This window comes from Chloroflexota bacterium, assembly GCA_014360905.1.
GTDB lineage: Bacteria > Chloroflexota > Anaerolineae > UBA2200 > UBA2200 > JACIWX01.
In genome coordinates this window covers 57,672-115,342 of the sequence record JACIWW010000006.1, presented here as the reverse complement: position 1 = coordinate 115,342, position 57,671 = coordinate 57,672, and the positions used below count along the sequence as shown (strand labels likewise).

Genomic DNA, 57,671 nt, shown 5'->3' with positions numbered 1-57,671 from the left:
GATGCTAGGGACATTCCGTTTGATGCTGGTCTACACAGCCCTAGACCCCTTGGTGATGTTAATGGGCAATATGATGCTGGCTGTGGGGCATCCGTGGGAGCTCCGCAAAGCTGCAGTGGCACAAATGCTCTTCTTCGTCCCTGCTGTTATTCTGGGTGCCTGGCTGTGGGATATCAACGGTGTGGCAGTGGCAGCTGATGGAATGCTGCTGATTGGAGCAGTCTGGCTATATCACCCACTGCGGCAGCTGGTGGATTTCAATCCTGTGCGACTGATGGTATGGCCTACTCTGGCCCTGGTTTTAGCCTGGGGCAGTGGTTTCCTGGTAGAGATACTTACCGAGAAGGTTCTCTTGTCAGTGCTAATTCTCAAACTGGGTGTATTCCTTCTTCTATTCGGAGTTTTTTTGCTGGCCGTGGAGCGAAACGACCTGCTAAGTGGGGTCCGATGGTTGCGGGAGGCGGCGTGGCGGAGAGGGTAGAGGTCATTTACTCTATTGGGAGCAAGTTTGCGGGCGGCGGTATTGGCACCACTGCTTACCACGCCGTGCGGGGACTGCACCGCCATGGGATGCTTCAGCGCCTTCTCTGTGGTTCCTATCAGCCTACGGAGATCCCCAGCGAGAAAATCCGCTCCGTGGGCTTGCCGGATCGGGCTTTGCGCAAACTAGCCAGCCTGGAGCCGTCCGGATGGCTGTGGCATCTACAGGCCGTTCTCTTTGACTCCTGGGCTTGCCAGCACCTGGAAGCTGCTGATGTCTTCCACGTGTGGGGAAACTATGGTCTGCGTAGTCTGCGGCAGGCAGGGACAATGGGAATGATAACGGTGGTGGAGCGGGCTAGTACTCATCCTATCTACCAGGCTCAGTTGCTGCAAGAGGAGTTTGGCCGCTGGGGTTTATCCTTTAGGCTCCCTCACGCTACAATCAAGAGAGGGCTGGCCGAAATAGCTTTGGCTGACTATATCCTCATTCCCTCAGACTTTGTACGGCAGAGTTTCGAGGAACATGGTTTTCCAGAGGAGAAACTGCTCTTGATTCCCTTTGGCGTGGATACCGCACGCTTTCGTCCTTGTGAGAGAGAAGCGTCCCATCCCTTCCGTGCCCTCTTTGTAGGACAGATAGGGATTCGCAAAGGGGTACCCTATCTGTTGGAAGCCTGGCAGCGGCTGGGCTGGCGGGATGCAGAACTCTGGTTGGTAGGGCAGGTGTTGTCCGAATGCCGGCCCATCCTTCTGCGCTATGAAGGTTTGCCTGGATTGCGTCTGATGGGGTATCAGGACGACCCAGTGGAGGCGTATTGGCAAGCGAGTGTCTTTGTGTTCCCCACCATTGAAGAGGGAAGCGCCCTGGTGACCTATGAAGCTCTGGCTTGCGGCCTGCCGGTGGTAACCACGCCCAACGCCGGGTCGGTGGTGCAGGATGGGATAGAGGGGATCGTTGTTCCCATACGGGATGTGGAGGCACTCGCCAATGCCCTGGAGCGACTCAGAGCTGACAAATGCATGAGGAGAGAAATGGGGAGAGCTGCACGGGTGCAGGCTGAGGAATTCACCTGGGGAAAGTACGGGGATAGGTTGGCTTGCAGCTTTCCAAAAATCGTTGCTCAGCAAAAGTCTGTGATGAAATAGAGGTCTGTGACTAATATAGCTATGGAGTATAAAGAAGATCGGGATGATAGATTACGCGCCAGGGAGGACACAGGGGAGTTTCAGTGCCAATGCGTTTCTCGCTGATTATCCCCACCTATAATCGCCAAACTCTGCTACGGCGTTGCCTAACTGCTGCTACAGCCCAACGCTATCCTGACTACGAGGTCATTGTCGTAGACGATGGTTCGCCTGACAAAACAGGGGAGATGGTACGAAGTGATTTCCCTCAGGTACGATATATTCGCCAGGAACCCAATCGAGGACCCGCCGCGGCACGCAATCGAGGAATAGAGATAGCCACAGGCGAGATCATCGCCTTTACCGATGACGACTGCCTGATCCCGGTGGATTTCCTTGCTCGTCTCGCGGAAGGCTATCAACATTGCCCAGAAATAGCCGGAGCCGGGGGCTATTTGGAAGCACCGGATGATATACTACAGCAGAATGTCTTTGCTCAGTACGAAGCATATGTGACTCATCATATCTACCACGCCGGTCCTGAACCTTACGTGGGTGGCTTTGAATGCCCGGCAGGCGGGACGAACTCGATGTCGTACAGGAAACGGGTGCTTGAGGAAGTAGGGGGTTTCGATGAAACCTTCCCTGTTCCAGGTGGTGAAGATGCTGATCTCAAATGGCGCGTAGTCCAGCAGGGCTACCGCCTTCTCTATGTGCCCATCAAAGTAGTGCATTTACATGAGTACACCCTGACGCGGTTTTGGAAGCAATATCATACTCACGGACGCGGTGCTGTCTTCTTCGAGCGCAAACATCGCGGGCGTCCCCCTTCACCTGGCCGGCTTGTCTTGCGGGCGGGCATGCGTTGCTTGCGCTGGATACGAGAACTATTTACCCTTGGCCCACGTCTGGCATCGGTGAAACTAGTTGCAGAGCTAGCTGACGTAATGGGCCAATGGTACGAGGTGCGACATTGGCAAAAATTGTGAAAAAGCTTACTACTTGTACATAGTGTGTCTAGGAGCGGAGCTAGTGAGAGTGTTGATGGTTTCGCATACCTATCTGCCAGCGGAGTACCGCGGAAAACTACGCTGGCTGGCAACCCAAGGAGGCGTATCCTTGACTCTGGCGGCTTTGTCCATGCTGCGCTTGCCCACTGGCTCTCAGTTGACTTTTGAGAAAGTTGCTGAGCCTTTTGAGGTCAAATTCCTCCAACCATTGGCTTTTGCACACAACAATACGCTACGATGCTATGCTCCTGCTCAGGTCATGGGCCTCCTGCAAGAGACCAAGCCCGCCATCGTACATGCAGAAGCGGAACCCCATAGCCTGACCTTAGCCTTGCTGGCCTGCTTGAAGCCGCGTTTCGGATATCGCTTGGTTGCTTTCACATGGGAAAATCGTTTCCTTAAGGGTCGCGGCCCCTTGCGTTGGCTAGAGAGATTCACACTGCGCCGGGTGGACTGGATGATTGCGGGAAACAAAGGGGCAGTTGACGTTGTGAGGTGGCGGGGCTATGCCGGCTCAGTGACTGTTATCCCTCAAGTAGGTTTGAATCCAGCGCATTATGAAGCGGCGTTACCTCACCCTGCGCTCTCCATCAACAGTTTTCGCATTGGCTTTGTTGGACGACTAGTCTCAGAGAAGGGAGTAATGGATCTCTTCGAGGCATTCATCCCATTAGCCCAATATGCTGTGCTGATCCTAATTGGTGAAGGGCCATTACGTGCACTCATACAGGAGCGCGCTGCAGCAGCTGGAATCGCTGACCGAGTGCATTGTCTTGGCTTTGTTGCCTATTCCGAGATGCCAGCCTATTTGAAGTCCCTGGAAGTGCTGGTGCTGCCTTCGCGCACTATGCCTTTCTGGATGGAGCAGTTCGGACATGTCTTGGCTGAAGCGATGCTGGCCGGCACGCCCGTGATAGGATCGGATTCAGGAGCGATTCCAGAGGTGATTGGGGACGCTGGTTTGATTTTCCCCGAAGGAGATGTCGGGGCATTGCGCGAGCGGTTGACTTGGCTGATAGAGCACCCCGAGGAGCGGAAGCAATTGGCAGAAGCGGGAAAGCGACGTGCATTGGCTCATTTCACTGACGAAGCAATTGCCAAGGCTACATTGCAGGTTTATCAGGCGTTTGGGAGTCTGAAATGAAAATAGCACTGTTGCGTGACCTGCCGCAGGAGAACTGGCCCAGCATCGAAGTGTATGCGAATCGGCTGGCTAGTGGGCTCAGAGCCTTGGCCTCCGATTTGGAAATCGTTGAGGTGCTGGTGCAGTCCTGGTCATGGGCTGACCGTTCAATTTCCATGCCCTATGGACGCCCTGCTTCGCTACGGACTTTGGGGCTCTATCTCTCCAGGTGGGTTCGCTATCCACTCGTCTTGCGCAAGGTGCAAGCGGACATTTACCATATTCTAGACAATAGCTACGGGCATTTGGCTTTCTTCTTGGAGCCGAGAAGAACCGTGGTTACCTCGCATGGGGGCACGCCTCGTTCCTGGCGTCGGTGGAATCCCGAAGGGCCGGCGATGTGGTTGTTCGATGTGGCTTTCAGAGGGATGCAGCGCGCTGCTCATGTGGTGATCGTCAGCGAGTACGCTAAACAAGAGTTAGTAAGTGAAACACGCTACCCGGCTGAGCGCATCCACGTCGTCTACCACGGACTCGAGCCTATTTTTCATCCCTTGTCCCCAAACGAGCGGGAGCGGCAACGGGCTGCACTGCTGCGCAATGGGAACCGCTACCTGTTGCTCCACGTAGGGCATAGTGCAGCACGAAAGAACACGGAGGCTCTTTACAGGGCTGTAGCGATCTTACGCCAAGGCGGCTGGCCAGTGCAACTTGTGCGCGTAGGTGGCATTCCAACCGCTTCCCAAGCGCGCTTGATAGAGGGGCTAGGCCTTGGGCCAGTTACCACACACATCGCTTATATGGAAAACCAAGCCCTTCCAGCCTATTATGCTGCAGCCGATGCATTCATCTTTCCTTCGCTCTACGAGGGCTTTGGTGTTCCATTGATTGAGGCCATGGCCTGTGGGACACCCATCGTGTGCTCGGATTGGGCTTTGTTCCACGAGGTATGCAGTGATGCCGCCTACTTTGCTGATCCACGCTGTCCTGATGCCTTAGCTGAAGCCATTGCACAGGTATTGGCGAATCCAGCCTTATGCGAGGAATTACGCCAGAGAGGATTGCAGCGGGCTCGCGAGTTCACCTGGGAGCGAACAGCATTGGGAACTTTGGCGGTGTACCGAAAAATTTTTGCAGAACTCGGCTGACCCATTAGGGGGGATAATGTGTGCGGAATCGTTGGTCTTTATCTCCGCAATGCTCAAGTTGATCCAGTAGTAGTGCAACAGATGAATGCAACACTGCTCCATCGTGGTCCTGATGACGAGGGCTTTTTCTTCCAGGGTCCCGTGGGCTTGGCCATGCGTCGCCTGGCTATCATTGACCTCCAGACTGGTAATCAGCCCCTCTTCAATGAGGACAAAAGCCTGGTTGTCATCTTCAATGGCGAGATCTACAATTACCGAGACTTACGCGCTCAACTAGAAGCGAAGGGGCATGCCTTCCATACTCAGAGCGATACTGAGGTCTTGGTACATGGCTACGAGGAGTGGGGAGATAAGCTGCCTATACATCTCAATGGGATTTTCGCCTTTGCCCTGTGGGATGTACGGCGGCAGAGGCTATTCTTGGCTCGTGATCACCTGGGCATCAAGCCGCTTTACTATGCTGCACTCCCCGGCGGTGGGATAGCCTTTGCCTCGGAACTCAAAGCCCTGCTTCCCTTGCCCCACTGGAGCTGTGAATTGGACCCTCTGGCCTTGGATTGGTTTTTGGCCACCCGCTATATCCCAGCTCCACGCAGCATCTACTTAGGTGTCCGAAAGCTCCCACCAGCGCACTATCTCACCATAGGAGTGGACGAGCCCCTACGCCTGCATCGCTACTGGGATATCCAGTTTGTGCCAGAGCGAGCATTCACCTGGTCACAGCACCTTGCTGAACTGCGCGAGCGCTTGACCCATTCTGTCCGCCGCCAGATGATCTCCGATGTGCCCTTGGGTGCTTTTCTCTCCGGAGGAATCGACTCTTCCATCGTCGTTGGTCTCATGGCGCAGGCATCCTCTGCTCCAGTGCGCACCTTCTCGGTAGTTTTTCCAGACTGGCCGGGATTGGACGAGTCCCCTTACGCCCGGCTTGTAGCTGACCATTTTCAGACAGTACATGCCGAGATTGTCGTGGAAACCAATATAGCCCGCGAGTGGCCATTGTTAGCCCAGGCTCTGGACGAGCCATTTGCAGACCCTGCTACATTCCCCACTTGGCTGATGGCGCGGGAGACTCGGCGCCATATCACCGTAGTTCTCACCGGTGAGGGTGCTGATGAGCTATTCGCCGGTTACAACTGGTACGGCTGGCATCGTCCTTGGCCAATACCTGTTCCCTTGCGCAATCCACTGCGCCGCCTGACCCAATTCCTCTTGGCTGGCCGTCGTGGTCGTCACAACGCTACTGCCCGTCTTTCTCCCGATTTTGCGACATTCTATGCCCAGAGCATCCTTTCCAGCGTTACGCAAGCGGAGGAGCGAACTCGCCTTTACCAACCAGAGTGGCTTGCCTGTCTGGAAAGCCTTGCTCCCGAGATTGACTTGGCCCCTCTACTCGCTGCTACCACTGAACGCTCCTGGCAAAGCCGAATTCAGGAACTGGATCTCAAGGTCTGGCTGGAGGGAGATCCCCTGGTGAAAGCCGACCGGGCATCCATGCTAACCTCATTGGAGGCACGAGTGCCTTTTCTCGATGTAGAGGTGGTAGAATGGGCAGCGAGGGTACCGCCGGAGTTGCACCGTCGCGACGGGGTAAGCAAGGCCCTCCTGCGTGCTGCATTTGCAGAACTCCTACCACAGCCAATTCGGCATCGTCCCAAACATGCCTTCGATGTACCCATTGCTTCCTGGCTGCGAGGACTGTTGCGCCCGCACTTGGAGGAAGTCCTGTCCCAATCGAGCCCTATTTGGCGAGTGCTGCGTCCCGATCCTATTAGGCAGATGGCCCAGTTGCATTGGCAAGGGAAGAGAGATTTTTCTAGAGAGCTGTGGGCTATTTTGCATCTGGCCGTGTGGTGGGGCACATATGGTCCATAAGATTTTGTTCCTCGACCATGCACCGGGTCTTGGCGGCGCAGAGCACAGTCTCTTGCTCATCCTCAAGCACCTGAACCGTGCCAAGTGGCAACCACATCTGGCTTGTGCGGGAGGCCCGCTGGCAGAAGAGGCTGCCCAATTAAACACCTCCGTTCATATCTTGGCAATGCCCCGCTTGCGCCGTTCCCCGCGCTTTCTTTTTGACTGGGTGGAAGGGGTCAGGGACATCGCCCGATTGGTGCGCCAATCGGGTGCAGCACTCCTATATGCCAACACCATTCGTGCGGCATTTTATGGAGCGCCCGCTGCCCATTGGGCTGGTTTGCCCTTTATCTGGCAAATGCGTGATTTCTGGCTGGGAGAATCTCGTCCACGCCACCTGTGGCTCGATGCATGGGGCAAACGCTGGCTATGTGCAATGGCGCATCATGTCATCGCCAATTCCCAAGCAGTAGCAGCACATCTGCCCTGCCCTCACAAAGTAACCGTGAACTACAATGGTGTTGAACTGGAGCGTTTCGATCCAACCATGGACGGCCAACCTTTCCGCAAGCAATATCGCATTCCCAATGCAGCACCACTGGTCGGCATGGTAGGGCGCCTGCGCCCCTGGAAGGGACAGGAGCGCTTCCTGCGCGCAATGGCCCGGGTCCAGGCCAAGGTGCCTGAAGCCTGGTTTGTCCTTGTCGGTGGCGCTGTTTTTGATGCAGACGATGAGTATGCCAACCAGTTGCGCACGCTGGCAACGAATCTGGGCATTGCCGGGCAAGTTGTCTTCACTAGGCACCTAGCAGATGTCCGCCCAGCCTTCGCAGCCATGGATGTCTTCGTCCACCCCGGCGACCCAGAACCCTTTGGTCTCGTGAATATCGAGGCGATGGCCATGGCTAAGCCAGTGGTAGCCTTTGCCCACGGAGCATTGCCGGAGATCGTGACCGATCGAGAAACGGGGCTATTGGTCCCTCCTGAGGATGAGTCTGCCTTGGCAGAAGCAGTGGTTACTCTCCTGCACGAGCCCACCCTGCGCAAAACCATGGGACTGGCAGGACGATCCCGAGTCGAAACGTATTTCACGGCGCAACGGATGGTGCAATCGGTAGAAGAGATCCTAGAGGAGGCGCTACGGTGACCATCTACGTTTTGGATGCGCGCACCGCAACGAATCACTTTCCTGGCATCGGTCGGTATGTTATTAATTTAACGCGGGAAATGGTATCCCTCCTCCGGGCAAGGGAACGATTGTTCCTACTACGGGACCCTACTTCGACCTACTGGTCGAGCCTAGAGGAAATAACGCAAGGGGCCGCCCAACTGCTCGATGTGCCTTTCTCCTGTTTTTCCATACAACAGCAATGGGTGATTCCGCGCGTCCTGCGCCAAGTGGGGGCTAATCTATACCATAGCACCTATTATCTGATGCCCTACCGCCCTGGTGCTCCTACCTTACTCACCGTCTATGATCTCATCCCGCTGCTGTTCCCAGAATACGTTTCATTCCAGGCACGTCTACTGTTTCGCTATGCCACAGCGTTGGCCCTACGTGCAGCCACGCATGTGCTGACTATTTCAGAGACCACGCGGCGCGATTTGCTATCTCTTTTTCATACCCCAGCGCACAAAACCACATCAGTCCCCTTGGCTGCCGATCCTCGCTTCTATCCCCGTCTTCCATCTGAAATCCAGGCAGTGCGTGAGCAATATGCCCTTCCTGAACACTACGCCCTTTATGTAGGCATCAACAAGCCGCACAAGAATTTGGTGCGCTTGGTAGAAGCGTGGGCACAGTTGCAGCCACAGCCGTTACCGCTCGTTATTGCGGGGGTATGGGATATTCATTACCCTGAACCACGCCAGCGTGCCCAATCCCTGGGTCTGCACCAGAGCATCATTTGGCTGGGCCCTGTTCCAGAAGCGGTATTGCCTGCGCTTTACAGTGGGGCCACCGTCTTTGTCTTTCCCAGTCTATACGAGGGCTTTGGCCTGCCCGTGCTGGAGGCAATGGCTTGCGGTACACCTGTCGTCTGCTCCAATACCCCAAGCCTTCTCGAGATAGGGGACACGGCAGTCCGTTTCTTTGACCCCACTAGTGTGGATGGGATCCGGGCTGCATTGCATCAAGTGCTGGTAGACACACAATTACAAAGGGATTTGCGCGAGCGCGGGTTAGCGCGAGCAGCGCAATTTTCCTGGCAAAAGACAGCCCAGAGAACGTTAGAACTTTATTCCCGCCTTGTGTGAACTTGCCAAGGCCAGCGGTAAATAGAGAGGATTCGCCCCAGATGCTGTCCGCAACGCATAGACAAGTTCTGTCGTCTAAAGTAAAAAGGGGATACCTTGCATAAGTTGTCAGCATACATTATCTGCAGAAGGTTAATGTGGTGCCTATGAGCACACGCTCTTCTATTTATCGAGCCGAGGAATCTCGACAGAGGCTCTTGTTACTAGGAATTCTGGCGGTATCTACCACGTTGCTGTTCTTCAACCTTGGTGCCAAGAGCATGTGGATTGATGAATACAACAATGTAGATATCGCTTCGGCACCTGATCTAGGGGCGGTGACCCAAGCAGTTCTGCGGGGATTTCAACGTCAGCCACCTCTGTATTTCTGGTTGCTGCATCTGTGGATTCGGATCGCTGGCACTGGGGACGCGACGGTGCGCGTACCCAGCGCACTGATGGGATTGGCTTCGGTGCTACTCCTGTTCTTGCTCGCCCGCCAGTTCAACCGTTCTGAGGCAGGGCTTATCGCTGCTTATCTGCTCGCCATCTCCCCCACTTTTGTCTTGTATGCGCGCATGGCGCGTTACTACTTGCCCACCCTACTGTTCAGCCTACTATCCTGTTGTCTGTTCTGGAGGTTAATCTATCCAAGAAATAAACGAGGCAGTCTAGGGTTATGGGCCGTGTACACGCTGGTCAACATCCTGCTGTTGTTATCTAGTTATGTCGCTGGGGCAGCCCTGGTCTGCCAGTTAGTGCTCATGCTACAAGCCGGAACACATCGTCTTCAATTCAAGCGTTGGCTGGCAAGCATAGGGATGAGCGGCGCAATTGCCATGATATGGTTTGTGTATGCATTGCCTTACATCCGGAATTATCCCCTCACTGCTGCCGATTACGCCAGCGGCCCATCTGCCTATGTCATTAAATTGGCCTATCCTTTTTATTCCTTCGCAATTGGGGAAACCCTGTTCCCCTGGCGATGGCCAGCCATTATCGGTGGACTCGCAGTCCTGAGCCTGATGCTCTATGGGATCGCGCAGCTACGCCGGCAACCCACGTTGCTGTGCTTTCTTGTAACTGGTTTGGCGGCGAGCATAATCTTGGTAGCGCTGAGCACGATTTGGTTTGTCGTAGATGTCCCATTTATCAACATCCCAAGCCGTGCTATTTTTGCAGCGCCTTTCCTTTATCTCTTGATCGCCATCGGTATCGAGGATTTGCGTTCCTCGAGGCTCAAAGCACTTAGCCTGGCTGTGTTGACCCTGACCGCTGCTAGCGGGCTTGTCAATTACTATCACGGGAACGAATTCCACAATCCCATTTACGCAGTACCGATGCGCGAGATTGTAGCACGAGTACAACGCGAATACCAGCCAGGTGATGTCATTGTCAGCGAGCCGGATGCTGGCTTTGGGTACTACTACCGTTTTGGGCCTCAACCTGCACCAGTGTGGTACAGCGATACGGCTCTGGCTCTCCTGCAAGACAAGCAACCGGAACGAGTTTGGCTCATCACCTTTGGCCGTGATGCTACCCGCTCTGTGACCAATGAGGAATTATTGGAACAGCTCGTTCAGCACTATGATTTGGATTGGGAGGAAGGCTACGTCGAACAAGACCCTATATATCGGCAACTCAAAGAGCGATTATTGCATCGTCCGGCTTATCGTTACAAAGTCGTGGTGCAAAGATATGTAAGAGGCAAGCCATGAAGGTCCTTTGTGTTTTTGGCACACGCCCGGAGGCGATCAAACTTGCTCCGGTTATCAAGGAATTGGACAAATACCCTGCTCAAATTATCAGTCGAGTTTGTGTGACGGCACAGCATCGGGAGATGCTCGACCAGGTCCTGGGGCTATTTGCCATTGTGCCGGACTATGATCTGAATATTATGCAAGATAGCCAATCGCCTACGCAGGTAGCCGCGGCAATGCTGGCGAAATTAGAGTCGGTACTGCAGCAAGAACAAACAGATTGGGTCCTGGTACAAGGTGATACCACTACCGTGGCTGTGGCTTCGTTGGCAGCCTTTTATGCACGAGTCAAAGTCGGCCACGTCGAAGCCGGACTGCGCACCTTCGACAAATGGCAGCCCTTTCCTGAGGAAGTCAACCGCCGTGTGACCAGTGCCATCGCGGATTTGCACTTTGCTCCCACGCAGCGCGCCAAGGACAATCTGATACGTGAAGGCATAAACCCCAAGTCAATTCTGGTGACGGGCAATCCCGTGATTGATGCTTTGTATCAAGTAGCACAGTTGCCCTATGAACCTTCCTGTGGACCGCTGCGAGATGTGCCTTTAAACAAGCGGCTGATTCTAGTCACAGCCCATCGCCGTGAAAACTTTGGCAGACCCTTGGAACAAATCTGTCTGGCTTTGAGAGACATCGCACTCATATATGCCGGTGAAGTACACATTGTCTATCCAGTCCATCTAAACCCTAACGTACAGGAAGTAGCTCAGCGCATGCTAGGGGATGTCGCGGATATTACGCTGCTTGCCCCACTGGATTATTTGCCTTTAGTTTATCTCATGAAACATGTTACATTGGTATTGACGGATTCAGGTGGTATCCAAGAAGAAGCGCCAGCGCTAGGGAAGCCGGTGCTCGTATTGCGCGAGGTCACGGAACGTCCAGAGGCAGTAGAAGCCGGCACCGTGCGTGTGGTCGGGACGGACAGGGCACGTATTGTCGCATGGACGCGACGGCTATTGGACGATAGAAAGGAATACGAACAAATGGCCCAAGCTGTGAATCCGTATGGGGATGGCCACGCTGCAGAGCGCATTGTCAAAGCCCTATTAGGAGAAACCATCACACCCTTTGAGCCGCTTGCTAAGATGCGACTAAGCTAAAATATATTTTTATCACGGAGCACAGTATACATTGAACATTCTGTACATCTACAAAGATTACTACCCCGTAGTAGGTGGTATAGAAAATCATATCAAGATGCTTGCTGAGGCATTAGTGCGACAGGGGCATCAGGTTACTGTGCTGGTTACGCACCCAACCGCCAGAACACATATCGAAGAGGTAAACGGAGTGCGTGTCATCAAAGCAGGACGCTTGGCAACTGTTTCCTCCGCACCCATCAGCCTGAGCCTATTTGCCTGGGTGCGTCGCCTGGAAGCGGACATAGCTCACCTACATTTTCCCTATCCGATAGGGGAACTAGCGTACTTGCTGGCTGGACACAGCCGCAAGATGGTCATTACCTATCATAGCGACATCGTACGGCAAAAGTATCTCCTGCAAGTATACAAACCGTTTCTCTATCACCTGTTGGCACGCGCGGACAAAATCACTGTTTCTAGCCCCAATTACATCCAAAGCTCACCCTACCTAAGACCTCTTGCTGATAAATGTGTGGTTATTCCACATGGTACCGATCTCGAGCGCTTTGCAGAGTCCCAAGCAGTGAGGCAACGTGCCGAAGAGATACGAAAGTGCTATGCAGCCCCACTAATCCTGTTCGTGGGTCTGTTGCGCTATTATAAAGGGGTCTCGTTTTTGATCGAAGCGATGCCTGCCATCGAGGCAAAATTGCTCGTTGTGGGTCAGGGGCCCGAGGGCAAGAAATGGCAAGCTCTCACTCGCGAACTGGGTCTGGACGAGAAGGTGCTCTTCTTAGGTCGGGTGAGCGATGAGGAGCTGGTCGCTCTCTATCATGCTTGCGACGTCTTTGTCTTGCCTGCTATTCATCGCAGCGAGTCATGGGGAGCCGTGCAGGTTGAAGCCATGGCTTGTGGCAAGCCAGTGGTGTGCACTGAACTGGGAACTGGCACTTCTTTTGTGAACGTGCATGGCCAGACCGGCTTCGTCGTACCGCCGAGAGACTCGGCAGCACTGGCTGAAGCGCTTACCACGCTGCTACGAAACGAACCATTGCGTCTAGAGATGGGGCAGCGTGCTAGGCAACGTGCCCTGAGCGAATTCTCTTTGCCCATTATGGTAAAGAGGATATTGAATCTGTATAACCAAGTCCTGAGTGCTTGATTCTTCCCCGCCACGGGAAGCGCACACAAATACTTGATTTTTTTGAGCAAGTACGGTAAGATTTTGCATATCACAAAGGTTCGGTGTAGGGAACGAATTGATGCAGACTAAATTAAGCGTGTTTTGTGACAAGGTTTTGGAAGCAGGTTGGCTGCTTGCCGTGATCCTTGCTCCCCTCTTTTTCAACATCCATTCCAGCCGCGTTTTTGAACCAGATAAGCTATCCCTGGTGCGCTCCATCGCACTGGTGATGATTATAGCCTGGCTCATCAAGGTCATGGATGGCAGTGCCTGGGGAAGCACACGCACCACAGTGACGGGAGAGAAAAGTCACACAACAGAGCAGGTTGGGTTGTGGCAGCGCATCTCGCGCATCCCTTTTGTCTTACCTACTATTCTCCTTATAGGAGCGTACGTGCTGAGCACGCTCTTATCGATAGCGCCACGTATCAGTTTGTGGGGTTCCTACGTGCGGTTGCAGGGCACGTACACCACTTTCTCGTATATCGTTATCTTCTTCATGATGCTCAGCACTATGCGTTACCGAGAGCAAATAGATCGGCTGTGTAGTACCATTATTCTCACCAGTTTGCCCATCTCGCTTTATGGCGTCTTACAGCATTTCAATCTGGATTCACTGCCATGGACTGGCGATGTAACCCTGCGCGTGGCTGCCAATATGGGCAATTCCATCTTCGTGGCTGCTTATTTGATTATGGCTGTGCCCATTACCCTGGCTAGGGTGCTTGAATCCTTCTCAGCACTTCTGCAAGAACAAGAAGGGGATATCTCACATGCTTTGCTGGCTGGTTGTTACACCTTTGTGATGAGCGTGCAGTTGATCTGTATTTTCTTCACTCAGAGCCGAGGGCCCTGGCTGGGTCTGCTCGGTGGGCTCTACGTTTTTATGCTGGTCGCACTCATCTCACTACGGCGCAGCGTCAGCGATCAAAGCCCGCTCCATGCCAAAGATCTGGGAAGGGCTATCGCTTTCGCTATTGGGAGCATCCCGGTGGGCATTGTGCCTGCTTATGTGCTCTTGGTTGCACTCAGACGCGGCTGGCGCTGGGCATGGCTTTCCTGGACTATCCACACGCTGCTCATCGCAGCATTCCTGGTCTTGATTAACCTTCCCCACAGCCCGTTATCATCCTTCAGGAATTTGCCCTATATTGGCCGGTTAGGGCAGGTTTTCGAGACAGAAACGGGCACAGGAAAAGTTCGCGTGCTCATCTGGGAGGGCGCGCTGAAGTTGATCACGGCCCATCCTTTGCGGACGCTTGTCGGCTACGGGCCAGAGACCATGCATGTAGCGTACAATCCTTTCTACCCACCCGATTTAGCGCATTATGAAGCACGCAATGCATCGCCAGATCGTTCACACAACGAGACATTTGATGCCTTGGTCATCACTGGCGTCATTGGCTTCTTGGCCTATATGTTCCTGTTCAGCAGCATATTCTACTATGGCCTCAAGTGGCTTGGCTTCATGGGTACAAAACAGCAGCGCAACCTATTCCTGCTGTTGAGCATAGCAGGGGCTATTGTTGGCATATTCCTGCCCAAATTGGTCGAAGGCACCTACAAGCTATCCGGCGTGGGTTTGCCAGTAGGATTTATTGCTGGCACCTCGCTTTACCTCATGTTTTCGGCAGCTTTCTTTTACAGCACAGAACAACCCCCAGTCAGTCTGAAGAGACGATGGCTGCTCATTGCGCTGCTCTCTGCAATTGTGGCGCACTTTATCGAAATCCACTTTGGCATTGCCATCGCCTCCACGCGAGTGCACTTTTGGGTCTATGCTGCCGCGTTCGTCTTGCTGGGATTGAACAGGATCCGAGAGGAACCAACATGGCGATCTGCTCTGGCACAGACAGGAACATTAGTCCATTCTCCAGGGCTAGGTGAACGCCATCAGCCACGGTCAAGCAAACGTTCACGCCGTCGGACCAAAAAGCACGCTCGGCTGGCAACGGTCAATGCCACCGTGCAAGCGAGGCTCCGCGATGCGACGAGTGAAGGAGGAATATCGCGTCCCTCTTGGGTACCCAAATTGCTCGCAGGCTCGCTGATCGTGGCAGTAATGCTATTTACTTTGGGGTTTGAGTTCATTGCCAATCCTATGTTAGAAATTGATTCATTGCGCATTATCCAGCTTTCCTTGACAACCCTTATACCTCGCGGCGATTCGCGCACGTCGTACGGTACGCTCTGGATGTTCTTGCTCACTTGGTTAGTCGGAGCACTTGTGGTGTCCTCGGAGGTTGAGCGAAGTTCCTCATCCCGACAAGCCCCAACTTGGTGGCTTTCCGCCCTTAGCATCTATACCGCGACGACTTTTACTGTGCTGCTTTTTGGCATGGTGCTCCATACACAATACATCAAGCCCGGTGTGGACATTGCCAACACGATTGTTTTCTATTATGAAAGTATCGCCATCCTCGGTTTGCTTATCGCCCTGGCACTCACTGTGGATATGCAGTTGCCACAGAAATTGTGGCGCACGGCTAACTTGTGGGCGTATCCCATCCTCGTCGCCTTTGTTGCCGTGGCGATTATTGCCACGAATGTCACCATTGTGAAAGCAGACATCTATTACAAACAGGGGCTGAAACTAGAAGAGGGGCAGCGGTTCGATGCGGCTATCCAGCTCTACAACCGCGCTATTGCATTGGCTCCAGATCAGGATTATTACTATCTCTTCCTTGGGCGTGCATGGATGGGCAAGTCCAGCACAGCCAAGGATAACCAGGAAAGAGTCAAATGCTTCGAAGAAAGTTTTAAAGCCCTGGAACGCGCGCGGCAGTTGAATCCTCTCAACCCCGACCACTACGCTAATCTGGGACGGCTATACCGCAATTGGGCTGAAATAGCCGCCACTCCGGAAGAGCGTGCAACAAAACTGGAAGCAGCACATGCCTACTACGAGCAGGTCACGTCTCTCAGTCCGAACAGTGCACATCTCTATAATGAATGGGCACTGGTGTACATAGCCAAAGGAGATTTTGATGGGGCTTTGGAAAAATTGAATCATTCCCTATCGCTTGATACTCAATACGCGGATACATATCTAATTTTGGGCAATTTCTACGCTGCACAGGGCAAACTGGATGAAGCAGCGAACGCATATCAGCAGGCACTTGTCTATCAACCCAATAACGCCGATGCACACAGCGCATTAGGTTACATTTATCTCGAACAAGGCAACATCACGGATGCTTTGAGTGCTAATCTCAAAGCGATTGAATTGGATCCCAACTTGGCGCGAGCCCACAGCACCTTGGGACTGATCTACTTTCGGCTGGGTAAATTGGAGGAAGCAGTTGAAGAAAATCTGAAAGTGTTGCGGGCTTTTCCTAACGACTTTATCAGCCACCGCAACCTAGCCCTGCTTTACCAGCAACTGGGGCGCATAGACGAAGCCATCGCTCATGCTCAGAGCGCTCTGGCAGTGTCGCCTGAAAGCGAGAAAGCAGCACTGCAAAGTTTTATTGACCAACTGCAAGCACAGCAGCAGGCAACGCAGCCGCAACAGCAAGGGAATTGAGGGGCTAACATGACGCAGTATATGTTAATTTTTGCTAGTGCCTTTTTGATTGTGTTGGGCATTATACCATTGGTGCGCAAGAGCGCTATACGCTGGGGCTTCATTGATCAGCCCAGCGCGCGGAAGATACATACGCATCCGGTGCCACGCTTGGGTGGGGTAGCAATCTACTTAGGTTGCATCATCGCGCTGGTTGCCTTCGGCCACCAGTTTTACGTCGCACAGGTTGTCAGCATGTTGGTGGGAGCAACACTGGTTTCCTTCCTTGGGGTGTGGGATGATCGGCTTGGGCTGCGGCCGTTATTCAAACTAGCCGGGCAAACACTGGCAGCCGGCATCCTCTATGCCTCAGGCATTCAGGTTGGCTTTCTACACAACCCCGTGCTGAACGTAGCTGCTACGCTACTATGGGTAGTGGGCATCACCAATGCTCTGAATCTGCTGGACAATATGGACGGCCTGTCCGGAGGCGTTGCCACAGTAGCGTGCATCTTTTTCTTCCTGCTGGCCGTCATGAGCGGACAGTACCTGGTATCCAGTCTGGCGGCTGCACTCCTCGGCGCTTGCGTGGGCTTTCTCTATTACAACTTCAATCCCGCTAGCATCTTCATGGGCGATAGTGGCAGCCTGTTCATCGGCTTCATGCTGGCTGCTTTGGGCATTAAGCTACGCTTCCCTGACAACGTCGCTTTTGTCACTTGGATGATCCCGGTGGTTGTGCTGGGGTTGCCTATTTTTGACACAACCTTGGTGGTTATCTCACGGCTGCGACGCGGACTGAATCCGCTGACCTCGCCAGGGAAAGACCACCTTTCACACCGTCTGGTGCTGATGGGGGCTACTCAGCGCGAAGCCGTGTTGATTTTGTACCTCGTTGGTTGTGCCTTGGGTGTGATCGCCATGTTTCTGACACAGGCCAGCATGATCGAGGGTTATTTCATTGGTGTGTTGCTGCTCGTTGCCGCCGCGTATGCCTTATGGCGTCTGGAGCAGGTCAAAATCGAACCACAAAGGTGAAAAGCTTGACGCTTGCTGACCGCATTGAAGACAAAACAGCCCACATTTGTGTCCTTGGTCTGGGCTATGTGGGGTTGCCCTTAGCAGTAGGTTTTGCTGAGGCAGGATATAAAGTTACTGGCCTGGACGTTGACGAGACCAGAGTAAAAGCCATCCAGGAAGGTCAGAGTTATATCTTAGATGTTGCTGCCCAAGATATCGCTAGATTGGTGGCAGCAAAAAGACTCTGGGCAACAACGGATTACGACATCCTGAGAGACGCAGATGTCGTGTTTATTTGCGTGCCTACGCCCTTCGATGCGATGAAAGCGCCAGATCTGTCCGCGATCATCGCTGCAGCCACAGGCATTGCTAAGCGATTGCGTTCAGGTCAACTGATCATCCTGCAAAGTACTACGTATCCAGGCACCACCGAAGATGAAGTGCTTCCCATATTAGAACAAAGTGGCTTACGAGCCGGGCAAGACTTTTACCTAGCTTTTTCTCCCGAGCGGATCAATCCAGGCGACAAAGTGTATCATGTCGGCAATCTTCCCAAAGTAGTTGGCGGGCTGACTCCTCAATGCGCTGAATTGGCACGTCGACTGCTGAGTCAACTCTCGCCCGCGGTCTACACAGTGTCCTCGCCCCGTGCAGCAGAGATGTCCAAACTCCTCGAAAATATCTTCCGCAGCGTGAACATTGCTCTAGTCAACGAACTGGCTTTGCTGTGTGAACGGATGGGCATTGACATTTGGGAGGTCATCCAGGCAGCAGCAACCAAGCCGTTTGGCTTTATGCCCTTTTACCCAGGACCTGGCACAGGTGGGCATTGCATACCTGTAGATCCTTACTACCTTTCCTGGAAAGCGCGCGAATACGATTTCTACACCAAGTTCATTGAGCTAGCGGCTGAGGTGAATCAGAGCATGCCCTACCACGTGGTTGACCTTGTCATTGCTGGCCTGAATCGTCATCATAAAATGCTACGAGGGTCTAAAATCCTTATACTGGGCGTGGCTTTCAAGAAGGATGTGGATGATGCGCGGAATTCTCCGGCCGAACGCATTATCGAGTTGCTCCTAGAGCGCGGTGCGCTGGTTTGCTACAATGACCCTCATGTTCCGCAATTCCGCATTGGCCGCAGTGTATTTTATCGCGAGCAGAAAGAGTTAATGTCCCAGCCTCTAACCGAGAGCCTTTTGGCAGAGAGCGATTGCGTGGTGGTTGTCGCGGGTCACAGTTGCTACGATTACACCTGGATTGCCAACCATTGCTCCTTGTTGGTAGATACAGTCAATGCTACACAGGGCGTGCAGAGCCCGCGGGCGGACATTGTCAAATTGGGCACGCCCTGGAGAATGGCTTCCAGCTCTCCTAGTTAGAACTCACTGGTACACGCTAAAAAGGCGCCCCCTATGCCAATCCCCGCACAGGGCGAAGGGGCAGCCCTACATAAGTAGGGTGAACACCGTACTGTCCGCGATCATAGGAGTGGAGGAATGAATGGAGCCAGAAAAGGATATCGTCTCTTCTGACACAGAGACCAAGTCACTACCATGGTGGCGTCTAGTGCTCCTGCTGTTCGCAATAGGTATCACCGCACTTATTTTCATCTACCGTGAACAAGTAGCGCGCTTTTCCACATATGGATATTTGGGTCTCTTCCTCATCAGCGTGATTGGGAATGCTACGGTTCTTCTGCCTGTGCCTAGCCTGGCAGCTACTTTTATCACGGGTAGCGTCTTTAACCCCCTGATCGTAGGCACCGTATCTGGCGCGGGCATGGCCATCGGTGAATTGAGCGGTTATCTGGCCGGTTATGGAGGGGGAGCCATTATTGAGGCTCAAAATAGGGCCCGATACGAGCGTATGGAGAATTGGATGCGCCGGTATGGTACCGCAACGATTTTTGTCCTGTCGGTGATACCCAATCCGATCTTTGATTTAGCTGGCATAGCAGCTGGTGCACTGCATTTTCCACTATGGCAGTTCTTGGTCATCTGCTTTCTGGGGAAGACGGTAAAGGGCGTGGCATTGGCTTTCGCTGGGGCTCAATCCATACAGTGGTTGGAGCGGTTCTTGCACTAAGACTGCGGTGCAAGGGTTGAGACAAAAATCTTTTCCAAAAGGAGGATTGATGAAACTAGATTACAGGAAGACTTTTCTGCTTGGTTTTGGCTTCTTTGGCATTAGCCTGATCTGGTCCGTTTACAACTCGTATGTGCCTATTTTCTTGCGCGAATATCGCCTTCCGTTGTGGCTCGTTGGAGCAATTATGACTTTCGACAACATCGCTGGCGTAACCATTCAACCCTATGTGGGTTTCCTGAGCGACCGCACACGCAGCCGTTTCGGGAGGCGCATGCCCTACCTGATGATCGGTGCACCTATCGCTGCCCTTTTCTTTGCGCTCATTCCCGTGCTACACCTTCTCCTCCCAATCTTCCCTTTGCTCATGGCTGCGATCATCATCATGAATATTGCTATGGCCATCTTCCGTACACCAACAGTGGCTCTGATGCCCGACATTACTCCTTCGCCACTGCGCAGCAAAGCCAATGGCATTATCAATCTCATGGGGGGACTGGGCACTACCCTCGCTTTCCTCGGTGGTGCCTTCCTTTACCGGGCCAATAAGGGGTTGCCCTTCTACGTGGGTGCATTCATCATGTTGGTAGCAATTGCTATTGTCGTGCTGGTTATCCGCGAACCTCACGAACATGAGGAAGCACAGGATCGCACAGGCGTCATCTCGACCATCAACGAAATCATCAGAAGCCAGGAGAAAAGCGCTTTGTTCATTCTGCTGGCTATTTTTACCTGGTTTATAGGCTACAATGCCATCGAAACTTTCTGGACGACTTACGGCAAAGAGTATTTGGGAATCGCAGAGAGCACCGCTGCGGCCATGCTCACCTATGTTTCTGCGGCATTCTTGATCTTTTCACTGCCTGCAGGTTTTATTGCCACGCGTTTTGGAAGGAGGCCTACTATCTTGACCGGGTTGTTGATGTTGCTTGTGTTCATTTTGGGAGGCTACTTCATTACGAATATGTTCTACCTAGCAGGTATGTTGATTATTGCTGGTATCGCCTGGGCTTTGATCAATATCAACTCGTTTCCCATGGTATCTGACATCGCAACCCCGGGGAAAATCGGTTCCTATACGGGCCTGTATTATCTCTTCTCCATGCTGGCGGCTATTGTTGCTCCGCCCATTGCTGGCGGGTTGATGGACCTGTTAGGCCATCGTGTCTTGTTCCTCTTTTCAGCGCTGGCGATGCTACTGGCCATCTTGTGCATGCTACAGGTAAAGCGAGGCGAGGCACGGAGCACAACCTAGCTCGTGAACAGCATTGTAAAATTCAATAGGCGCAACGACTGCTGCGAACCCAATAGAGTCACGCGCAACTAAACAGGAAGTTCATGCGTCCTCAAAATTGGATCAGTTCTCACTGTATACTGCCGCATAAGGGCACAAGGAGGGAGAAATGGGTAGCGGGATTTTAGGCACCAGGGCAAACCTTATCGCAGATATCAACTTGATTCTGCAAGTGGCGATCCTGGTCATATTGATTGTTGGCGTATTCCAGGCCAAGAGACGAAAGTTCCAGGTTCACCACACGTGGATGACCGTCGCAATTATCGCCAACGCAGTGCTGATTATCGCCATCATGAATCCCTCCTTTTTCCGCATCCTGCCCTTTGCGCTGCGCAATCCTGGCGCTGATAAGCCGACAGTGCTCTGGCCGCACATGTTGCTCGGGGCTGTGGCCGAACTGCTAGGAGTTTACACTGTCCTTTCAGGCAACATGGGACAATCGGGTACTCAGCGCAGGCGGAACTTCAAATGGCTAATGCGTGTTACTTTCCTCCTGTGGTTCTTGGCCCTCGTGGCAGGCATTGTGTTGTACATGGTGTGGTATATGTAAGTTACACAGCGGGCTTATGCCGGTCTCTTCGCTTCAGCCCTTTCCTGGGAGGGTAGTCAGTGCTAAGGCAGGATGTCCGCTTGGAGTGCATATCCAGCCAATGCGTTCAACAAATCCCTTGCTGGATGCTACGGATTGAGACAAGCCGAGTACACCATTGCCGGAATTGAATTGGCACAAATTGCTTCCCCACAGCTTATCATCTCAACTCGTAGACATGAGCGACTCTAGATCAAAATTCTGGCAAACGCCTTTCAGGTGAGAGCACTAGAGGCAATAAGGCGTGTCTTTGTCTCCCGTAGCGCGCTTGTTTCTCGAGTCAATAACTCTTACATAAGTGCTCAATAGCGTCATCAGGCTGGCTGCCCGGACAAGAAGAAAGCGATCATAGCCCTTGTGCATTCAATTTTAGTTATCACCTATCGCCCGAGCCAGGCAGGATCATGACCCCTATCATGACCTAAGTGGCTACTATTTGCGTTGACGCGATCCACAGGCTACCACAAAACGATTAGTGGTATAGATTCGAACAATTAAGGTATCAGGTGTAAATGAGTCTATCCATGCCTGTGGCAGCATGAAGCAGAACAAGCGCGGACTGCCATTTGATATACTGCACCGAGGTGTCATTCTAATCTGTGAATTGGCAAAGAACCCTGTCCATGGAGTCGCTTCACTGCGCTCAGAGTGTCAAAGAACCGGGGTAGTGCAGAAATATCCGAATCTCAGAAGCGGACAGATTGACATTATCCCTTGTCTCTGCTATACTTCTTGTGAAAAAAATCACCGATATAAGGGGCTTGCCTATTACACACCGAGCACCTACGAATAGGTATCCCTGCGAGGTGATTGAGCAAGGGGGCTCAGCCGTACTAACCCTTGAGCTGTCAGCCCGCCGAAGGGAAGGCATGATATCACATCAAAGGAGGATGAGATGGGCTCAGTACCAGTGTTTCTGCTAAAGAAACTGTATGTAAAAGGAAGCCTCAAGAACACCGCGAACGGCTTCGAATTGACCATCCAGAACACACTGGCTCCAGGCACTATTGAGGGACTCCGTCCCCTGCAAGTAGATGGCGTTGAGTATCCGCTTGAGCAAACCCGGGTAATCCTTCCTGATGGTCGTAGTATTTCAGTAGCAGAACTATCTGCACAAGAGCCAATGCGTTTTGCCGTCGGCGACAAGGTAACCATTCAGGTCGAAGGAACACCTCTGCCTGCCGGCATGCACAAACTCACGATATCCCCGCAGACGAAGGAGGCAGGCGTGCTGGAAATCCCTGCCGAAGATACCATTGCATAGATCCAAATATGACTCGCTGGCAGGAAGCCTGGCAGGTTCGCACAAAACATTTTCGACCACAGATTGGATTTACCCGACCTAACCAAACCTTGGCCATAAGTCTGACGGGCGATCGTTGTGCGCTACATTGTGCGCATTGCAATGGACACTACCTCAGAGGTATGGTTGCTATAGAGGACGCTGACGTCACTGGCATAGCCAGTTGCTTGATTTCGGGGGGCTGTGATCAGTTTGGCCGGGTGCCTGTGACGGCGCACCTGGAGCAGATTAAGGCATTGCGGACTGGTCGGCTTCTGAACTGGCACGTAGGGATGATCGATGAAAAAGACATGCGCGCGATCGCTCCCTATGTGGACATCATCTCCTTCGATTTCGTTGGCGACAACGAGACAATACGCGAGGTGTATGGCCTCGATTATACGGTGGAGGATTACATACGCACATATCAGATGCTGCGGCGATATGCGAAAGTAGTGCCACATCTGACCATTGGCTTGCGCGGTGGCCAGCTCGATGGCGAATACCAGGCCTTGCAGAGACTCCGAGTAGCTGGATTGGATGCTCTGGTCCTACTGGTTTTCATGCCAACGCCTGGGACAAGGTACGCACACTGCCCACCACCACCTTTGGTCGAGGTAACTGACTTTCTGCTCACGGCGCGCTGTGCTTTGCCCAATACTCCCATCTATCTGGGATGCATGAGGCCTGGAGGGCTCTACCGCCGTATGCTAGATCGCTTGTCTGTGCGCGCCGGAGTGAACAAAATCGTGAACCCCGCCCCATCTGCAATACAAGAGGCCAAAGAACTGCAATTGTCGATTCAGTGGGAGAACGAATGTTGCGTCATCCAGAGGCCGTGACAACATGGGATCTGCCTATCTCGACCGAGGCGGAACAAGAAATTGGTGTATCAGTAGGCACTGCAGCAGTTATTGGTCTGCAACACCTGTGCCAAGCGGATAAGCCGACCACTGCCTACTTGATGATCGGCGAACGGTGTGGATGTGATTGCGCTTTCTGCACGCAAGCGCACAGCAGCACCGCGCGATCCCACTTCCTCTCGCGTATTGCCTGGCCTCCTTATCCACTCCAGCGCGTGCTTCCTACTGTGGCAAAGGGGTTTGCCCAACGCACAATCAAGCGCTGTTGCCTGCAGGTCACTGTCTTTCCAGGTTATCTGCGGCAAACCCTTTCCGTGATCGAGCAGCTTCGCTCGCTTTCCTCCATACCGATTAGTGCCTCCATCGTCGTATCGAATCTGGATGCTGTACGTACCTTGCTCGCTTGCGGGGCAGAGCGAGTCACGATAGCCCTCGATGCCGCATGCGAGAGGGTCTACCGCAAAACTAAGGGGAGCGATTGGCAAAGTCGGCTCAATCTTCTGCGTAAAGCGGCCGATCGCTTTCCTGATCGCATAGGGACGCATCTGATTGCTGGACTGGGTGAGACAGAGCAAGAGATGTGCACCATCCTTCAGGAGATGGTGGACTGTGGGGTAACCATCGGTCTATTTTCTTTCACTCCCGTTCCAGGCACGATGTGGGCTAACCGCTTGCCACCCCCACTGCCAGCGTACCGGCGTATTCAGGTAGCCCGCTATCTGCTGGCCACGGGTGCTAGTCGCATGGAAGACTGGAGTTTCTCACCTACGGGGCAACTCATATCCTATGGTTTACACCCTACAAGACTGCGCGAGCTGTTGGCCAATGGCCTCGCCTTTGAAACCGCGGGCTGTCCTGATTGCAACCGTCCTTATTATAACGAGCGCCCAAGGAAAACCATGTACAACTACCCCCGTCCCCTTAATGCTGAAGAAATAGAAGCAGCAATATCCATCGCCATGGCGGAGTTAACGTGGGAGGACCTTGCCTGCTCCAAGCGCTCGTTTGTAGTCACAACAGTTAGCCCTCATGGGGCTTGAATCTCAGGCACGAGAGCCTGCCTATGATGAGCAAACAGACTTTCAGCCTGCTGTATTTTGGAGGAAACGATGCTCTTTGCCGAATGGCGTCTGATTTTTACAGGCGCTGCGGATGGCTATGTCAATATGGCAATTGATGAAGCCACATTGATCCTGGTAGCCGAAGGGCGAGTGCCACCAACGGTGCGTATCTATTATTGGGACGCGCCCTTTTGCACTGTGGGATATCTGCAGTGCATTTCTCGCCTGAAGTCAGCTTTATCACGCAGTACGGAATGCAGATATGTGCGTCGTTTAACCGGTGGGCAGGCCTTTCTTCATGGTGGTGACCTCTCCTATAGCCTTATCGTGTCCATGGCCGATACTCTGATTCCGTCCAATGTGCTTGCTTCTTATGAGCGCATCTCCTCAGGGGTTATCGAGGGATTGCGCCTCTTGGGTTTGGATGCCCGCTATGCCCCTCCGACCAACGTGCAACTCGATAGACATATCATCGCTACATCAGCACAGGCCAGGAAACTAGGCGTACTTTTGCACCAGGGAACGATTGCGTTAGGACATTGTACCGGAAATAGACCACATGAACTGCCTTGTTTCACCTTGACACCGATCAGCGAGCTTTTCGGTGGAGAGATTGATATCGAAAATGGAGCGCGGGCATTAGGCATGGGTTTCAGACGAGCATTAGGCGTAGATCTCAGTCCCAACATACTCTTTGCTAAGGAGAAGCGCTTAGCACGCCAGCTTCTCCGCGAGAAATACATGCGTCCTGAGTGGACCTTTGCCCGCTGAAGAGACGGAATACAGCAGCGAGCCTGCTTGGCGAAAGTGACCGGGAACTGCCAAGGCTTGCGCTTGTCAGCTCTCCCACTGCGGGGCAGTGGATTACCAAATAAGGAGGAGGATAAAAATGGTTGATTATGCAAAGGATCGGCGTTATCTACCTACCCATGAGTGGGTAAAACTAGAAGGAGATGAAGCCATCGCGGGTATCAGCGACTATGCACAACACGAACTAAGCGATATCGTCTATGTCGAACTGCCAGAGGTTGGGGAAACATTTGCCCAGAACGAGGTTTTTGCCACTGTGGAATCCGTCAAAGCAGCGTCGGACATCTACATGCCCATGAGCGGCGAAATATTAGCGGTCAACAAGGAATTAGATGATTCACCGCAGCTTGTGAACGAGGACCCATTTGGCCGCGGTTGGTTCATCCGCTTCCGACCCTCAGCACCAGAGGAATACGAGTCCCTTCTGGATGCCGAGGCTTATGAAAAGCACTGCCAGGAGGAGGCAGAGAAAGGGGGCTAGATGCCTTACATTCCGAATACCGATGCTGACCGTGCAGCTATGCTGAAGGCTATCGGCGTCAAGGACATAGACGAGTTATTCCATGATGTCCCTGAAGCTTTGCGCTACCCGGAATTGACGCTTCCTCCGCCTGTCTCCGAGATGGAGATACTGCGGGAGCTGCGCGAGATCAGCGAATACAACACGGACCTGGAGCACGCGCCTTGTTTTTTGGGTGCAGGAGCTTATCGCCACTTTATCCCTAGCGTCGTCGGGCATGTCATTGGGCGATCCGAGTTCTATACCGCTTATACACCTTATCAACCTGAGATCAGTCAGGGCACACTGCAGAGCATTTTCGAGTATCAAAGCATGATCTGTGCCCTCACGGGCATGGACGTTGCCAACGCTTCCCACTACGATGGAGCAACAGCACTAGCAGAAGCAGTGCTCATGGCTGTGGGTGTGTCTCGCGGAAAGCGTCGCAAGGTTGTGCTTTCCTCGGGCGTGCATCCCGAATACCGCGCTGTAGTGCGCACATACACCCAGGGCATGGGGCTGACAATAGTAGGTGAGGAAATAGATGCCACTGCGACGAGCGATCTCGCAGGTATGATTGACACAGACACGGCATGTGCGATCATACAAAACCCAAGCTTTCTAGGCTATCTGGAAGCCCCAGCCGTTCTGCGCACACTAGCAGATGCGGCTCATCATGCGGGGGCGCTGTTCGTGGTCAGCGCTGACCCTATCTCCCTTGGGTTATTCGCACCACCGGCTAATTATGGGGCGGACATTGTCTGTGGTGAGGGGCAGGTTCTGGGCGGCGGACTGTATTTCGGCGGCCCCTATCTGGGCTTCTTCGCCTGCAGGCAGCAATATGTGCACAAAATGGCCGGGCGTATTGTCGGGCAGACGGTGGATCGATTTGGGCAGCGGGGATTTGTCCTGACCCTCTCCGCACGCGAGCAACACATCAGACGCGAGAAGGCAACTTCTAACATCTGTTCCAACGAAGCGCTGATGGCCCTCGCCGCTGCAGTCTATCTGGCAGCGATGGGCAAGACCGGTTTGCGTAAGGTAGCCGAACTGTGCTATCACAAAGCCCACTACGCAGCAAAGCAACTATCTGCATTGCCGGGCTACAGCCTGCTCAGTCCAAAGCCTTTCTTTAAAGAATTCCCTCTGCGCTGTCCCAAGCCAGTTGATGAGATCAACGAGTATTTGCTCGAGGAGTGGGGCATTATAGGAGGCTACGATCTAGCGCGGGATTATCCCGACCTGGCCAACACGATGCTCATCTGCGTCACCGAGATGAACGCCAAGGAGGAGATTGACTTATTGGTCGAGGCACTCAAGAGCATGGAGGAGGAAGCATGAGAGAACCGCTTATCTATGAAATTAGCTCACCTGGGCGTATTGGCGTCAACCTACCTGAATGCGATGTTCCGCTGGCTCCTCTTCCTGAAGGGTACCTGCGGGAGGATCTACCCTTGCCCGAGGTGAGCGAGGTAGACCTGATGCGCCACTATGTGCGCCTTTCGCAGCTCAACCATGCTGTAGACAAGGGCTTCTATCCCCTGGGCTCATGTACCATGAAATACAATCCCAAGGTCAACGAAGAGGTAGCAAAACTGCCTGGCTTTGCACACACGCATCCCTATCAAGTGCCGTGTACAGTGCAGGGTAACCTATTCCTAATGTACCAACTGCAGGAGTTCCTCAAAGAAATCAGCGGTTTTCATAGCGTGTCGTTGCAGCCCGCGGCTGGAGCGCATGGCGAATTGGCTGGCGTGCTCATGATTCGCGCATATCACGAGTCACGTGGTGACCACAAACGAACGCGCATGCTTATCCCTGACTCCGCGCACGGTACGAATCCAGCTTCGACTACCATGGCTGGGTATGAAACGGTGAAAATCGCTTCCGATGCCCGTGGCAATGTGAATCTGGAGGAGCTACGAACATGCTGTGACGACACCATAGCCGGGCTGATGCTCACCAATCCCAATACACTGGGGTTGTTCGATGAACACGTGCAGGAGATAGCACGTTTAATGCATGAATGCGGTGGCTTGCTTTATGGCGATGGGGCCAACCTGAATGCTATCATGGGCATCGTCAAGCCTGCTGAGTTGGGCTTCGATGTGATGCATTTCAACCTGCACAAGACCTTCTCTACGCCACACGGTGGTGGAGGGCCTGGTGCGGGTCCGGTGGGCGCCAACGAGATTTTGGCTCCTTTCCTGCCAGGGCCTATCGTAGTCAAGGAACGCATGGACGAGCGATGTCGCTCAGGCGAAGAGTGGGAAGAAGAGGAGATGTATTGCTATCATTGGCACATGCCTCCCTCCTCAATTGGTCGTTTAAAGTCCTTTTACGGCAACTTTGGCGTTTGCATCAAGGCCTATACGTATATTCGTATGCTCGGTGCTGCAGGACTGCGCGAAGTGAGCGAAAACGCAGTGCTCAATGCCAACTACCTGCTCAGCCGTTTGAAGGGCATCTACCCGTTGCCATACGATCGGACTTGTATGCATGAATTCGTGCTCTCCGGACGCTTGCCAGATGCACCCGACGTGCACACGATAGATATTGCTAAAAGGCTAATGGACTTTGGTTTCCACCCGCCAACAATTTACTTCCCGCTTATCGTCCCTGAAGCGCTCATGATTGAGCCCACGGAGACAGAAAGCAAAGAAACGCTGGATGCCTTCGCCGATGCGCTTATCCAAATAGCTCAGGAAGCCAGGACTAATCCAGAGCTACTGCACAATGCGCCGCATACGGCTCCTGTCGCACGCCTGGATGAGGTGCTGGCCGCGCGGCAACCGGTGCTGCAGTGTCTGAAATAGCACCCTGTGACACAAATATGCGTGGCGCATTTCACAAGATGCGCCACGCATACCCGTGATACAGATTGCTGTCGGTGGATAGGGCGGTTGGATTGCGCGGAAAACGCATGACCAGATGCGTAACCGCTCAATCCTCATTATCCATTAAGAAAGAGTTACTCCGTCCTCAATCCCCAACTAGCTTTCTCCTCCTTGTCTGGGAACCGTGTCAGTACAGTCGCCCAGACATGCAGTGGCACTTTGTCGCCACTGGTCAAGTCCTTGATTGCCTTGACTGTCCCCTCCTCACCATGCGAAGTAGGAAATATACCGATCTCAGCACCTGGCTCATTGTAGCGCTTGTCCACATAAGCCATGCCAATTTGCCGCCCACCCACTAGCGTGCAACTCGTTACTCGGCCAATGTATTGACCACGTTTGTTGATGACTGGATCGCCAGCGCGCAAAGCCCGAACTCCTGTCTCGTTGACACGAAAGCGCACCACCTCCATCTTTTTGCTGAGTTCTATCTCCAGGCAGTGTCTGCGGCCAATGAAGAATGGCTTGTGGAATTTGATGTAAGGCGCAAAGCCAGCTTCAGATGGCGAGATATTGTAATCCCCCGCCAGTTCATGCCCATATAGTGGCAATCCAGCCTCAATGCGCGTGGAATCACGAGCAGCTAGTCCACACGGCTTCAGGCCGAATGCTGCTCCTTTCTCCAGCAGCAAATTCCAAAGCTCGACGACACGATCAGGATGTACCAGTAGCTCGAAGCCCCATTCCTCGCCGGTGTAACCAGTACGGGCAATAATCAAATCAAAGCCAGCCAATTCGGTGTGGATATGGTCGGTACGCCGCAGGCGAGCCAGCTTGCGCTTAATCATTTCATCGTCTGTCAGGCTTTGGAGAATGGGCAGCGAGTTGGGACCTTGTAATGCTAGATCCACGCGTTGATCTGCCCCACTGCTGGGATCTTTCAGACTGCGAATAATGGCCTGTCCTTCGATCTCCATAGCAGGATTGTCTCGGTCAATAACAACCTGTCGCGAGTTCACTGCACGTAGCCAGGCAAGATCTTTCTCCTCATTGACCGCGTTCACGATGAGCAAGTAGCGATCCCAAGCTAGGCGGTACATCATAAAGTCGTCTATCACGTTGCCGTCAGGATCGAGAAAATAGGCATAGGCCGATTGTCCAGGGTCAATCCAGCGTGCGTAGTTGCTGGCGACGACATCTAGAAAACTGGCTGCATGTTCCCCTGAAACCTCCAGCACTCCCATGTGTGCCACGTCAAACAAGCCGGCAGCCGAACGCACAGCCTGATGCTCCTCCCCTACACTGCTGTACCAGACTGGCATCTCCCAGCCGGCAAAGGGTATGATCTTGGTGGTACGTTTGCGGTGCTCGTCATACAATGGCGTGCGCTTCAGTGGAGCATTCTCTGGCTCGCGCCAGATAAATTCTTGCTTCTTTGCTGCCTGCTCTTTGACCGAGTTCAGGACGGGTTTTAGCGCTGCTTGTCCTACGAAATACGGCTTGGTCAGGCAGAACCAGGATTTCTGTGGCCCTATGTATAGCTCCTGTGCCGTAGGACGCTCAGCAGTGTAATCTGGCAAATCCGCCCGTGCGCGCAAGGATTGACGCAGTTCCTCGCCACGAGGCGTGGCACCCTCTTCTATCAACCTGTTCCACAGGCTTGCTGCTTCTTCTGGATGCACCAGTATCTCCATGCGGACATCACCAACGCCATATCCTAACCTGATGACAAAAACCGGTATGTCCGCCAGCTTCCCGTGCCATACCGAACCTTCGCTGAGTTGTGGCATACCCATCCGTTGCAACAAGTCTGGTCCGCCAGGACCAACCATTGCCAGGTTGACCAAACGAAGGCTTGGATCCTGCAATTCGTCCTCGCCTAAATCCTCGATGACCACAGGGCCTTCCACCTTGCGGAAGATGTCTTCAGGATCGAAGAGGACATAGCCATCGCTCAATCCGCGTAGCCAGGATTTGACTTTGGTAGTGTTCAGAGGATTGGTCAGCATTAAGTACACATCGCGCCCGCGTTTATCGGCTTCCAGGCGTAATATGGCCACATCGTCCAGCAACACGCCGTCCTTGTCTAGGAGAAGGGCACGCTGGGCCTGGTAAGGTGCGAGCAAAGCGACGTTGTTAGTAGAAACCTGTTGTAGAAATGACTTAGCTCTCCAACCGCTGATACGTAGCACGCTTGTATCGCTCGTGTCGAGCAATAAGGCATCGCTTTGCGTTGCCACTCGCTTATCTAGCGCAGGCAGGCCCATGGCTTGCTTAGGCGCAGGCATCTCTGGGATGACCATGAAGTGAGGATAGCCCAGGCCCCGAGGTTTGGTCTCGGATTGAATACGCATTGCAAGCGCGTCTACATCCCGTCTGGCTGCTTCCAGTACATCGAGGTCAATCTTGCCTCGTGGTAATTCGCCTATCAAGCCAATGTACTTGAATGGTTGGATATTGGTTACCACCCGGGCAATGATCTCTGCCAGTTCATCCAGATGCTCTGGCCCCATACCCCGTTGTGTAACCCATGGTGTGCCCATGCGAATGCCGCTGCCCAGAGCGGTAAGCTCATCCCCAGGAATGGTGTTCTTGTTGACTACAATTCCACACAGATCCAGTATGCGCGCGGCTATTTCACCACGCAGTGGGAAACCTGTCTTTGTTTTGATCCCACGCAGGTCCACTACCAGCAAGTGGGTGTCCGTTCCGCCATAGGCAAGCTTCAATCCTCGCTTAGCCAGTGAATCCGCAAAAGCCTTGGCATTCTCCACAATGGCATATTGCAGACGGCGGAATTTTTCTGTCTGTGCAATTTTGAATGCTACCGCCATAGCAGCAAATTTGTTCACATGAGGTCCGCCTTGTTCACCCGGGAAAACGGCTGCGTCTATCATCTGCGCTTTTTCTTCATCCGTGGTCATGATAACTGCCCCACGTGGTCCGCAAATGGTCTTGTGCGTAGTGAAAGTAACGACATCTGCGTAACCAATTGGGCTGGGATAGGCGCCTACAGCAGCCATGCCAGCGGTATGGGCAATGTCTGCCATCAACAGAGCTCCCACTTCATCTGCAATTGCTCTGAATTTAGCCCAGTCGGGCGCCCAAGGATAGGAAGTATAGCCAGCGACGATGATCTTCGGGCGATGTTCGCGCGCCAGGGCCATGATGGCATCATAGTTCAATCGCTCTGTGTTGCCATCTACATTGTAGGAAATAACCTTGTACAACCGACCCGATAGGTTGAACTCACTGCCATGTGTAAGATGGCCTCCTTGGAACAAGTTCATGCCCATCAGAGTATCGCCAGGACGCAGGAATGTCTGGTACACCGCCAGGTTCGCTGCTGCGCCAGAAAGAGGCTGTACATTGACATAAATATTCTCCGCTGGGATCTCTTTTGTGGCAAAGCATTGAGCACACCGACGTTGCGCCAGAGTTTCAATAAAATCAGCATACTCAACTCCTTTGTAGAACCGGCGGTCACTATAGCGGCGATAGTAGGCAAGTTGATGTGCGTGTTCCAGGACGAGTTCTTCCTCTTCGCGCGTCATCCGCAGCGGTGGATACCCCTCGGCGTAAATGTTGTTAAAGACCGAACCTAGTGCTTGCCGCACCGCACGAGGAGCTATGCTCTCAGAAGGAATGAGGATAAAACGCCTGGCCTGACGCTCTTCTTCAAAGCGAATGATTAGATCTGTGTCAGGATCCACCTCAGCAATATCTACGTTGAAAAAGTCACTGTAATGTCCATCTTTCATAGTAGCACTCCTTTGTGTATTCCAGTTTGGATAATCAATAGACCAGCCTGCTCATTTGACCAATACAAGCCACGTTGGCTAACTCAGTCTCATGGCTATAACTTATCACCTGCATTCCCCTTCTGCCAGACAGTATGATCCACATAGCGTGGTACATCTACTCCTGAACGCGCCCAGGCTGCTTCCACCAGAGCATAGAGCCCGCCGGCGACCAATGAATGACCTCCCAAGACGACTGGTACCGGCGCTGACATCGCTGCTTCAGTGAACTCGCGTATAGTCGTATCTACGATGTACTGCGGGCGACGGAGGTCTGAATTGTAGCGGTCGCCCGCCGGTGGCCATACGCCCAGATGCGCAAAGAGAACCCGACTGTCCAAAAAAACGGCTTGGCCGAGTTCAGCCAACGTCGCGAAGAAACGCTTTGGCCCTACCTGTTGATAATAATAGCCCAATATAGAACGAGCTTCACCACGCGCTTGGCGGCCACTGGCGCGCATGCCACGTTCCTCAGCGAGTACACGCACCCGGCACGCAGTCTCGCGTTCCAGGTATTCCCAGACTGCGGCGGACACGCGCCCAGCGACCAAGATTTCTGCGTTGCGGTCAACTAGCCGCTGCATTGCCTGCTCGATATGCGTGGTATCCCAACACAAGTTGTCCAGGAAGATGCGCGTATGCATTCCCACGCCAGGATGGGCAGTCAGAATCATCAGGTCAGTGGGCGTGTCTACATCGAATTGAGTGGAGGCACGCCTGGGAAGGGATTCGTTAGGCAAACCCGCTTTCTCAGCGAGCACCCACCCTAAATCGTTGTCTATAGCAGGCGGCTCAATCCGATCCAGCACATCCGCCGGAGCGAACGCTGCAAAGTCGGTGGAGTAAAAGTTGTTGGTGATGAGGGCCTTGTCAGCCGAGTATAGGCGTTGTATGATATGGGACATTTCATCAGGCGAAAGCAAAGCACCGCTGCCACCACCCATGTAAAAAAGCCGTTTAGCGTGGTACTTCGCCACCAGAGCGCGCAGATGCCGACCAAAATGAAAAGAACTACTAGGTGAATCCAATTCTACTGTCACCCCTTGAGCCTGTGCCCATTCGGCCAAGGCTGGGGAGTTGGTACTCAGCACAATCTGGGGGATGTCTGGTACTTTCTGCGCTCGCTCGATAATGTCCTGCGTGATAGCCTGGCGGGCACCAGCCATGATCTGTTCAACGTCAGTAGCAGTGTGGATACCGGTCATGATCAGCAGGATGGTCTCTTTCAATCACACCTCCTGGTGGCATTATAGCCCTGCGGCTTACTTTCTGTCAAGACAGGTGAACTACTTGTCAATTGGTTAGAAACGAGGTACAATTATAATAGAACAGGAGCAAATTCTTAGATAAAACTCCAAGGAGGTTGCTGATCATGGGGGTTGAGAAAGGAACGTGGAAAGTAAAAGTAGGACTAGCGCAGATGCTCAAGGGCGGGGTGATTATGGATGTTGTGACACCCGAGCACGCCAGGATAGCGGAAGATGCGGGTGCTTGTGCCGTGATGGCGCTGGAGCGGGTGCCTGCCGACATCCGGGCGCATGGTGGAGTGGCGCGCATGAGCGATCCCGAACTTATTCTGCGCATCATGGACGCTGTTACCATTCCCGTTATGGCCAAGTGCCGCATAGGCCACTTTGTCGAAGCGCAAGTGCTTGAGGCGATAGGCGTAGATTACATAGACGAAAGCGAAGTGCTTACGCCAGCGGACGAAGAGCATCACATAGATAAGCACCAGTTCAAAGTCCCGTTTGTCTGCGGCTGCCGAAATCTGGGCGAGGCCCTGCGGCGTATCGCTGAAGGAGCGGCGATGATCCGCACCAAAGGAGAAGCCGGCACAGGAAATGTTGTGGAGGCTGTGCGACACGCGCGGGCTGTGTTGGGTGCCATTCGACGCCTGCAAAGCATGGCTCCCGAAGAATTGATGGCTGCCGCCAAAGAAATGGGGGCTCCCTATGAGCTCGTGGTAGAGGTTGCCAAAGAGGGTCGATTGCCGGTAGTCAATTTCGCTGCTGGTGGTATCGCTACACCCGCTGACGCTGCCATGATGATGCAACTGGGTATGGATGGTGTTTTTGTCGGCTCTGGCATTTTCAAGTCAGAAAACCCGGCTCGCCGTGCCAGAGCGATTGTGCAGGCTGTTACTTATTATAATGAACCCAGGATCATTGCCGAAGTATCCAAGGGTCTGGGTGAACCCATGCATGGCCTGGAGATTGCAGCTATCCCGGAGACCGAGCGCTTGGCAGTAAGAGGATGGTGAGATGGCAATATACGGGGTTTTGGCCTTGCAAGGAGATTTCCTCGAGCATGTGCAGGTATTGCGTGACCTGGGAGTCGAAGCAAGAGAGGTTCGCCTTCCCGAGCATCTGCAGGGCTTGGATGGTTTGATCATCCCTGGTGGCGAGAGTACCACAATTGGCAAGCTGGCAGCAACATACCAATTAATCGAGCCAATACGCCGCATGGCGAATGAAGGCATCCCTATATGGGGCACTTGTGCTGGGATGATTATGCTTGCCAAGGATGTTGGCCAAAATCAACCCCTTATCGGGGTAATGGACATTGCCGTGAAACGAAATGCGTTTGGTCGGCAGGTGGATAGCTTTGAAACAGACCTGCTCATCCCTTCATTGGATGCGGTGAGCACAGCAGAAGAGCAAGGGAAACCTTTCCGTGCCATCTTCATCCGTGCACCCTATATCCAGAGAGTAGGCAGCGGAGTGGAAGAACTGGCCCATCTAGCTGATGGGACGGTGGTTGCTGCCAGACAGGGTAACCTGCTGGCAACGGCCTTCCATCCCGAGCTGACCGATGACACCAGGTTTCACCGCTACTTCTTGAGCATGAAACCTTGAAGGCCGTGCTCCAAGGAGACTGATGATTACGCCGTTCGGGTTGCGCCACATCAGGTTGGTGCAGCAATTGCAAAGCGACTGCGCTATTCTTGATCTCAAAAGAGCTTTCCTTGATGAGCCGGTCACGCCTTTGCGTGCTGCTCTGCGGGAGTACTTTTTGAAATCGCATCAGGGTACTTTTACCTATGTGCTGCAAACTCTAGATCGTGAGAAAAGGTTGCGTGGCTTTGCACAGGCAAAGACACACAAGTCTGGCTTGGCATGGAACTTGGTGTGTATGGCCCCTGCTCTAGACAACCAGACCATGCCCGCTCGATTGCAAGCTGAAGAAGCGGCTACGATCTGGTATCGCCTGCTTCTACATCTTTGCATTGCCGCTGGAGAGCGTCGTGTGCAGCGCTTGTTTGCCTGGCTACCGGTGGATAGTCCTGCCGAAGAAGTGTTTCGTCAGGCCGGCTTTGTTGCCTATTGCCATGAGCATTTGTTTCGGCACTCGTCTGCTGGGATGAAAACAGGCAAAGTGAGCACACGCATAACGCCCCTGCGACCGAGTGATCGGTTCGATGTACAAAAGTTATATCACAGGATCACCCCGAGGATGGTCCTTCAGGCAGAGGAGTTGAATAACCAGCAGAGCAACTCCTCGTTATGCTTGACTTATGTCCTGGATTCTGAGCAGGGCTACGTGTTGCATGGCCAAAATGGGGAGGGGGAGGGCTATTTACACATCGCATCAGGTCCACGTGGCATCTGCCTGCGCTTGCTGACCCACCCAGGTGCAAGCGACTGTGCTGCTGAATTGCTAGATCATGCTCTGGCTATGCTGAGCCCTAGCCTCTCACAGCACCTATATTGCGTCGTGCGTGGCTTTGAAGGGAACATACAGAGTGTGTTGGAAGAACGAGGGTTTGCGCTTACCAATACGTATTCTTTGCTGGTCAAGCACACTACTGTGAGGATAAAGGAACCAGCGCGCAAACTGGTTCCAGTGTTGGAGAAGAAAGCAGAAATTGCGCCTACTGTTTCGCGCAGCGAAGCAGAACAACAAGCGCGCTAGATATTTTGATATTTCATGAGTTCATTTGAAGTGAGGTTGCTAAGTGGCAAAGTTGGAAATTACAGATGATTTAGACGCTTTGATTGCAGTCTTACCACCGCCTATAGCTGCGTCCCTACAGGCTGCCAATCGCAGCGAAGACCTATTAGAGATCATATTGGATTTAGGGCGTCGGCCTGAGGCACGTTTCGTGGACCAAGAGATCGAATTGAGCCAGCAGGAGGTCACACAGGCTGAGATTGACTACGTGGTCAGTCGCATTGGCGATTTCGGTGATGACAACCGTGCAGGGATAGAGCGTACGCTTCATCGCATCTCGGCTATCCGCAACCGGCAAGGGCGCATTGTGGGACTCACCTGTCGCGTTGGACGGGCAGTATACGGCACTATCGATATCATTCGCGATATCGTGGAGTCGGGCAAAAGCATCATGCTTTTGGGGCGTCCTGGCGTGGGGAAGACAACCATGCTGCGCGAGGTGGCGCGTGTCTTAGCAGAGAAAAAACGCGTTGTTGTGGTGGATACATCCAACGAAATCGGCGGTGATGGAGATATCCCGCATCCAGCTATTGGTCGGGCACGGAGAATGCAGGTGAAAACACCTGCTATGCAACATGCCGTGATGATCGAAGCGGTGGAAAACCACATGCCGGAAGTGATTGTCATAGACGAGATGGGCACCGAACTGGAAGCTGCTGCAGCGAGGACGATTGCTGAGCGAGGCGTGCAGTTGGTAGCAACAGCCCATGGCAATACGTTGGAGAACTTGATGATGAACCCAACTTTGTGCGATCTGGTTGGCGGCATCCAAACCGTGACCTTGAGTGATGAAGAAGCGCGCCGGCGAGGCACGCAGAAATCGGTCCTGGAACGCAAAGCCCCACCAACTTTTGATGTGGTGATCGAAATCCAGGATTGGGATCGCCTGGCAGTGCGTCACGATGTCGCTGAGGCGGTGGATGCTATCCTGCGCGGACGTCAGATACCTCCCGAAATCCGCTATCGAGATGGCAGTGGGGAAATCCACATCGAGAAAGCAACAACCTACTCTGAGACACGACAGAAAGCACCCCCAGGTGCATTTGAGCAACCAGTGGAAAAGCCTTCTCGGACTTTGCGTATCTTCCCATATGGGATCAGTCAGAATCGGTTGCGTCAGGCCAGCAAAGCCTTGAACCTACCAGTCGTTATCGTCAGTGATCTGGGTGAGGCTGACATACTCATGACGTCAAAGAGCTATTATCGTAAGCGACCGCAAGCGATTACCGATGCAGAGCGTGCTGGCCTGCCCGTCTACGTGCTGCGCAGCAACACTGTAACACAGATGGAGAATTGCCTGGCCGATATCTTTGGCCTGGAACCCGTAACTGATCCTTTCTCGGCAGCCATGCAGGAAACCCAGGAAGCCATTGATAGGATACTACGCGGTGAGCGCTCATCGATCGAATTGTCTCCACAGGAAGCCTTCGTGCGCAGACGACAACATGAAATGGCCCGCGCGGCCAATCTTATGTCATACAGCAAAGGCAAAGAACCTTATCGTCGAGTGCGTATCCACCAATAGAAGCAAAGTCGCGATGGGTTGCTTAATTACTTTTGAAGGCCCAGATGGTAGCGGCAAAACAACACAGATTCAGGCCCTGCATGCTTATCTCGCTCGAGCAGGATATCCAGTCCTGCTTGTGCGAGAACCAGGGGGAACGGATATTGGTGATCAGATACGTGCTATCCTGCACGATGTCAAAAATATCAGCATGTTGCCCAATGCGGAAGCGCTGCTTTACTCCGCATCGCGTGCGCAACTTGTTGGCCAGACCATCCGGCCAGCTTTGTTAGCGGGGTTGGTTGTGTTGTGCGATCGGTATGCGGAATCGACACTGGCATATCAAGGGTATGGTCATGGTCTGGACATAGAGCTGCTGAAGGCTATTACCCTTTTTGCCACGGGTGGTTTGCGCCCCGATCTCATCATCTATCTCGATATCGATGTGGAAGAGGGCCTGCGGCGAAGGGAAGGCAGTTTCCGTGCAGGTGCAGGGGAATGGAACCGCATGGATCAGCAAGAATTAGACTTTCACCGTCGCGTGCGAGATGGTTATCTGCAAATGGCAGCCGCAGAACCAGAACGCTGGTTTATTGTGGATGCCGCAGGCCCAATCGCCTCGATACAAAGGTCCATTCGTAACCGTGTGAAAAAACTCTTGGTGGAGAAGCAGATTGAACCGTCCAGCTTCTGAGGAGTTGTCTACTCCTCGGGGCTATATAGGGCTGGAGAGGAGGCTGGCAAGATGAAACTTATTCTCAGCATTGTTCATAGCGACGATGCCGAGGCGCTCATTCGGGCTTTGGAACAAAAAGGGCATCGCTGTACCAAGATTAGCACTACTGGAGGGTTTCTGCGCGAGGGGAATGCCACCATCTTAATTGGCGCTGAAGAATCTTACGTGGACGAAATCCTCGCCATTATTCAAGAAAACTGCCATGCCAGGACACAGTTAGTCAGCCCTTTACCACCAGTTGCAGAAGCCGGGGAATTTTATATCCCCAAGCCAGTGGAGGTGCAAGTAGGCGGTGCAACCGTTTTTGTTTTGAACGTGGAGCGCAGTGAAAAGTTCTAAAGCTCGTCTTCTGCGCTGCCAAGGCCAGCCATTTCTGAAGCAGCACCTGGACCTAGCTCGGGCATGGCCGCTTCGATTTCTTCCGGTGATTGCCCAGATTCCAGACGATCAACAATTTCATGAAATTCATCGCCCAGATCTTCGCCTGCTTCGGCGGACATTTTCTTCATCCAGCGAGCAATGCTGCGAGGATCGTTCTCGTCGAGATCGCCAAGGGCGGCATCGTCGGCTAGTGCTTCCAATCTCGCTTCTTCCGACTTGAGCACGGCAACACGGGACACGAGGCGGTCTAATTCATCGTGTCCGCAGTATGTGCATTTTGGCCTGGCAGTTTCAATTTCGCTAAAACTGCGCAGGAGAATTGCTACCCGGCGATGACATTTACGGCAGCGGTATTCATAGATCGGCATAGAACTTCCTACCCCGTAAAGCGAATTCGTTTGCTCGTTATTATATAATAATTGAGTCAGGGTTGCAAGTGTAAATCAGGATGATACTGCCAGCACCAGTGTAATGCGGAGTACAAAAGATGGGCACAACCCCTTTATATGAGCCAGAAACATCCTCTACGAACATGGAAGGCACGCCAGATTTGCGGCCGTACTTAGAGCATCCTAATCCACTCCTCATCGTAGTATCAGGTCCTTCCGGTGTAGGCAAGGATAGCGTGATCAAACGTATGAAAGAACTGCATTACCCCTTTCACTTCGTGATCACTGCGACTACCAGACCTCCTAGGAAAGGCGAAATACATGGGGTGGATTATTTTTTCCTCTCGGAGGAAGAGTTTGTACAACTGATGCAAAGGGGAGAGCTTTTGGAACATGCGTGGGTCTATGGCGAATACAAGGGTGTGCCAAAAGAGCAGGTACGTCGCGCTTTGGCCAGCGGGCAGGATGTGATCATGCGTCTGGATGTACAGGGAGCCGCTAGCGTGCGACGCCTCGTGCCAGATGCCATTCTGATCTTTTTACTTCCCGGCTCAGAAGAGGAATTGCTCAACCGCCTGCGCAAACGAGGCACAGAATCCAATGAAGCTTTGCAGCGGCGTATCGCCACGCTGCGAGAAGAGATGAAACACATCGGCGAATTTGACTATGCCGTTGTAAACCGCGAAGGTCAGCTGGATAGCGCAGTCGAGAAAATAACCGCGATTATCACCGCCGAAAAATGCCGTACGAAACAGCGGGTGATCCAGTTATAGGACAAAGGAGGGGAAAATGGCTCGGGCTGATTCTAGCAGCGTGCGTCGCTCTGTGATTGCCGGGACCTGGTATCCTGGCAATGCTACGCAGTTACGCACCATGATAGATGAATTTCTGGACAATGTGCCCCTACGTAAGTTGGAGGGTGATTTGGTGGGACTGATTGCTCCCCATGCTGGCTATGTATACTCAGGACAAGTCGCTGCTTATGCTTATGCTCAATTGCGTGATAAGGTTTTCTCCAGGGTTGTGATTGTGTCTCCGGTGCATCGCATCTATCCAGGGCGTTTCGCCGTTACGGACAAGTCCTTCTATGAGACCCCCCTCGGGCTGGTGCGCGTTGATGCGGAGTTGCTTCAGGCTGTGGAGCGTGTCACCAAACTTAACCGCGTGTCACAGGATATGGAGCATTCGTTGGAGATTCAGTTGCCTTTTCTTCAACACGTGCTGGGTGATTTCGCTCTCACTCCGATCATGATGGGTGAACAGGATTGGGACTCCGCAGTGGAATTGGGCGAGGCGCTAGCGCAAGCAATCGGCCAAGAGCAAGTTCTGCTAGTGGCTAGCACAGATCTCTCCCATTTTCACCGCTATGATATGGCAGTACGGCTAGACCAATTGGTGCTAGATCATATTACTGCCTACGATCCTGCAGGTCTAGCGCGTACGCTTGCCATGCAGAAAGCCGAAGCCTGTGGCGGTGGCCCCGTGATGGCAGTCATGGTGGCGGCGCAGAAGCTAGGTGCCAATCGCGCTGAGCTGCTCAAATACATGAATTCCGGTGACGTAACTGGCGATCGTAGCAGTGTGGTGGGATATGCTGCTGTTGCGTTGCTGCGACAGTGAAAGCACAGGACCGAGGAAAGAGTCTTGACAGGGAATGAGGTGAGCTCGAAGGCAGCATTTGCCGAAGTAGTCGTGCGTTCGCCAGTGGGACGCGGGGCTATCTTGCCCAAGCGCGGCGAAGGTGTATCGAGTCGCTCTAACCTTCGACAAACTTTTCATTATTCCATCCCCGCTCATTTGCAGGACAAGGTAGTGCCTGGGCAGTTGGTATGGGTGCCATTCGGCTCGCGCCAGTTGCCTGCTATTGTCGTGTCTCTGTCTACTGTATGCCCTGTTGCCACGACTAAGGATATCCTGAGCATCATTGATCCACATCCTGTGCTTGCTCCTTATCAGATAGAGCTAATGTATTGGATCAGCGAGTACTATCGGACACCGCTCCATGTCGTGGCATGGGGCATGTTTCCCCCAGGGGTAAGCTGGCAAACTGAGACCATGCTCTATCTAGAGGAAGGCGCTGCAACAACTTCTCCTGACCCTGAAGAGCGTTGCGTGCTTGAACTGCTGTATCAACACGGGCCCATGCCCTTAGAACAAATAAGGCGTCGGCTCAAGCTGAAGCGGTGGCGTTCTGTCCTTGAGCGCATGGTGCGCAAAGGTTGGTTGCGCAAGCAAATGGAAGTGAAAGGCCCGCGGGTTAAACCAAAGACAGAACCCACTGTGCACCTCATGTCCGCTCCTGGAGAGGAAGCTATGGCGACCTTGTCGAGGGCACCGCTACAACAGGCAGTTTTGACCTACCTATTGCAGCGTGCTCACAGGCAGGGGGGCACATTCCCAGTGGTTGTACCTCTAGCCGAACTCTGTGCAGAGGTAGGGATAAAGCGGAACATTGTGGATCGCTTGGTCGAACGTGGCCTGTTGCAGATAGGGCAGCGCGAGGTGCGCCGAGACCCATTGGCAGGACGCGAGTTTGTCACCACCGAGCCACCCAAGTTCACCCCGGACCAGGAGGCTGCCTGGCAAAGCATTGCCAACGCGTTGGAATCAAGAAAGGGGCAGGTCTTCCTCCTGCATGGCGTAACAGGCAGCGGCAAGACGGAGATCTATCTGCGGGCTCTTGCAGAAGTAGTCGAGCAGGGTGGGCAGGGCATTGTGCTGGTGCCTGAGATTGCTTTGACGCCGCAGACTATACGCCGTTTTGCGGCGCGCTTCCCAGAACGGCTGGCAATCTTGCATAGCAAGTTGTCCAGCGGTGAGCGCTACGATGAGTGGAGGCGCATTCGCGAAGGAAAAGCGGACATTGTGGTTGGCCCGCTCTCAGCAATCTTCGCTCCTTTGCCCCGTTTGGGGCTGATCGTAGTGGATGAGGAGCACGAGTGGACTTATAAGCACCAGGAAATGCCTTGCTATCATGCGCGGGATGTGGCGGTGAAACTGGCGGAATTGACTGGAGCTATTGTCATCCTGGGCAGCGCTACGCCAGACATCACGACTTATTATCGCGCTCAGCGTGGAGAGTACAAGCTGCTGCAACTGCCGAAGCGGATTATGGGGCACCAACGCAGCATAGAGCAGCAACGCAAACAATTTCATATCAATGATCAACGGGAGCAGGTGAAAACGCTTGGGCCGGAGTACGAAGATGCTCGCTATATGGATCTCCCTCCTGTTGAAGTGGTGGACCTGCGTGCAGAACTGCGTGCGGGCAATCGTAGCCCGTTCAGTCGCGCGCTGCAGAAGGCCATGCAAGTAGCACTGGCTGCAGATGAGCAAGTAATCCTCTTCTTGAATCGGCGCGGTGCTGCTACGTTCGTCATGTGCCGTGATTGTGGCTATGTCGTCAAATGCCCTGGTTGTGACGTTGCATTGACCTACCACAGCGACAACGATAACTTGCTCTGCCATCATTGCAACTTTCAGTGTTCCGTCCCTACCGCCTGTCCACAATGTGGCAGCAAGCGTATCCGTTTCTTCGGGATTGGCACGCAAAAAGTTGAACAGTTGGTACGCGAACTCTTTCCGAAAGCGCGCGTCCTGCGCTGGGATCGGGATGTGACTGGCGGCAAAGACGCACACGAAGAAATCTTGGCCAAATTCGTCAGCCACCAGGCCGATGTGTTGATTGGCACACAGATGATCGCAAAGGGCTTGGATTTACCCCTGGTCACGTTGGTCGGGGTTGTTACTGCAGACACAGCATTGCATCTGCCTGATTTTCGCGCCAGCGAGCGCACTTTCCAGTTATTGACTCAGGTCGCTGGACGCGCTGGGCGTAGCATCTTAGGCGGTAAGGTGATCATTCAGACCTACGCCTCGGAACACTTTTGTATTCAGGCTGCCAGTCGCCATGACTACGAGGGCTTCTATCGGCGGGAACTTGAATTCCGCCGCCAACAGGGATATCCACCTTTTAGTCGTCTGGTGAGGCTGCTTTTTACGCACACCAGTGCCAAAAGATGTCAGGAAGAAGCCGAGAAACTACACCACCTGCTCAACACCCAAATAGCCCGGCTGGGGCTGTCCGAGGTCCACTGTATCGGTCCTGCGCCTTGCTTCATCGAACGGCTTCGCGGGCGATTCCGCTGGCAGATCGTATTACGAGGCCCTGATCCCACCAAACTGCTTGCCGACCTTCCTTTGCCCCTGGGTTGGCAGGTGGATGTAGACCCGGTCAGCCTTCTCTAACCATGGTAAAAGTTTGGCCGCTGGCTCTACTTTTTTATCGCCTCCTATCAGTGAAACAGTTATTTGCCCGGATGCGTTCACCCGTTTGACATGTAGCAATGCAAGTCACCCTATCCCCGTTTGGACAATTGGAACAGATGTGCTATAATATATGATGCAGAGGCTCGGTAATGGAGTGAGAAATGGCAGAATTTCAGCTCGTGTCGGACATGAAGCCCACAGGCGACCAGCCTCAAGCGATTGCCAAACTGGTCGAGGGGCTTAAGCGAGGATATAAACATCAAACACTGCTGGGTGTTACAGGCTCTGGCAAGACCTATGTCATGGCCAACATCATCGCCCAGGTGCAACGCCCTACTTTGGTGTTGTCGCACAACAAAACGTTGGCTGCTCAGCTTTACAGCGAATTCCGTGAATTCTTCCCCCACAATGCCGTAGAATATTTTGTGAGCTACTATGATTACTATCAGCCAGAGGCCTATCTGCCACAGACTGATACGTACATCGAGAAGGATGCAGATATCAATGAAGAGATCGATCGCTTGCGCTTGGCGGCGACTTCTTCCCTGCTGACACGGCGGGACGTCATCATCGTCGCCAGCGTGTCTTGCATCTACAACATTGGTTCACCTGAAGAATATGGTCAGGATGTAGTACAATTGCGGCGCGGAGAGACCAGGCGTCGAGAGCGTTTGCTTCGCCACCTGACCGAGATCTTTTATCAGCGCAATGACACAGATTTCCATCGAGGATGTTTCCGCGCGCGTGGCGATACAGTGGACATCTTTCCTGCTTACCGCGAAACAGCCTTACGGGTGGAGTACTGGGGCGATACGATCGAGCGCATCACGGAGATCGATCCATTGACCGGTGAAATTCTCTACGAACACGATTTTGTCCAAATCTTCCCAGCAAAACATTTCATCACAAACCGCGAGCGGCTCGAGGCCGCCCTGAAAGCAATTGAGGCTGAGCTCGAGGAGCGTCTAGCCGTCCTGAAACAGCAGGGCAAACTGCTGGAAGCACAACGCCTGGAACAGCGCACCCGATATGATATCGAGATGATGTGTGAAGTAGGTTACTGCTCCGGCATTGAGAACTACTCACGGCATCTGTCTGGCCGTGCACCAGGTCAACAGCCCTGGACGTTACTCGACTATTTCCCAGATGACTATTTATTGTTCGTAGACGAGTCGCATATCACGCTGCCGCAAGTACATGGCATGTACAATGGTGATCGAGCCCGCAAAGAAGTCTTGGTAGAATATGGCTTCCGCCTGCCTTCTGCATTGGACAACCGGCCCCTTCGTTTTGAAGAATTCGAGCGGCACATCAATCAGGCCATCTACACTTCTGCCACGCCAGGCCCCTATGAACTGAAACACTCGCAGCAGGTAGTGGAACAGATCATTCGCCCTACGGGATTAGTTGATCCTGAGATCATCGTGCGCCCCACCAAGGGACAGATTGACGATTTGCTCGCAGAAATCAACCGACGCGTGCAGCGAGGCGAGCGTGTGCTGGTGACCACCCTCACCAAGCGCATGGCCGAAGACTTGGCTGATTACCTGTTGGAGATGGGAGTTAAGGTACACTACTTGCACTCGGAAATCCAGACCATCGAACGTGTACAAATCTTACGTGATCTACGCCTGGGCGTGTACGATGTGGTAGTGGGCATCAACTTGTTGCGCGAGGGCTTGGACTTACCCGAAGTTTCGCTGGTTGCCATCCTCGATGCGGACAAAGAGGGCTTCTTACGCAGCAAGAACTCGCTCATCCAGACTATTGGACGTGCTGCGCGCCATGTGCACGGTCAGGTCATTATGTATGCCGACGACGTTACGGAATCCATGCGCGAAGCCATTGATGAGACCAACCGCCGACGCCAGATTCAATTGCGGTACAACGAAGAGCACAATATTATACCAACGAGCATCATCAAGGAAATCCGTGACCTTACGGACCGCGTTCGTGTGGCAGCAGAACAACGTGCGGAATATGTTGTGAGCAAGGACATTCCGAAAGACGAACTTTTCCGACTGATTAGCGAACTCGAAAAGCAGATGAAAGCTGCGGCTGCCCAACTAGAGTTCGAGAAAGCCGCTCTGCTGCGCGATCAGATTATAGAGTTGCGTCGTGGCCTGGAAGACGAAACCGTGCCTGAGTGGGAACGGGTGCGAAAAGCCACCCTGCCTGCCAGGCGAAGATAAAGGAGTGATGTATCCCTTCCCTATGAAACTCGCAGGAGCCTACCATGTTTACCCAGTGGTCCCAAACGCTGCTTGTGAATACGATGAGCCCCAGTTACCTCCGGCTTCATGCTAGCGGTCTGCTCAAAGATCGTATCGAACAGGCTTATGAGATACTAAGCCATTGCACTCTTTGTCCCCGCGATTGTGGTGTGAACCGCTTGGCAGGTGAGAAAGGTTACTGTCAGGCTGGGGCGGATCCTGTTGTTGCCAGTTGGAATGCTCACCCGTGGGAAGAGCCACCCATCAGTGGCACAAATGGGTCGGGCACCATCTTTTTCACCTATTGCACCGGGCGTTGTATGTTCTGTCAGAATTATCCAATTAGTCAACTCGGCATAGGGCAGCAAGTCACTGTACAGCGCCTGGCTGAGATGATGCTGGAACTTCAGGCACGCGGATGCCACAATATCAACTTGGTAACCCCCACGCATTTTGTGCCGCAGATCCTCGCTGCCCTAGCTATCGCTGCCGAAGGAGGTCTGCACCTGCCACTGGTCTATAACTCTAGCGGCTATGAGGCAGTGGAAACACTTCGTCTGCTCGATGGCATCGTGGACATCTACCTGCCTGACGCCAAATATGCTGACAACGAAATCGCACGTCGCCTGTCTGGATTTCGGGGCTACGTAGAGGCCAATCGCACAGCTCTGAAGGAGATGTTCCGGCAAGTTGGCCCTGAGCTCCTGCTCGACGAAAATGGGATGGCACTGCGCGGCATGATTATTCGCCACATGGTACTACCTGAGGGATTGGCAGGGACGCGTCAAGTCCTGGCTTGGATAGCTTGTGAGCTCTCGCCATCTGTTCATATCAGCCTGATGTCTCAGTACTTCCCAGCACACAAAGCAGTGGGCGATCCGGTCTTGGGGCGCAGGATAACGGATGAGGAATACCTCGAAGCACTGGCAGCATTTGATGAGCTTGGCCTAGAGCGTGGGTGGAGACAAGAATATTGCGAGGAGTAAATCCTTTATGTGCACCAAAGTTGCATTTATTACGATCTTGATGTAAAATGAAAGTGAGTCTTTTGATAGGCGAAAGGAGTCAGTGGGCAAATGGTGGAAGATAGCGGTAGAGCAAAAGCTCTGGAGATCACTGTGTCCCAACTGAAGAAACGGTTCGGCGAAGGCTCGATCATGAAGCTCGGCGATTCCTCCCAATACAACGTGCAAGTCATATCCACAGGATCGCTGGCCTTGGATGCTGCCCTTGGCATTGGCGGCGTACCACGTGGACGCATCACCGAAATCTTTGGTCCGGAAGCATCGGGAAAAACTACCCTAGCACAGCACATTATTGCCGAAGCACAGCGCGCGGGTGGTGTGGCTGCCTTTATCGATGTGGAGCATGCTCTGGATCCAACCTACGCAGCCAAGTGCGGTGTTGATGTGGATAATCTCTATATCTCTCAGCCGGATACTGGGGAACAGGCGCTGGAGATTGCTGAGGCTCTGGTGCGGAGCGGGGCTGTTGATGTCGTGGTCATTGACTCTGTAGCCGCTCTGGTGCCCCGTGCGGAGATCGAAGGCGAAATGGGTGACCAGCATATTGGGCTGCAAGCACGGCTTATGTCCCAAGCGCTGCGCAAACTAGTGGGGGCAATCAAGCGATCAAATACAGCGGTTATCTTTACCAATCAACTGCGGCAGAAGATCGGTGTGCTGTTCGGAAACCCGGAGACGACAACCGGGGGCAATGCGCTCAAGTTTTATGCCGCGGTACGATTGGATATACGCCGTATGGAAGCGATCAAACAGGGTGGTGAAGTGATTGGTAACCGCACTAAGGTGCGTGTCAAGAAAAACAAATTGGCACCACCTTTCAAGAGCGCCGAGTTTGACATCATCTACAATGAAGGTATCTCCAAGAGCGGCGATGTATTGGATATGGGTGTAGAGGTAGGCATCATTGAAAAGAAGGGGGCATACTACTCATACGGCGAGACCCGGTTAGGGCAAGGACGAGAAAATGCCAAGGCATTCCTGAAAGAACATCCCGAGCTCCTCACAGAGATTGCTCAGAAGATTCGCCAGAATATGAGTTCGCTGGCGGCCAAGTCCTTTGGAACCATTGAAGCAGCAGAGGAGCTAGAAGAACCCTACTCCTTTGAGGAGTAGGCACCTAGGATGAACTCCTTGGCATTGCGGTGCATTTTTGTCATGAGGCTAGGACAACGCAGGGGTGTTCTCGACCACAGCACTTAGGCACTCGATTGATCTCTAAGCAGGGCTTGGTTTCCCTTTCATTTCTTACGGACGGGATTGGGATGACTTTACCCAAGTGGAAGATAGATTGGAAAACAGCAGGCCAGGTGCCTCAGAAGCAGGTAGGCCATTTAGGTCAGTCCGTGGTAGAAACTTGATTATCTCTCAAGTTACAATGGAAACCAAGCGCTGGTCTGGCTAGAGCAGAAGCGAAGCCAGAAAACAAACTGTCGAGTCAGAAAGCTGTGGTCGTCAGGCCGCAGCTTTTGCGTAATGGATGGGTCAATGTCGCTCATGTTTCAGAAGATCACAGCGCTAAAGCTACAAAAGAAGAACCGCCAACGAGTAAATGTTTACCTGGATGGCCAGTATGCATTTGCTCTGCAAGCCATCGTTGCTGCTTCTCTGAAGGTGGGCCAGACCCTTTCGCCGGAAGAAATCAACCAACTTCAGCAACGCGATGCGGTGGAGGTTGCGTACGAACGGGCGCTGGATTTTCTGCGCTACCGACCGCGCAGCCGCGCAGAGGTTGAGACTTATCTCCAGCGCCATCAAGTGACGGCTCCGATTCTCCAGAGCGTGATGGAGCGGCTGTTGGACGCGGGGTTGCTGGATGATGAGGCTTTTGCGCGCTACTGGGTAGAAAACCGCGAGTCTTTCCGTCCGCGTGGCCAGCGCTCACTACGCTTTGAATTGCGCCGCAAGGGAGTATCGGATGCCATTGTGGAGGAGGCAATAGAGGAGATTGATGAAGCAGAAAGTGCCTATCGTGCTGGACGAGACCGAGCACGACAACTCAGTCGCCTGGATTACCAGGGTTTTTGCCGCCGTTTGAGCGGGTTTTTGCAACGGCGAGGTTTTGATTACGATGTTGTGAAAGAGACGGTGAACCGTCTATGGCAAGAGTCGCGAGGCTCTGCAACGGAGGAATTATCCTGATCTCCTTTTTCTCAGACCCATGTGGTGCCTGCCTGTAGGTAGGCACAAGGTGGGGCTGTTCTATATATCCATATAGAAGGAAGTAGACGAAGATGAACGACGTACTAGTGAGTGTCATGCTAGGCCTGGCAGTAGGCCTATTGGGATTTGTGCTGGGATATCTGGTTCGGCAGTATACTGCCCGGACTAAGATACGCTTGATGCGCGAACAAGCGGAGGAGATGCTAGCGCAAGCCAAGACCCGTCTTCAAGAGGCCGAACTGGAAGCCAAGGCAATGGCTCTGAAGATGAGGGATGAGGTAGAGCGAGAAGCAAAGCGACGGCGTGCTGAATTGGAAAGGCAGGAACGCCGGCTACAACAGCGTAGGGTGAGCTTTGATCGCAGGGCAGATGACCTGGAGGAACGTTCGCGTAAGTTAGAGGCCCGCGAGAAACAGTTGGAACAGCAACGGAATGAACTGGAGCAGTTACGAAGAAAAGAGCTGGCGGAGCTGCAACGCATCGCCAATCTCAATCTGGAAGAAGCCAAGGAACTCCTCTTGCAAAGGGTTGCCAACGAGGCACGTCAAGACATGGCCCGTGTGATCAGAGAGGTAGAGGAACAAGCCCGCGAAGAGGCGGAACGTAAGGCACGCGAAATCATCACTTTGGCCATTCAGCGTGTAGCCTCAGATCAAGTTGCGGAGACGACTGTATCCAGCGTGGCGCTGCCCAGCGACGAAATGAAAGGACGTATCATTGGCCGAGGCGGACGCAACATCCGCACGATAGAGAACGCGACAGGCGTGGATTTGCTCATTGATGATACGCCGGAAGCCGTTACGCTGTCCAGCTTTGACCCGGTGCGACGTGAGATTGCCCGTGTTGCGCTGAACAAACTTATTCTTGATGGACGAATTCACCCCGCTCGCATCGAAAAAGTGGTGAAGAAGGCCCAACAGGAAGTTGAGGCTATCATCGAAGAAGAGGGCGAGCGCGCCGCCTATGAGACTGGAGTCCATGGCTTGCATCCAGAACTGATTAAATTGCTCGGACAACTGAAATACCGCACGAGTTACGGCCAGAATGTGCTCATGCATTCCATCGAAACGGCGCACCTGGCTGGTATCATGGCAGCCGAGTTAGGTGCCAATGTGGCTCTGGCTAAGGAAGGCGGGTTGTTACACGATATTGGCAAGGCAGTGAGCCATGAGGCGGAAGGTTCTCATGCCCGTATCGGTGCTGAGATTGCACAACGATTCGGCCGACCAGCGGAGGTGGTGAACGCAATTGCTGCCCATCACTGCGAGGAAGAGTTTGTTACACTCGAAGCAGTTCTGGTCCAGGCAGCGGATGCTATCTCTGGTGCACGCCCTGGTGCGCGACGCGAAACTCTGGAAAGTTACATCAAGCGTGTCGAATCCTTGGAAAAACTAGCTGATTCCTTTGCTGGCGTTGAAAAATCCTACGCTATACAGGCCGGACGCGAGATCCGTATCATCGTGAAACCAGACGAGATCGATGACCTGGGCATTATCACCCTTTCCAGAGACATTGCCAAAAAAGTCGAGGAAAGTCTGGAGTACCCGGGACAGATCAAAGTCACCGTTATCAGAGAGACAAGGGCTGTTGATTATGCCAAGTGACAAGCCAGCATCCCAAAGCAAAGAACTCGGCTTAGTCACTGGCTTTGTCCACGGGTGGGCATTCCCAGCAGATGGACACCGAAGGAGCGACGAACATGGATATCCTCAAAGTATCGGCCAAATCCAGGTCTACAGCAGTTGCAGGCGCCATTGCCGGCGTAATTAGAGAGAGCGGGTACGCAGAGGTCCAAGCTATTGGGGCAGGAGCGGTGAATCAAGCTGTCAAAGCAGTGGCCATCGCTCGCGGCTACCTGGCTGAGGATGGAATTGACATTGTCTGCATTCCATCCTTCACAGAAGTAACCATCGGTGACCAGGAAAGAACCGCAATTAAGTTCATTGTGCAAAAGCGATGAGCTGTGGCCAAGTCGACCTCCATGTGCATACAACCGCGTCTGACGGTCAGCTCTCTCCTGCGGAGGTAGTGCACAGGGCGCTTGAACTTGGCTTGACAGCCATTGGCATCACCGACCATGACACCACGGAAGGAATCGCAGAGGCGCTGGAGGCAGCCCGAGGCACTTGCTTGGAGGTCATCCCCGGCGTAGAGATCAGCGCGGAGATGCCTCGCTCTGAGGTGCATGTCTTGGGATATTATGTGGCTTACAGGGATCCCATCCTCTGCCAAAAATTGGCTCTGTTCCGTGAATTGCGCCTGAAGCGGGCGCAGAGGATCATATCCAAGTTAGCTCAGATGGGCATACCCCTGGATTGGGAGAGAATCCAGCAAATTGCTGGTGCGGGCGCTATTGGGCGCCCGCACATTGCGCGGGCCATGTTAGAAAAGGGCTATGTTTCCTCTATTGATGAGGCGTTCGATTTGTACATTAGTCGGGGTGGCCCGGCCTACGTAAAACGCCCCAAACTCTCACCAGTGGAAGCCGTACAGACTATCCTCGCCGCACAGGGACTACCCGTTCTGGCTCATCCATTGTCTATAAGCCACCTAGTACCAGAGCTAGTAGCTCACGGCCTGGTAGGCCTGGAAGTATATTATCCAGCCTATACCCCTGATGAGACGGATTTCTTGCTCCAGTTGGCCGCAAAGTATAGCTTGCTGGTAACGGGGGGAACTGATTTTCATGGCGAGGACATGCCAACCAGCAGCAAACTGGGTGAAGTTATGGTTCCACAATCAGTGGTCGAAAATCTCCGCGCCTATTACCAGTGTCACCGTGCCAGGGCTCCAAACTAAATGGCTCAGGACTTTTTTCTGCCCTCTCGTTCGCTGCGTTCAGGCTGGGGTTGCGCATCAATCTTAGCTAAAGGCACCTCAATTACCGAGCCGCTTTCCAATTCGACCTGAACGGTCTGCTTCAGCACATTGTAGCCAGTGACTTTGCCTACGCCATCCGGCGTGCTGACTGTTTTCCCTACCTTAGGCATCTTCTGGATAGCTTCTTCATAGAATTCATTCTCATACGTCAGGCAGCATAGTAGACGACCGCAGATGCCGGATATTTCAGTGGGGCTCAAAGGCAGGCTTTGCTGCTTGGCCATTTTAATGGAAACAGGGATAAAGTCACACAGGTGGGTAGTGCAGCATAACAACCGCCCACAAGGGCCAATGCCCTGGATGAGTTTCGCCTCATCCCGGACACCGATTTGCCTCAGTTCGATGTGCGTATGGAATATCTGTGCCAGGTCACGAACCAGGGCACGAAAGTCAACACGTTGCTCAGAAGTGAAGAAAAAGGTCAGATGTGAGCCATCAAAATTGTACTCTGCACGGATCAACTTGATGGGCAAGTCATATTCTGCTGCCTTTTCGCGGGCTTTCTGCAAAGCCAGTTCTTCTTGGCTAGCATAGTGTTGTGCGTTAACCAGGTCTAAAGCGGTGGCCTTGCGTATGACCGGCTTGAGCTGTCCAACAATTTCCTCTTGCGGGACTTCCTTTGGTGGGATGATCACGAGCCCTAATTCGCGCGCCCGTGCCGTCTCCACCACAACATAGTCACCTTTGTGTAAATCCAAACCCGCCGGATCGAAGTAATAAATTTTCGTTGCTGGTTTGAACCGAACACCGACTACCAGTGGCATTGCATCATCACATCCTACTTGTCTTCAACGATTACCTGATTTCACTCTTGCTATCATTACGCTGCGGCAGTGACAGCAGCAGGACTTCCAGAGCGAGGCATGGGTTTACGTTTTGCTCAATCTGCTCAGCCGCATGCTCGATTGCACGCAAGCAGGCCCATATCTCGTTCAGCGTATACTGCTGCACTTCATCCAAAACGGTTGGCTCGCGCTCAAGATCGGTCATCGCGTGAACATTCCCGCTTTTTGCTAACAAAAGATCGCGCCACCAATTTTGCCACAAGCCCAAGAGTTCCGGCAAAACTTCAGGGGATTGACTGAGTTGCTGAGCTAGCTTCATTCGCTCTGTCCGCCCCTGGCCAAGGGCTTGTTCGAGCGCTATGAGATACTTTTTGCGGTTAAGCAACAGTGCATCATTGCTACTGGCTTCGATAGCCCAGCCCATTCGCCCTCCTGACAACCTGGCCAACTTTCTAGCCTGGCTCGGCTCAGTGCCCCAATACGTCTTCAAAGCTCGTTCCACCTGCTCAGCCGCGAGCGGGCGCAGTTTTAATACCTGACAACGCGAGACAATCGTCGGTAACAACCCCTCCACCTTGTCCGCAGTCAAAATAAAGAGCACACTAGAAGGGGGTTCCTCAAGCGTCTTCAACAGGCAATTGGCTGCTTCCAACGTCGCGTGCTGAAAATTGCACAAGATATAAACGCGTCGCCGTCCTTCAAAAGGGAAAAGGGCTGCTTCCTTCTGCAATGCGCGTATCTGGGCAATTTTAATGCTGCCCCCCTCCTCGTCAATAACTTGCACATCTGGATGCACACCTCGACTAATCGCCTGGCAGGCAGTGCAGATGCCACATGGTCGGTTCCCCTCATTGAGACAGTTCACCGCCCGTGCCAGAAAGAGGGCCAAGGTCGTTTTCCCGATACGCGGTGGACCTACGAACAGATAAGCATGTGCCAGATGATTCAAGGCTAGGCTGCGCTTCAGCAGCTCAACCGCCCATTCGTGGCCTATTACCAAGGGAGCCGGTCTCGTTATGACTTCGGTCATACGCGTATTTTAGCATGAATTAGATGCTATGTCCAATCCAAAAAGGACCGTGCTTCGACGAGGCAGGACTGTTTTTGGCAACATCCCGGAGTTGTGCTACACTTGTACCAGATAGACACAGTATCCACCATGTGGTCTATTCCGGGGATACGATGAAAACAGGTGACCTTTTTGAGCACAGCCGCAAGTTACAAATAGAGAAAGAACAACCCTTGGCAGCCAGGATGCGTCCCAGAACTCTGGACGAATTCGTCGGCCAGGAGGAAATTGTAGGACCAGGGACATTGTTGCGTCGGGCGATTGAAGCCGATCGCATCTCCTCCATGATTTTGTGGGGACCGCCAGGCACGGGCAAGACTACGCTGGCTATGATCATCGCCCACCATACCAACTCTCATTTTGAAAGCATCAGCGCCGTGATGGCTGGTGTGAGCGACATCCGACAACTAGTGCAGGAAGCGAAGAACAGGCGTGCCATGTATGGGCAGCGTACCATTATCCTAGTGGAAGAAATCCACCGCTTCAACAAGGCACAACAAGATGCCCTGCTCCCCCATGTGGAGGATGGCACTATTATCCTCATTGGCACTACCACGGAGAACCCTTATTTTGAAGTCATTGGAGCCTTGGTCTCACGATCACGAATCTTTCAACTAAAGCCGCTCACCGATGACGAAATTAAGACCATCCTGCTGCGTGCCCTAGCAGACAATGAGAGGGGTCTGGGCAAAATCCCTGTGCAGATAGATGAAGATGCCCTCGCCCACCTCGTGCACGTGGCCGGGGGAGACGCTCGCAACGCGCTCAATGCTCTGGAACTGGCGGTGCTCACCACGCCGGCTGACAAAGACGGGCGCGTGCACATAGACTTGGCTGTGGCTCAGGAATCCATCCAACGTCGTGCTTTGCTCTACGACAAAGATGGTGACGCCCATTACGATACCATCTCCGCCTTTATTAAAAGCCTGCGCGGCGGTGACCCTGATGCAGCGCTTTACTGGATGGCACGCATGATCTACAGCGGAGAAGACCCGCGTTTTATCGCGCGACGCATGATCATCCTTGCCTCAGAGGACATCGGCCTGGCTGACCCACAAGCATTGGTGATTGCGACAGCAGCAGCGCAGGCACTGGAGTGGGTGGGCTTGCCCGAGGCACAATACGCATTGGCCGAAGCCGCGATTTACCTGGCTACAGCCCCAAAGAGCAACTCTTGTGGTGCTTATTTCAAGGCATTGCAGGAAGTGGAACAAGAAGGCATCATCGAGGTGCCCGACCATCTCAAGGACAGCAGCCGCGATGCCAAAGCTTTAGGACACGGCGAAGGCTATCTCTATCCGCACTCTTTCCCCGAGCACTGGGTGGCTCAACAATACCTCCCTGACCGCCTACAAGGCAAGCACTGGTACGAACCGGGCGAACTAGGATACGAGAAGGCAATCAGAGAACGCTTGGAAAAGTGGCGCAAAGCGCGGCAAAAAGGGAATCAGTCCGCCAAATGAAATTCCCGTAAGGCCGAAAATCTTCTCTGGAGGTTGTCAAGCGCCTGAAGGACACCTCTCAATCAACCAGGGATTTTAACCCTTGGCATTCTCCAGCAATGTCCCAGCGCAATACGAACTGCGCACAAAGGGGCCGCATAGCACACCGCGGAACCCCATCTCCCGGGCTATTTGCGCGTAGCGCTCAAAAGTTGCCGGAGGGATGTATTCCTGCACGGGATAATGTTGCGGGGAAGGGCGCAAGTATTGGCCAATGGTCAAAAAGTCGCATTCCATGTCCCTTAGGTCGTGCATTACCTGGATGACTTCTTCTTCCTCTTCTCCTACCCCGACCATTAGCCCAGATTTGGTGTAAAGGGATGGCCTCATTCTCTTAGCTTGCCTGAGCAATCGTAAGGAGCGCTGGTAATCTGCGCGAGAGCGTATCTGGGGGTAAAGTCGGGGTACCACTTCCACATTGTGTCCAAGCACCTCAGGCTTAGCTTCGACAACCGTACGCAGTGCCGTTTCATCGCCTTGGAAATCGGGAACTAATACTTCTACTGTCGCTAAGGTACTGTCATGCAGAGATTGGATACACGCTGCAAAGTGCGCCGCCCCTCCATCTGGCAGGTCATCCCGGGTGACTGAGGTGATGACCACATGGCGCAGGTTAAGTTGTTGCACCGCATCCACCAAATGCTGGGGCTCTTCCGCATCTACCGGCTGGGGATGGCCGTGCTCAACGGCACAGAAGCGGCAATTCCGCGTGCAGATGCGCCCAAGGATGAGAAAAGTCGCCGTGCGGTCGCGGAAACATTCGCCAATGTTTGGACATTGCGCTTCCTCGCAAATCGTAGCCAATGAAAGCCTGTCTAGCATGGACTTCATCTGTTGCCAGACTTCGGGCGTGATCGCTCTACGAGTCAACCACGATGGTTTCTTTTTTTGTTCCTCCGTCATGGCTGTCATATTATTCATTATACTTCAATAATACAAAAGCCGGAGCAGCATGCCCCGGCTTTTGAGACTTTCACCGAGCCACTCGTGTCCGTGCCATGCGCAAAAGCCAATCCGGCACCCAGAATCTGCCCCACCCCAAGATGCTCAACACAGTGGAGAGCAAGAAAACCCCTACGCTGATGGCGATGAGGATCTTGTCCTGGCGTTGGTAGGTGAGTTTGCGCAGCCAAGTACGCGGAGCCACGCCAAAAGCACGCAAGTCCATGGCATCCGCGATCTCCTCGCCCGAGACAATGGCGCCAATGGTCACCGGAACGATGAGTGGGGCCAGCTTGCGTATCTGACTCACGATTCCCCCCTCCAATCGTTCCAGTTCGTACCCCCGCGCTTTCTGCGCATCGAGGGTGATGGAGAAATCGCGGCCAAGCGTGGGCACGAAACGGAAGGCGAGGTCTGTGGCGTAGGCAAACTTATCAGGAAGACCCAGCCCACGGAAAGTCACGCCATAAAGCCTCGGGTCTATGGTATAGGGGATGATGATTGCCAGCCCGCTGATAGCCAGCATGCGCGTCATCTGGCTGAGGGCGAACATGATGCGCTCAGCAGTAATGGGAAAGTGGATCTCGCGTCCGAGAATGGGAAGGGTGAAAGAGGGGAGATAGAAGAGCACATGCTCTTCCGTATAGACGCCTGTCCCCCCTCTTCCAGTCACGAACGCGAGCAAGGCCAGGAAGGTGATAAACCCTCCTATCAAAATCCATGCCCGGCGCGTTTCACGAAAGGTGAGCCTGGCCAGCCTGAACTGACCTAGCGAGATAGCCAAAAAGAGCAGCATCACGCGCAGGTCCCAGAACTGGATGATCGAGAACAGCATACAGAGCATGAAGATCAAACGAGCGCGAGGGTCGAGCTTCTGAAGGATTGTATTTCGTTCTCGATACTTCCAGGTGACGAGCATTTACCGACCCGCTCTCCGTACAACAGCAAAATACGCTACCAGCAGGATGGGCAAGAGGATGACCATGTTCAAGATGTTTGGCACGGCTGCAGGCATGAACTCACCAATGATCGCGGTCATCAAACTGTAGCCATTGATCCAGATGTCAGCGATAGAGGCAAAGCCAATGCCCACGATCACGCCCAATGCACCCCACACTTCCGCCGTGGCCACGTCGGGGTTAAACCGCTCCAATAGGAAGCGGCCCAGGATCACAAGCCCTCCTGCAATGAGAGCAGCCCAAGCCCAGAAG

The 57,671-nt window shown here is 53.3% G+C and carries 49 protein-coding genes (2 of these 49 cut by a window edge); 41 read left to right on the top strand and 8 right to left on the bottom strand.

All coding sequences use genetic code 11. The annotated features are described in order from the left end of the window. The 24 genes from H5T67_04530 to gcvPB all read left to right on the top strand — a co-directional run. A protein-coding gene (locus H5T67_04530; protein ID MBC7244586.1) for an oligosaccharide flippase family protein crosses the window boundary here: on the top strand, positions 1-481 show its end. 956 nt of this gene lie to the left of the window's left edge; the window shows 481 of its 1,437 coding nt (coding positions 957-1,437); the start codon falls outside the window, past its left edge; the stop codon is at positions 479-481. Next, positions 466-1,629 (top strand): glycosyltransferase family 4 protein, encoded by a 1,164-nt coding sequence (locus H5T67_04525; GenBank protein ID MBC7244585.1) that lies wholly within the window; start codon positions 466-468, stop codon positions 1,627-1,629. Before H5T67_04530 ends, H5T67_04525 begins: the two co-directional genes overlap by 16 nt. A gap of 83 nt (positions 1,630-1,712) precedes the next feature. Next, positions 1,713-2,597 carry a glycosyltransferase gene (locus H5T67_04520; protein ID MBC7244584.1) on the top strand — a complete coding sequence of 295 codons (885 nt, stop codon included), beginning with the start codon at positions 1,713-1,715 and terminating at the stop codon, positions 2,595-2,597. 43 nt (positions 2,598-2,640) lie between these two features. Beyond that, complete coding sequence (locus H5T67_04515; GenBank protein MBC7244583.1) at positions 2,641-3,762, top strand: glycosyltransferase family 4 protein; 1,122 nt, start codon at positions 2,641-2,643, stop codon at positions 3,760-3,762. After that, complete coding sequence (locus H5T67_04510; protein MBC7244582.1) at positions 3,759-4,889, top strand: glycosyltransferase family 4 protein; 1,131 nt, start codon at positions 3,759-3,761, stop codon at positions 4,887-4,889. Before H5T67_04515 ends, H5T67_04510 begins: the two co-directional genes overlap by 4 nt. A gap of 18 nt (positions 4,890-4,907) precedes the next feature. Next, positions 4,908-6,764, top strand: a complete 1,857-nt coding sequence (gene asnB, locus H5T67_04505) for an asparagine synthase (glutamine-hydrolyzing) (protein MBC7244581.1) — start codon at positions 4,908-4,910, stop codon at positions 6,762-6,764. Then, positions 6,754-7,893 carry a glycosyltransferase family 4 protein gene (locus H5T67_04500; protein MBC7244580.1) on the top strand — a complete coding sequence of 380 codons (1,140 nt, stop codon included), beginning with the start codon at positions 6,754-6,756 and terminating at the stop codon, positions 7,891-7,893. The genes asnB and H5T67_04500 overlap by 11 nt, the downstream gene beginning before the upstream one ends. Beyond that, positions 7,890-9,002 carry a glycosyltransferase family 4 protein gene (locus H5T67_04495; protein ID MBC7244579.1) on the top strand — a complete coding sequence of 371 codons (1,113 nt, stop codon included), beginning with the start codon at positions 7,890-7,892 and terminating at the stop codon, positions 9,000-9,002. The genes H5T67_04500 and H5T67_04495 overlap by 4 nt, the downstream gene beginning before the upstream one ends. 146 nt (positions 9,003-9,148) lie before the next feature. Continuing rightward, positions 9,149-10,699, top strand: coding sequence for a glycosyltransferase family 39 protein (locus H5T67_04490; GenBank protein ID MBC7244578.1), 1,551 nt, complete (start codon positions 9,149-9,151; stop codon positions 10,697-10,699). Continuing rightward, on the top strand, positions 10,696-11,844 hold the full coding sequence (gene wecB / locus H5T67_04485) for a UDP-N-acetylglucosamine 2-epimerase (non-hydrolyzing) (protein ID MBC7244577.1): 1,149 nt from the start codon (positions 10,696-10,698) through the stop codon (positions 11,842-11,844). Before H5T67_04490 ends, wecB begins: the two co-directional genes overlap by 4 nt. A gap of 31 nt (positions 11,845-11,875) precedes the next feature. Beyond that, positions 11,876-12,988: a glycosyltransferase gene (locus H5T67_04480; protein MBC7244576.1), complete on the top strand. Its 1,113-nt coding sequence runs from the start codon at positions 11,876-11,878 to the stop codon at positions 12,986-12,988. Between the two features lie 100 nt (positions 12,989-13,088). Next, entirely contained in the window at positions 13,089-16,535 is a 3,447-nt protein-coding gene (locus H5T67_04475; protein ID MBC7244575.1) for a tetratricopeptide repeat protein, read from the top strand. Between the two features lie 9 nt (positions 16,536-16,544). After that, entirely contained in the window at positions 16,545-17,552 is a 1,008-nt protein-coding gene (locus tag H5T67_04470; GenBank protein MBC7244574.1) for an undecaprenyl/decaprenyl-phosphate alpha-N-acetylglucosaminyl 1-phosphate transferase, read from the top strand. After that, a complete protein-coding gene (locus tag H5T67_04465; GenBank protein MBC7244573.1) occupies positions 17,513-18,916 on the top strand; it encodes a nucleotide sugar dehydrogenase in 1,404 nt (467 codons plus the stop codon). The genes H5T67_04470 and H5T67_04465 overlap by 40 nt, the downstream gene beginning before the upstream one ends. A 121-nt stretch (positions 18,917-19,037) precedes the next feature. Beyond that, on the top strand, positions 19,038-19,622 hold the full coding sequence (locus H5T67_04460) for a VTT domain-containing protein (GenBank protein MBC7244572.1): 585 nt from the start codon (positions 19,038-19,040) through the stop codon (positions 19,620-19,622). Positions 19,623-19,671: 49 nt separating this feature from the next. Next, on the top strand, positions 19,672-20,877 hold the full coding sequence (locus H5T67_04455) for an SLC45 family MFS transporter (GenBank protein ID MBC7244571.1): 1,206 nt from the start codon (positions 19,672-19,674) through the stop codon (positions 20,875-20,877). A 148-nt stretch (positions 20,878-21,025) separates the two neighbouring features. Next, positions 21,026-21,466, top strand: a complete 441-nt coding sequence (locus H5T67_04450) for a DUF420 domain-containing protein (GenBank protein MBC7244570.1) — start codon at positions 21,026-21,028, stop codon at positions 21,464-21,466. Positions 21,467-22,400: 934 nt separating this feature from the next. Then, positions 22,401-22,769, top strand: coding sequence for a hydroxymethylglutaryl-CoA reductase (locus H5T67_04445; protein MBC7244569.1), 369 nt, complete (start codon positions 22,401-22,403; stop codon positions 22,767-22,769). A gap of 8 nt (positions 22,770-22,777) precedes the next feature. Further along, positions 22,778-23,629, top strand: a complete 852-nt coding sequence (locus H5T67_04440; GenBank protein ID MBC7244568.1) for a radical SAM protein — start codon at positions 22,778-22,780, stop codon at positions 23,627-23,629. Next, positions 23,605-24,690 carry a radical SAM protein gene (locus H5T67_04435; GenBank protein MBC7244567.1) on the top strand — a complete coding sequence of 362 codons (1,086 nt, stop codon included), beginning with the start codon at positions 23,605-23,607 and terminating at the stop codon, positions 24,688-24,690. Before H5T67_04440 ends, H5T67_04435 begins: the two co-directional genes overlap by 25 nt. Before the next feature lie 69 nt (positions 24,691-24,759). Further along, the gene (locus tag H5T67_04430; protein ID MBC7244566.1) at positions 24,760-25,482 is read left to right on the top strand and encodes a lipoate--protein ligase family protein; all 723 of its coding nucleotides are present in this window, start codon (positions 24,760-24,762) and stop codon (positions 25,480-25,482) included. A 118-nt stretch (positions 25,483-25,600) separates the two neighbouring features. Next, complete coding sequence (gene gcvH / locus H5T67_04425) at positions 25,601-26,002, top strand: glycine cleavage system protein GcvH (GenBank protein MBC7244565.1); 402 nt, start codon at positions 25,601-25,603, stop codon at positions 26,000-26,002. Continuing rightward, positions 26,003-27,361 carry an aminomethyl-transferring glycine dehydrogenase subunit GcvPA gene (gene gcvPA / locus H5T67_04420; protein ID MBC7244564.1) on the top strand — a complete coding sequence of 453 codons (1,359 nt, stop codon included), beginning with the start codon at positions 26,003-26,005 and terminating at the stop codon, positions 27,359-27,361. It abuts the gene before it with no gap. Continuing rightward, positions 27,358-28,836, top strand: coding sequence for an aminomethyl-transferring glycine dehydrogenase subunit GcvPB (gcvPB, locus tag H5T67_04415; protein MBC7244563.1), 1,479 nt, complete (start codon positions 27,358-27,360; stop codon positions 28,834-28,836). Before gcvPA ends, gcvPB begins: the two co-directional genes overlap by 4 nt. Positions 28,837-28,991: 155 nt before the next feature. Here gcvPB and gcvT read toward each other — a convergent pair whose 3' ends face one another. Together gcvT and H5T67_04405 are read right to left on the bottom strand one after the other, a co-directional pair. Beyond that, complete coding sequence (gene gcvT, locus H5T67_04410) at positions 28,992-32,615, bottom strand: glycine cleavage system aminomethyltransferase GcvT (protein ID MBC7244562.1); 3,624 nt, start codon at positions 32,613-32,615, stop codon at positions 28,992-28,994. A gap of 95 nt (positions 32,616-32,710) precedes the next feature. After that, on the bottom strand, positions 32,711-33,883 hold the full coding sequence (locus H5T67_04405; protein ID MBC7244561.1) for a hypothetical protein: 1,173 nt from the start codon (positions 33,881-33,883) through the stop codon (positions 32,711-32,713). Positions 33,884-34,026: 143 nt separating this feature from the next. Here H5T67_04405 and pdxS point away from each other — a divergent pair, with 143 nt between their 5' ends. Genes pdxS through H5T67_04375 form a run of 6 tightly spaced genes read left to right on the top strand, consistent with a single transcriptional unit; the run spans position 34,027 to position 39,184 of the window. Further along, positions 34,027-34,914, top strand: coding sequence for a pyridoxal 5'-phosphate synthase lyase subunit PdxS (pdxS, locus tag H5T67_04400; GenBank protein ID MBC7244560.1), 888 nt, complete (start codon positions 34,027-34,029; stop codon positions 34,912-34,914). A 1-nt stretch (position 34,915) separates the two neighbouring features. Beyond that, on the top strand, positions 34,916-35,509 hold the full coding sequence (pdxT, locus tag H5T67_04395; GenBank protein MBC7244559.1) for a pyridoxal 5'-phosphate synthase glutaminase subunit PdxT: 594 nt from the start codon (positions 34,916-34,918) through the stop codon (positions 35,507-35,509). A gap of 22 nt (positions 35,510-35,531) precedes the next feature. Further along, positions 35,532-36,566 (top strand): hypothetical protein, encoded by a 1,035-nt coding sequence (locus H5T67_04390; GenBank protein MBC7244558.1) that lies wholly within the window; start codon positions 35,532-35,534, stop codon positions 36,564-36,566. A 43-nt stretch (positions 36,567-36,609) separates the two neighbouring features. Next, positions 36,610-38,130 carry an AAA family ATPase gene (locus H5T67_04385; GenBank protein ID MBC7244557.1) on the top strand — a complete coding sequence of 507 codons (1,521 nt, stop codon included), beginning with the start codon at positions 36,610-36,612 and terminating at the stop codon, positions 38,128-38,130. A 13-nt stretch (positions 38,131-38,143) separates the two neighbouring features. Continuing rightward, positions 38,144-38,803, top strand: coding sequence for a dTMP kinase (locus tag H5T67_04380; GenBank protein MBC7244556.1), 660 nt, complete (start codon positions 38,144-38,146; stop codon positions 38,801-38,803). A gap of 51 nt (positions 38,804-38,854) precedes the next feature. Continuing rightward, the gene (locus tag H5T67_04375) at positions 38,855-39,184 is read left to right on the top strand and encodes a cyclic-di-AMP receptor (GenBank protein ID MBC7244555.1); all 330 of its coding nucleotides are present in this window, start codon (positions 38,855-38,857) and stop codon (positions 39,182-39,184) included. Here H5T67_04375 and H5T67_04370 read toward each other — a convergent pair. Beyond that, a complete protein-coding gene (locus tag H5T67_04370; GenBank protein ID MBC7244554.1) occupies positions 39,181-39,594 on the bottom strand; it encodes a zinc ribbon domain-containing protein in 414 nt (137 codons plus the stop codon). The two genes, H5T67_04375 and H5T67_04370, sit on opposite strands and share 4 nt — an antisense overlap. Positions 39,595-39,758: 164 nt before the next feature. On the opposite strand from H5T67_04370, the gene H5T67_04365 reads away from it, so the two are divergent. The 10 genes from H5T67_04365 to H5T67_04320 all read left to right on the top strand — a co-directional run bounded on the left by H5T67_04365 (position 39,759) and on the right by H5T67_04320 (position 52,081). After that, positions 39,759-40,388: a guanylate kinase gene (locus tag H5T67_04365; protein MBC7244553.1), complete on the top strand. Its 630-nt coding sequence runs from the start codon at positions 39,759-39,761 to the stop codon at positions 40,386-40,388. A 16-nt stretch (positions 40,389-40,404) separates the two neighbouring features. Continuing rightward, a complete protein-coding gene (amrB, locus tag H5T67_04360) occupies positions 40,405-41,235 on the top strand; it encodes an AmmeMemoRadiSam system protein B (protein ID MBC7244552.1) in 831 nt (276 codons plus the stop codon). 24 nt (positions 41,236-41,259) lie between these two features. Beyond that, complete coding sequence (priA, locus tag H5T67_04355) at positions 41,260-43,863, top strand: primosomal protein N' (protein MBC7244551.1); 2,604 nt, start codon at positions 41,260-41,262, stop codon at positions 43,861-43,863. Between the two features lie 182 nt (positions 43,864-44,045). Further along, on the top strand, positions 44,046-46,076 hold the full coding sequence (gene uvrB / locus H5T67_04350) for an excinuclease ABC subunit UvrB (GenBank protein ID MBC7244550.1): 2,031 nt from the start codon (positions 44,046-44,048) through the stop codon (positions 46,074-46,076). A gap of 83 nt (positions 46,077-46,159) precedes the next feature. Further along, positions 46,160-47,083 carry a radical SAM protein gene (locus tag H5T67_04345; GenBank protein ID MBC7244549.1) on the top strand — a complete coding sequence of 308 codons (924 nt, stop codon included), beginning with the start codon at positions 46,160-46,162 and terminating at the stop codon, positions 47,081-47,083. Positions 47,084-47,173: 90 nt separating this feature from the next. Continuing rightward, positions 47,174-48,235 carry a recombinase RecA gene (recA, locus tag H5T67_04340; protein ID MBC7244548.1) on the top strand — a complete coding sequence of 354 codons (1,062 nt, stop codon included), beginning with the start codon at positions 47,174-47,176 and terminating at the stop codon, positions 48,233-48,235. A 372-nt stretch (positions 48,236-48,607) separates the two neighbouring features. Continuing rightward, positions 48,608-49,261: a RecX family transcriptional regulator gene (locus H5T67_04335; protein ID MBC7244547.1), complete on the top strand. Its 654-nt coding sequence runs from the start codon at positions 48,608-48,610 to the stop codon at positions 49,259-49,261. Positions 49,262-49,353: 92 nt separating this feature from the next. Next, on the top strand, positions 49,354-50,886 hold the full coding sequence (gene rny / locus H5T67_04330; GenBank protein ID MBC7244546.1) for a ribonuclease Y: 1,533 nt from the start codon (positions 49,354-49,356) through the stop codon (positions 50,884-50,886). A gap of 95 nt (positions 50,887-50,981) precedes the next feature. Continuing rightward, a complete protein-coding gene (locus H5T67_04325; GenBank protein ID MBC7244545.1) occupies positions 50,982-51,242 on the top strand; it encodes a stage V sporulation protein S in 261 nt (86 codons plus the stop codon). Then, positions 51,239-52,081 (top strand): PHP domain-containing protein, encoded by an 843-nt coding sequence (locus H5T67_04320; protein ID MBC7244544.1) that lies wholly within the window; start codon positions 51,239-51,241, stop codon positions 52,079-52,081. Before H5T67_04325 ends, H5T67_04320 begins: the two co-directional genes overlap by 4 nt. Positions 52,082-52,086: 5 nt before the next feature. Here the strand turns inward: H5T67_04320 and H5T67_04315 are convergent, their stop codons facing one another. Further along, positions 52,087-52,926 carry a stage 0 sporulation family protein gene (locus H5T67_04315; protein MBC7244543.1) on the bottom strand — a complete coding sequence of 280 codons (840 nt, stop codon included), beginning with the start codon at positions 52,924-52,926 and terminating at the stop codon, positions 52,087-52,089. A 31-nt stretch (positions 52,927-52,957) separates the two neighbouring features. Continuing rightward, positions 52,958-53,947: a DNA polymerase III subunit delta' gene (gene holB, locus H5T67_04310; protein MBC7244542.1), complete on the bottom strand. Its 990-nt coding sequence runs from the start codon at positions 53,945-53,947 to the stop codon at positions 52,958-52,960. A 182-nt stretch (positions 53,948-54,129) separates the two neighbouring features. On the opposite strand from holB, the gene H5T67_04305 reads away from it, so the two are divergent. Next, positions 54,130-55,479 carry an AAA family ATPase gene (locus tag H5T67_04305; GenBank protein MBC7244541.1) on the top strand — a complete coding sequence of 450 codons (1,350 nt, stop codon included), beginning with the start codon at positions 54,130-54,132 and terminating at the stop codon, positions 55,477-55,479. 75 nt (positions 55,480-55,554) lie between these two features. On the opposite strand, the gene lipA is transcribed toward H5T67_04305, so the two are convergent. The 3 genes from lipA to H5T67_04290 all read right to left on the bottom strand — a co-directional run. Further along, entirely contained in the window at positions 55,555-56,421 is an 867-nt protein-coding gene (gene lipA, locus H5T67_04300; protein MBC7244540.1) for a lipoyl synthase, read from the bottom strand. A gap of 70 nt (positions 56,422-56,491) precedes the next feature. Next, on the bottom strand, positions 56,492-57,379 hold the full coding sequence (locus H5T67_04295; protein ID MBC7244539.1) for an energy-coupling factor transporter transmembrane protein EcfT: 888 nt from the start codon (positions 57,377-57,379) through the stop codon (positions 56,492-56,494). After that, on the bottom strand, positions 57,380-57,671 hold the 3' end of the coding sequence (locus H5T67_04290; GenBank protein MBC7244538.1) for an ECF transporter S component. It continues 593 nt past the right edge of the window; 292 of the gene's 885 nt are visible here — the last part of the coding sequence; its start codon lies beyond the right edge, outside the window — the gene reads right to left on this strand; its stop codon occupies positions 57,380-57,382.

What these genes read in the sequence shown, in the direction of transcription:
- H5T67_04370 (MBC7244554.1), bottom strand. Translation starts at nt 39,594, where the DNA reads ATGCCGATCTATGAATACCGCTGCCGTAAATGTCATCGCCGGGTAGCA.
- gcvT (MBC7244562.1), bottom strand. Translation starts at nt 32,615, where the DNA reads ATGAAAGATGGACATTACAGTGACTTTTTCAACGTAGATATTGCTGAG.
- H5T67_04315 (MBC7244543.1), bottom strand. Translation starts at nt 52,926, where the DNA reads ATGCCACTGGTAGTCGGTGTTCGGTTCAAACCAGCAACGAAAATTTAT.
- H5T67_04475 (MBC7244575.1), top strand. Translation starts at nt 13,089, where the DNA reads ATGCAGACTAAATTAAGCGTGTTTTGTGACAAGGTTTTGGAAGCAGGT.
- H5T67_04460 (MBC7244572.1), top strand. Translation starts at nt 19,038, where the DNA reads ATGGAGCCAGAAAAGGATATCGTCTCTTCTGACACAGAGACCAAGTCA.
- H5T67_04450 (MBC7244570.1), top strand. Translation starts at nt 21,026, where the DNA reads ATGGGTAGCGGGATTTTAGGCACCAGGGCAAACCTTATCGCAGATATC.
- uvrB (MBC7244550.1), top strand. Translation starts at nt 44,046, where the DNA reads ATGGCAGAATTTCAGCTCGTGTCGGACATGAAGCCCACAGGCGACCAG.
- H5T67_04430 (MBC7244566.1), top strand. Translation starts at nt 24,760, where the DNA reads ATGCTCTTTGCCGAATGGCGTCTGATTTTTACAGGCGCTGCGGATGGC.
- wecB (MBC7244577.1), top strand. Translation starts at nt 10,696, where the DNA reads ATGAAGGTCCTTTGTGTTTTTGGCACACGCCCGGAGGCGATCAAACTT.
- H5T67_04465 (MBC7244573.1), top strand. Translation starts at nt 17,513, where the DNA reads ATGGCGTCTGGAGCAGGTCAAAATCGAACCACAAAGGTGAAAAGCTTG.
- H5T67_04500 (MBC7244580.1), top strand. Translation starts at nt 6,754, where the DNA reads ATGGTCCATAAGATTTTGTTCCTCGACCATGCACCGGGTCTTGGCGGC.
- H5T67_04365 (MBC7244553.1), top strand. Translation starts at nt 39,759, where the DNA reads ATGGAAGGCACGCCAGATTTGCGGCCGTACTTAGAGCATCCTAATCCA.
- H5T67_04470 (MBC7244574.1), top strand. Translation starts at nt 16,545, where the DNA reads ATGACGCAGTATATGTTAATTTTTGCTAGTGCCTTTTTGATTGTGTTG.
- gcvPB (MBC7244563.1), top strand. Translation starts at nt 27,358, where the DNA reads ATGAGAGAACCGCTTATCTATGAAATTAGCTCACCTGGGCGTATTGGC.
- amrB (MBC7244552.1), top strand. Translation starts at nt 40,405, where the DNA reads ATGGCTCGGGCTGATTCTAGCAGCGTGCGTCGCTCTGTGATTGCCGGG.
- rny (MBC7244546.1), top strand. Translation starts at nt 49,354, where the DNA reads ATGAACGACGTACTAGTGAGTGTCATGCTAGGCCTGGCAGTAGGCCTA.
- recA (MBC7244548.1), top strand. Translation starts at nt 47,174, where the DNA reads ATGGTGGAAGATAGCGGTAGAGCAAAAGCTCTGGAGATCACTGTGTCC.
- H5T67_04325 (MBC7244545.1), top strand. Translation starts at nt 50,982, where the DNA reads ATGGATATCCTCAAAGTATCGGCCAAATCCAGGTCTACAGCAGTTGCA.
- H5T67_04435 (MBC7244567.1), top strand. Translation starts at nt 23,605, where the DNA reads ATGTTGCGTCATCCAGAGGCCGTGACAACATGGGATCTGCCTATCTCG.
- H5T67_04320 (MBC7244544.1), top strand. Translation starts at nt 51,239, where the DNA reads ATGAGCTGTGGCCAAGTCGACCTCCATGTGCATACAACCGCGTCTGAC.
- H5T67_04345 (MBC7244549.1), top strand. Translation starts at nt 46,160, where the DNA reads ATGAGCCCCAGTTACCTCCGGCTTCATGCTAGCGGTCTGCTCAAAGAT.
- pdxT (MBC7244559.1), top strand. Translation starts at nt 34,916, where the DNA reads ATGGCAATATACGGGGTTTTGGCCTTGCAAGGAGATTTCCTCGAGCAT.
- H5T67_04445 (MBC7244569.1), top strand. Translation starts at nt 22,401, where the DNA reads ATGGGCTCAGTACCAGTGTTTCTGCTAAAGAAACTGTATGTAAAAGGA.
- H5T67_04455 (MBC7244571.1), top strand. Translation starts at nt 19,672, where the DNA reads ATGAAACTAGATTACAGGAAGACTTTTCTGCTTGGTTTTGGCTTCTTT.
- H5T67_04375 (MBC7244555.1), top strand. Translation starts at nt 38,855, where the DNA reads ATGAAACTTATTCTCAGCATTGTTCATAGCGACGATGCCGAGGCGCTC.
- H5T67_04305 (MBC7244541.1), top strand. Translation starts at nt 54,130, where the DNA reads ATGAAAACAGGTGACCTTTTTGAGCACAGCCGCAAGTTACAAATAGAG.
- H5T67_04295 (MBC7244539.1), bottom strand. Translation starts at nt 57,379, where the DNA reads ATGCTCGTCACCTGGAAGTATCGAGAACGAAATACAATCCTTCAGAAG.
- H5T67_04390 (MBC7244558.1), top strand. Translation starts at nt 35,532, where the DNA reads ATGATTACGCCGTTCGGGTTGCGCCACATCAGGTTGGTGCAGCAATTG.
- pdxS (MBC7244560.1), top strand. Translation starts at nt 34,027, where the DNA reads ATGGGGGTTGAGAAAGGAACGTGGAAAGTAAAAGTAGGACTAGCGCAG.
- gcvH (MBC7244565.1), top strand. Translation starts at nt 25,601, where the DNA reads ATGGTTGATTATGCAAAGGATCGGCGTTATCTACCTACCCATGAGTGG.
- H5T67_04335 (MBC7244547.1), top strand. Translation starts at nt 48,608, where the DNA reads ATGTCGCTCATGTTTCAGAAGATCACAGCGCTAAAGCTACAAAAGAAG.
- H5T67_04490 (MBC7244578.1), top strand. Translation starts at nt 9,149, where the DNA reads ATGAGCACACGCTCTTCTATTTATCGAGCCGAGGAATCTCGACAGAGG.
- lipA (MBC7244540.1), bottom strand. Translation starts at nt 56,421, where the DNA reads ATGACGGAGGAACAAAAAAAGAAACCATCGTGGTTGACTCGTAGAGCG.
- H5T67_04510 (MBC7244582.1), top strand. Translation starts at nt 3,759, where the DNA reads ATGAAAATAGCACTGTTGCGTGACCTGCCGCAGGAGAACTGGCCCAGC.
- gcvPA (MBC7244564.1), top strand. Translation starts at nt 26,003, where the DNA reads ATGCCTTACATTCCGAATACCGATGCTGACCGTGCAGCTATGCTGAAG.
- H5T67_04440 (MBC7244568.1), top strand. Translation starts at nt 22,778, where the DNA reads ATGACTCGCTGGCAGGAAGCCTGGCAGGTTCGCACAAAACATTTTCGA.
- H5T67_04380 (MBC7244556.1), top strand. Translation starts at nt 38,144, where the DNA reads ATGGGTTGCTTAATTACTTTTGAAGGCCCAGATGGTAGCGGCAAAACA.